This is a genomic window from Tenacibaculum sp. FZY0031, assembly GCF_036350695.1.
Taxonomy (GTDB): domain Bacteria; phylum Bacteroidota; class Bacteroidia; order Flavobacteriales; family Flavobacteriaceae; genus Polaribacter.
This window is the reverse complement of sequence record NZ_JAZDVY010000005.1, coordinates 1-57,671: the sequence shown is the minus strand read 5'-3', so window position 1 is coordinate 57,671 and position 57,671 is coordinate 1. Positions and strand designations below refer to the sequence as shown.

The 57,671-nt window shown below is 30.9% G+C and carries 59 protein-coding genes (1 of these 59 running past the window's edge); 26 read left to right on the top strand and 33 right to left on the bottom strand.

Annotation, left to right across the window (positions count from 1 at the left end; genetic code table 11):
- From V1T75_RS08210 to V1T75_RS08190, 5 genes are all read left to right on the top strand, one after another.
- Positions 1-1,090, top strand: the 3' portion of a protein-coding gene (locus V1T75_RS08210) for a peptidylprolyl isomerase (RefSeq protein ID WP_330488067.1). It extends 509 nt beyond the left edge of the window; only the last 1,090 of its 1,599 coding nucleotides appear in the window; the start codon falls outside the window, past its left edge; it ends in the stop codon at positions 1,088-1,090.
- Positions 1,091-1,094: 4 nt separating this feature from the next.
- Positions 1,095-1,952, top strand: coding sequence for a hypothetical protein (locus V1T75_RS08205; protein WP_330488066.1), 858 nt, complete (start codon positions 1,095-1,097; stop codon positions 1,950-1,952).
- On the top strand, positions 1,915-3,291 hold the full coding sequence (locus V1T75_RS08200) for a peptidylprolyl isomerase (RefSeq protein ID WP_330488065.1): 1,377 nt from the start codon (positions 1,915-1,917) through the stop codon (positions 3,289-3,291). Before V1T75_RS08205 ends, V1T75_RS08200 begins: the two co-directional genes overlap by 38 nt.
- Before the next feature lie 100 nt (positions 3,292-3,391).
- Entirely contained in the window at positions 3,392-4,345 is a 954-nt protein-coding gene (locus tag V1T75_RS08195) for an AAA family ATPase (RefSeq protein ID WP_330488064.1), read from the top strand.
- Between the two features lies 1 nt (position 4,346).
- Positions 4,347-4,793, top strand: a complete 447-nt coding sequence (locus tag V1T75_RS08190) for a YybH family protein (protein WP_330488063.1) — start codon at positions 4,347-4,349, stop codon at positions 4,791-4,793.
- 83 nt (positions 4,794-4,876) lie between these two features.
- On the opposite strand, the gene V1T75_RS08185 is transcribed toward V1T75_RS08190, so the two are convergent.
- Entirely contained in the window at positions 4,877-5,221 is a 345-nt protein-coding gene (locus V1T75_RS08185; protein ID WP_330488062.1) for a winged helix-turn-helix transcriptional regulator, read from the bottom strand.
- A 133-nt stretch (positions 5,222-5,354) separates the two neighbouring features.
- Between V1T75_RS08185 and V1T75_RS08180 the strand changes: the two genes are divergently transcribed.
- Positions 5,355-6,221: an MBL fold metallo-hydrolase gene (locus V1T75_RS08180; RefSeq protein WP_330488061.1), complete on the top strand. Its 867-nt coding sequence runs from the start codon at positions 5,355-5,357 to the stop codon at positions 6,219-6,221.
- A 53-nt stretch (positions 6,222-6,274) separates the two neighbouring features.
- Here V1T75_RS08180 and V1T75_RS08175 read toward each other — a convergent pair whose 3' ends face one another.
- Genes V1T75_RS08175 through V1T75_RS08165 form a run of 3 tightly spaced genes read right to left on the bottom strand, consistent with a single transcriptional unit; the run spans position 6,275 to position 8,480 of the window.
- Complete coding sequence (locus V1T75_RS08175; RefSeq protein ID WP_330488060.1) at positions 6,275-7,162, bottom strand: 3-hydroxybutyryl-CoA dehydrogenase; 888 nt, start codon at positions 7,160-7,162, stop codon at positions 6,275-6,277.
- 13 nt (positions 7,163-7,175) lie between these two features.
- Positions 7,176-7,517: a hypothetical protein gene (locus V1T75_RS08170; protein ID WP_028892570.1), complete on the bottom strand. Its 342-nt coding sequence runs from the start codon at positions 7,515-7,517 to the stop codon at positions 7,176-7,178.
- A 3-nt stretch (positions 7,518-7,520) separates the two neighbouring features.
- Entirely contained in the window at positions 7,521-8,480 is a 960-nt protein-coding gene (locus V1T75_RS08165) for a Gfo/Idh/MocA family protein (RefSeq protein ID WP_330488059.1), read from the bottom strand.
- A 219-nt stretch (positions 8,481-8,699) separates the two neighbouring features.
- On the opposite strand from V1T75_RS08165, the gene V1T75_RS08160 reads away from it, so the two are divergent.
- Complete coding sequence (locus tag V1T75_RS08160; protein WP_330488058.1) at positions 8,700-9,341, top strand: protein-L-isoaspartate(D-aspartate) O-methyltransferase; 642 nt, start codon at positions 8,700-8,702, stop codon at positions 9,339-9,341.
- Here V1T75_RS08160 and V1T75_RS08155 read toward each other — a convergent pair.
- From V1T75_RS08155 to rlmD, 11 genes are all read right to left on the bottom strand, one after another.
- Complete coding sequence (locus V1T75_RS08155) at positions 9,338-10,060, bottom strand: hypothetical protein (protein ID WP_330488057.1); 723 nt, start codon at positions 10,058-10,060, stop codon at positions 9,338-9,340. The genes V1T75_RS08160 and V1T75_RS08155 overlap by 4 nt on opposite strands.
- Before the next feature lie 70 nt (positions 10,061-10,130).
- On the bottom strand, positions 10,131-10,301 hold the full coding sequence (locus V1T75_RS08150; RefSeq protein ID WP_330488056.1) for a hypothetical protein: 171 nt from the start codon (positions 10,299-10,301) through the stop codon (positions 10,131-10,133).
- A gap of 18 nt (positions 10,302-10,319) precedes the next feature.
- Positions 10,320-11,180, bottom strand: a complete 861-nt coding sequence (locus V1T75_RS08145) for a substrate-binding domain-containing protein (RefSeq protein ID WP_330488055.1) — start codon at positions 11,178-11,180, stop codon at positions 10,320-10,322.
- Positions 11,181-12,050: a nucleoside phosphorylase gene (locus tag V1T75_RS08140; RefSeq protein ID WP_330488054.1), complete on the bottom strand. Its 870-nt coding sequence runs from the start codon at positions 12,048-12,050 to the stop codon at positions 11,181-11,183.
- Complete coding sequence (locus V1T75_RS08135) at positions 12,051-12,995, bottom strand: DUF1835 domain-containing protein (protein WP_330488053.1); 945 nt, start codon at positions 12,993-12,995, stop codon at positions 12,051-12,053. It abuts the gene before it with no gap.
- Positions 12,996-13,142: 147 nt separating this feature from the next.
- Positions 13,143-13,466 carry a translation initiation factor gene (locus tag V1T75_RS08130; RefSeq protein WP_073183642.1) on the bottom strand — a complete coding sequence of 108 codons (324 nt, stop codon included), beginning with the start codon at positions 13,464-13,466 and terminating at the stop codon, positions 13,143-13,145.
- Positions 13,467-13,471: 5 nt separating this feature from the next.
- On the bottom strand, positions 13,472-14,419 hold the full coding sequence (locus V1T75_RS08125) for an isopenicillin N synthase family dioxygenase (protein ID WP_330488052.1): 948 nt from the start codon (positions 14,417-14,419) through the stop codon (positions 13,472-13,474).
- Between the two features lie 60 nt (positions 14,420-14,479).
- On the bottom strand, positions 14,480-15,205 hold the full coding sequence (locus tag V1T75_RS08120) for a DUF6048 family protein (protein WP_330488051.1): 726 nt from the start codon (positions 15,203-15,205) through the stop codon (positions 14,480-14,482).
- Entirely contained in the window at positions 15,186-15,662 is a 477-nt protein-coding gene (locus V1T75_RS08115) for a DUF6452 family protein (protein WP_330488050.1), read from the bottom strand. Before V1T75_RS08115 ends, V1T75_RS08120 begins: the two co-directional genes overlap by 20 nt.
- A gap of 64 nt (positions 15,663-15,726) precedes the next feature.
- Positions 15,727-16,089 (bottom strand): four helix bundle protein, encoded by a 363-nt coding sequence (locus tag V1T75_RS08110; protein ID WP_330488049.1) that lies wholly within the window; start codon positions 16,087-16,089, stop codon positions 15,727-15,729.
- Between the two features lie 44 nt (positions 16,090-16,133).
- Positions 16,134-17,585 (bottom strand): 23S rRNA (uracil(1939)-C(5))-methyltransferase RlmD, encoded by a 1,452-nt coding sequence (gene rlmD, locus V1T75_RS08105; protein ID WP_330488319.1) that lies wholly within the window; start codon positions 17,583-17,585, stop codon positions 16,134-16,136.
- Between the two features lie 136 nt (positions 17,586-17,721).
- Between rlmD and V1T75_RS08100 the strand changes: the two genes are divergently transcribed.
- Together V1T75_RS08100 and V1T75_RS08095 are read left to right on the top strand one after the other, a co-directional pair.
- Positions 17,722-18,267: an RNA polymerase sigma factor gene (locus V1T75_RS08100; RefSeq protein WP_330488048.1), complete on the top strand. Its 546-nt coding sequence runs from the start codon at positions 17,722-17,724 to the stop codon at positions 18,265-18,267.
- A 5-nt stretch (positions 18,268-18,272) separates the two neighbouring features.
- Positions 18,273-18,650: a DUF6768 family protein gene (locus V1T75_RS08095; RefSeq protein ID WP_330488047.1), complete on the top strand. Its 378-nt coding sequence runs from the start codon at positions 18,273-18,275 to the stop codon at positions 18,648-18,650.
- 71 nt (positions 18,651-18,721) lie between these two features.
- Here the strand turns inward: V1T75_RS08095 and V1T75_RS08090 are convergent, their stop codons facing one another.
- Positions 18,722-19,417 (bottom strand): OmpA family protein, encoded by a 696-nt coding sequence (locus tag V1T75_RS08090; protein WP_330488046.1) that lies wholly within the window; start codon positions 19,415-19,417, stop codon positions 18,722-18,724.
- Between the two features lie 14 nt (positions 19,418-19,431).
- Positions 19,432-19,908: a hypothetical protein gene (locus V1T75_RS08085; protein WP_330488045.1), complete on the bottom strand. Its 477-nt coding sequence runs from the start codon at positions 19,906-19,908 to the stop codon at positions 19,432-19,434.
- Positions 19,909-20,118: 210 nt separating this feature from the next.
- Here V1T75_RS08085 and rocD point away from each other — a divergent pair, with 210 nt between their 5' ends.
- A complete protein-coding gene (gene rocD / locus V1T75_RS08080; RefSeq protein ID WP_330488044.1) occupies positions 20,119-21,363 on the top strand; it encodes an ornithine--oxo-acid transaminase in 1,245 nt (414 codons plus the stop codon).
- A 273-nt stretch (positions 21,364-21,636) separates the two neighbouring features.
- On the opposite strand, the gene V1T75_RS08075 is transcribed toward rocD, so the two are convergent.
- The gene (locus V1T75_RS08075; RefSeq protein WP_330488043.1) at positions 21,637-24,612 is read right to left on the bottom strand and encodes a DEAD/DEAH box helicase; all 2,976 of its coding nucleotides are present in this window, start codon (positions 24,610-24,612) and stop codon (positions 21,637-21,639) included.
- 288 nt (positions 24,613-24,900) lie between these two features.
- Here V1T75_RS08075 and V1T75_RS08070 point away from each other — a divergent pair, with 288 nt between their 5' ends.
- From V1T75_RS08070 to V1T75_RS08030, 9 genes are all read left to right on the top strand, one after another.
- Complete coding sequence (locus V1T75_RS08070) at positions 24,901-25,209, top strand: hypothetical protein (RefSeq protein ID WP_330488042.1); 309 nt, start codon at positions 24,901-24,903, stop codon at positions 25,207-25,209.
- Positions 25,210-25,939: 730 nt separating this feature from the next.
- Positions 25,940-26,422, top strand: a complete 483-nt coding sequence (locus V1T75_RS08065; protein ID WP_330488041.1) for a hypothetical protein — start codon at positions 25,940-25,942, stop codon at positions 26,420-26,422.
- Between the two features lie 2 nt (positions 26,423-26,424).
- The gene (locus V1T75_RS08060; protein ID WP_330488040.1) at positions 26,425-27,339 is read left to right on the top strand and encodes a hypothetical protein; all 915 of its coding nucleotides are present in this window, start codon (positions 26,425-26,427) and stop codon (positions 27,337-27,339) included.
- Positions 27,339-29,729: a TonB-dependent receptor gene (locus V1T75_RS08055; protein WP_330488039.1), complete on the top strand. Its 2,391-nt coding sequence runs from the start codon at positions 27,339-27,341 to the stop codon at positions 29,727-29,729. Before V1T75_RS08060 ends, V1T75_RS08055 begins: the two co-directional genes overlap by 1 nt.
- A 23-nt stretch (positions 29,730-29,752) precedes the next feature.
- Positions 29,753-30,973 carry a DUF4374 domain-containing protein gene (locus V1T75_RS08050; protein WP_330488038.1) on the top strand — a complete coding sequence of 407 codons (1,221 nt, stop codon included), beginning with the start codon at positions 29,753-29,755 and terminating at the stop codon, positions 30,971-30,973.
- Between the two features lie 8 nt (positions 30,974-30,981).
- Entirely contained in the window at positions 30,982-31,683 is a 702-nt protein-coding gene (locus tag V1T75_RS08045) for an ABC transporter ATP-binding protein (protein WP_330488037.1), read from the top strand.
- A 43-nt stretch (positions 31,684-31,726) separates the two neighbouring features.
- Positions 31,727-33,157: a DUF3526 domain-containing protein gene (locus tag V1T75_RS08040; RefSeq protein WP_330488036.1), complete on the top strand. Its 1,431-nt coding sequence runs from the start codon at positions 31,727-31,729 to the stop codon at positions 33,155-33,157.
- Complete coding sequence (locus V1T75_RS08035) at positions 33,154-34,575, top strand: DUF3526 domain-containing protein (RefSeq protein WP_330488035.1); 1,422 nt, start codon at positions 33,154-33,156, stop codon at positions 34,573-34,575. Before V1T75_RS08040 ends, V1T75_RS08035 begins: the two co-directional genes overlap by 4 nt.
- Before the next feature lie 84 nt (positions 34,576-34,659).
- A complete protein-coding gene (locus V1T75_RS08030; protein ID WP_330488034.1) occupies positions 34,660-35,964 on the top strand; it encodes an MATE family efflux transporter in 1,305 nt (434 codons plus the stop codon).
- A 20-nt stretch (positions 35,965-35,984) separates the two neighbouring features.
- Here the strand turns inward: V1T75_RS08030 and V1T75_RS08025 are convergent, their stop codons facing one another.
- Positions 35,985-36,593, bottom strand: a complete 609-nt coding sequence (locus V1T75_RS08025; RefSeq protein ID WP_330488033.1) for a class I SAM-dependent methyltransferase — start codon at positions 36,591-36,593, stop codon at positions 35,985-35,987.
- Between the two features lie 207 nt (positions 36,594-36,800).
- Between V1T75_RS08025 and V1T75_RS08020 the strand changes: the two genes are divergently transcribed.
- Positions 36,801-37,109 (top strand): hypothetical protein, encoded by a 309-nt coding sequence (locus V1T75_RS08020; RefSeq protein ID WP_330488032.1) that lies wholly within the window; start codon positions 36,801-36,803, stop codon positions 37,107-37,109.
- Between the two features lie 383 nt (positions 37,110-37,492).
- Entirely contained in the window at positions 37,493-39,859 is a 2,367-nt protein-coding gene (locus tag V1T75_RS08015; RefSeq protein WP_330488031.1) for an outer membrane beta-barrel protein, read from the top strand.
- Between the two features lie 123 nt (positions 39,860-39,982).
- On the opposite strand, the gene V1T75_RS08010 is transcribed toward V1T75_RS08015, so the two are convergent.
- The 4 genes from V1T75_RS08010 to V1T75_RS07995 all read right to left on the bottom strand — a co-directional run bounded on the left by V1T75_RS08010 (position 39,983) and on the right by V1T75_RS07995 (position 43,683).
- Complete coding sequence (locus tag V1T75_RS08010; RefSeq protein ID WP_330488030.1) at positions 39,983-40,414, bottom strand: hypothetical protein; 432 nt, start codon at positions 40,412-40,414, stop codon at positions 39,983-39,985.
- A 31-nt stretch (positions 40,415-40,445) separates the two neighbouring features.
- Positions 40,446-41,570: a hypothetical protein gene (locus V1T75_RS08005; protein ID WP_330488029.1), complete on the bottom strand. Its 1,125-nt coding sequence runs from the start codon at positions 41,568-41,570 to the stop codon at positions 40,446-40,448.
- Between the two features lie 466 nt (positions 41,571-42,036).
- Complete coding sequence (locus V1T75_RS08000) at positions 42,037-43,206, bottom strand: helix-turn-helix domain-containing protein (RefSeq protein WP_330488028.1); 1,170 nt, start codon at positions 43,204-43,206, stop codon at positions 42,037-42,039.
- Between the two features lie 114 nt (positions 43,207-43,320).
- Entirely contained in the window at positions 43,321-43,683 is a 363-nt protein-coding gene (locus tag V1T75_RS07995; RefSeq protein WP_330488027.1) for a helix-turn-helix domain-containing protein, read from the bottom strand.
- A 197-nt stretch (positions 43,684-43,880) separates the two neighbouring features.
- On the opposite strand from V1T75_RS07995, the gene V1T75_RS07990 reads away from it, so the two are divergent.
- The 5 genes from V1T75_RS07990 to V1T75_RS07970 all read left to right on the top strand — a co-directional run bounded on the left by V1T75_RS07990 (position 43,881) and on the right by V1T75_RS07970 (position 49,573).
- Entirely contained in the window at positions 43,881-44,075 is a 195-nt protein-coding gene (locus V1T75_RS07990; protein WP_330488026.1) for a TIGR04149 family rSAM-modified RiPP, read from the top strand.
- A gap of 64 nt (positions 44,076-44,139) precedes the next feature.
- Complete coding sequence (locus V1T75_RS07985; RefSeq protein ID WP_330488025.1) at positions 44,140-45,657, top strand: radical SAM peptide maturase; 1,518 nt, start codon at positions 44,140-44,142, stop codon at positions 45,655-45,657.
- A complete protein-coding gene (locus V1T75_RS07980) occupies positions 45,654-46,916 on the top strand; it encodes a TIGR04150 pseudo-rSAM protein (RefSeq protein ID WP_330488024.1) in 1,263 nt (420 codons plus the stop codon). Before V1T75_RS07985 ends, V1T75_RS07980 begins: the two co-directional genes overlap by 4 nt.
- On the top strand, positions 46,901-47,440 hold the full coding sequence (locus V1T75_RS07975) for a TlpA family protein disulfide reductase (RefSeq protein WP_330488022.1): 540 nt from the start codon (positions 46,901-46,903) through the stop codon (positions 47,438-47,440). Before V1T75_RS07980 ends, V1T75_RS07975 begins: the two co-directional genes overlap by 16 nt.
- A gap of 69 nt (positions 47,441-47,509) precedes the next feature.
- Positions 47,510-49,573 carry a S41 family peptidase gene (locus tag V1T75_RS07970; RefSeq protein ID WP_330488021.1) on the top strand — a complete coding sequence of 688 codons (2,064 nt, stop codon included), beginning with the start codon at positions 47,510-47,512 and terminating at the stop codon, positions 49,571-49,573.
- 829 nt (positions 49,574-50,402) lie between these two features.
- Here V1T75_RS07970 and V1T75_RS07965 read toward each other — a convergent pair.
- The 10 genes from V1T75_RS07965 to V1T75_RS07925 form a co-directional block, all read right to left on the bottom strand.
- The gene (locus V1T75_RS07965) at positions 50,403-50,825 is read right to left on the bottom strand and encodes a hypothetical protein (RefSeq protein WP_330488020.1); all 423 of its coding nucleotides are present in this window, start codon (positions 50,823-50,825) and stop codon (positions 50,403-50,405) included.
- 7 nt (positions 50,826-50,832) lie between these two features.
- The gene (locus V1T75_RS07960; protein ID WP_330488019.1) at positions 50,833-50,970 is read right to left on the bottom strand and encodes a hypothetical protein; all 138 of its coding nucleotides are present in this window, start codon (positions 50,968-50,970) and stop codon (positions 50,833-50,835) included.
- 40 nt (positions 50,971-51,010) lie between these two features.
- A complete protein-coding gene (locus V1T75_RS07955; RefSeq protein ID WP_330488018.1) occupies positions 51,011-51,334 on the bottom strand; it encodes a hypothetical protein in 324 nt (107 codons plus the stop codon).
- 6 nt (positions 51,335-51,340) lie between these two features.
- Positions 51,341-51,781 carry an RHS repeat domain-containing protein gene (locus V1T75_RS07950; protein ID WP_330488017.1) on the bottom strand — a complete coding sequence of 147 codons (441 nt, stop codon included), beginning with the start codon at positions 51,779-51,781 and terminating at the stop codon, positions 51,341-51,343.
- Between the two features lie 690 nt (positions 51,782-52,471).
- On the bottom strand, positions 52,472-52,801 hold the full coding sequence (locus tag V1T75_RS07945) for a YegP family protein (protein ID WP_330488016.1): 330 nt from the start codon (positions 52,799-52,801) through the stop codon (positions 52,472-52,474).
- 21 nt (positions 52,802-52,822) lie between these two features.
- Positions 52,823-53,491: a hypothetical protein gene (locus V1T75_RS07940; protein ID WP_330488015.1), complete on the bottom strand. Its 669-nt coding sequence runs from the start codon at positions 53,489-53,491 to the stop codon at positions 52,823-52,825.
- A 22-nt stretch (positions 53,492-53,513) separates the two neighbouring features.
- Positions 53,514-54,434 carry an RHS repeat domain-containing protein gene (locus V1T75_RS07935; RefSeq protein WP_330488318.1) on the bottom strand — a complete coding sequence of 307 codons (921 nt, stop codon included), beginning with the start codon at positions 54,432-54,434 and terminating at the stop codon, positions 53,514-53,516.
- Between the two features lie 658 nt (positions 54,435-55,092).
- Complete coding sequence (locus V1T75_RS16400) at positions 55,093-55,191, bottom strand: YegP family protein (RefSeq protein WP_443082045.1); 99 nt, start codon at positions 55,189-55,191, stop codon at positions 55,093-55,095.
- A 1-nt stretch (position 55,192) separates the two neighbouring features.
- A complete protein-coding gene (locus V1T75_RS07930) occupies positions 55,193-55,570 on the bottom strand; it encodes a hypothetical protein (protein ID WP_330488014.1) in 378 nt (125 codons plus the stop codon).
- Between the two features lie 7 nt (positions 55,571-55,577).
- On the bottom strand, positions 55,578-57,671 hold a 2,094-nt coding region (locus V1T75_RS07925), incomplete at its 5' end, for an RHS repeat domain-containing protein (RefSeq protein ID WP_330488013.1).

Genomic DNA, 57,671 nt, shown 5'->3' with positions numbered 1-57,671 from the left:
TCCTTCTGTAAAAAGAAATGGAGGAAATTTAGGTTACTTTAAAGCCTTTCAAATGGTATATCCTTTTGAAACAGTAGCTTACAAAACAAAAGTAGGAGAGGTTTCTGAACCTTTTAAAACAAAATTTGGTTGGCATATTGTAAAAGTAACGGATATAAGATCTTCTAAAGGAGAATTTGAGGCTGCACATATTTTAGTTAGAAACTCACCTAAGAGTGAGGCAAATATTCACTCGTTATATAAACTTCTTGAATCTGGAAAACCATTTGAAGAAGTAGCAAAGGAACATTCAGAAGACACCAATACAGCCAAAATAGGAGGTAGGTTACCACGATTTGGAACTGGAAAAATGGTAGACGAGTTTGAGAATCATGTAAGGAGTTTAAAAGTACCTGGAAGTTACAGTACCCCCTTTAAAACTATATTTGGTTGGCATATCGTTAAGCTTATAAAAAGCTATCCAGTACCTTCTTTTTCTGAAATGAAAAACGAATTAATAAGAAAGGTAAAACAATCCAAAAGAATAAAAATATCAGATAAAGCATTGCTAAAGAAGCTAATGGATACATACGAAGTAAAAGAATATCCTGAAGCTATGGTAATTTTTCTAAAAACAAAAAAAGAAGCCCTGAAAGCAAGTGAATTACATGCTACTATACTCTCTGTGAATAAGGAAGAATTTACACAGAGAGATTTTTTAGAATTTATAAAATTTACAAACAAAACAGTAAAAGAAAATTTTAAAGACTTTAAAAAGAACGCATTGCTAAGTTGTTTTAAGAAAAATTTAGTTCATACCAACCCAGAGTATAGAAATACCTTGTTAGAGTATAAAGAAGGCTTGCTTTTATTTGATTTAATGCAGCAAAAAATATGGAATAAAGCTTCTAAAGACACTTTAGGGTTAAAATCTTTTTTTAGTGCAAATAAAGTAAAGTATGGCAAAGAACTTGATGCTATAAGGGGACAAGTAATTAGTGATTATCAAGATGCCTTAGAGAAAGAATGGATTAAAGAGCTACGAAAAAACAATACGGTTAGAGTAAGAAAAAGAGCATTAAGAAAATTAAAGAATACGTATAACCAATAGTAGAGTGAGAACATATATTTTTTTAATTACATTATTAATAATAGTTTCATGTGATCTGGTAAGTTTAAAAACTAAAAAGGTTACGAATGAAAGACCAATAGCTACTGTTTATAATAAGCATTTGTATAAGAAAGATATTGCAGGCTTACTACCCAAAAATCTTTCACCTAAAGATAGTTTAGTAATAGTAAAAGGCTTGATCAATTCGTGGGCAAAGCAAGAATTATTATATATAAAAGCTGAAGAAAATATTTCTGAAGTAAACAGTGAAGAAATACAAAGCTTAGTTAACGACTATAAAAAAAGCTTGTATATCAATGGCTATAAAGAGCGTTTGATAAAACAACAACTAGATACGGTTGTTACAGAGGAAGAGATAGCATTGTATTACGAAGAAAACAAAGAAAATTTTAGGGTAAGTGAGGAGCTTGTACAATTTGAATATGTACATTTTGGTAAAAATTATTTAGATAAAAAAGAAACAATAAAGCAGTTCAAATCAGAGAAAGATGAAGACAAGGAAGATTTAGAACGACATTTGTTAAATTTTAAATCATACCGCTTACAAGATTCAACTTGGGTAACTTTTGATTATTTAAAGAAAAAAATTCCACCTTTTCGTAATGAAACGAAAGAAAACTTGTTAAAAATATCAAAATTCATACAAAAAGAAGATAGTTTAGGAGTATATTTGGTCGCTGTAAAAAATATGTTGCCACAAAATGCTACGGCTCCATTAAGCTATGTAAGCCCTAGAATTAAACAAATTATTTTACATAAAAGAAAATTAGAATTAATACGAGATATTGAAAAAAAGCTGATAAATGATGCAATTGAAAACAAAAACTTTAAAGAATATTAGTATAGTATTTATGTTGTTTTTAACTGGTTTAACAACGTTAAATGCGCAAAAAACAAAAGTAGACGGTGTTGCTGTTGTGGTGGGTAAAAACATTGTTTTAGATTCTGATATAGATAAGTTTAAGCAAGAAGTAGAACTTAGAAGTGAAGGGAAAGTAAAGATTTCTGACTGTGAAATGTTAGAAGAATTAATGCAGCAAAAACTATTAGCTCACCATGCAATTATCGACAGTGCAACCGTATCTCAATCAGAAATAGACAGTAGGGTAGATAGAAGTATAGCTTTTTTTACTCAAGAGTATGGAAGTGAGGATAAAGTGGTTGCAGCTTACGGATTTAATGATATTGAAGATTTAAAGAAAGAGTTAGGAAGAGTTCAAAGAGAGAACTTGTTAATAGAAAAAGAACAGAAAAAAATTACAGAAAATATCGATGTAACTCCTGAAGAAATACGCATCTATTTTAAAGGATTACAAGATAAAGATGAGCTTCCTGAAATACCTGCTGAAGTTCAATTACAACAATTAGTAGTTAAGGCTGAACCAACAGAAGAAGAGAAAGAACGTATAATTAACAAGCTAAAAGAAATTAAAAAAGAAGTTGAAAACGGAGCTAGTTTTAAGTTAAAAGCAATCATTAACTCAGAAGACCCCGGAGTAGCACAAAACGAAGGAAAATACGTAATAACTAAAGATAGTCCATTTATTAAAGAATTTAAAGAAACAGCCTTTTCGTTAGACGTAAATCAAATTTCTGAGCCTATTAAATCAGCTTTTGGATACCATATACTTCAATTGCATAAAATTAAAGGAAATCAACGTGAAGTATCTCATATTTTAATGCAACCTGAAGTTTCTGATGAAAAATTAAAAGAAACCAAAGAACAAATAGAAAAGATAGTAGCTGATATAAAAGAAGGAAAAATAACTTTTGAAGATGCGGTAAAAAAGTATTCTGAAGATGAAGAAACAAAAAATAGTGCGGGTATCATAATGAATCCGTATACTCAAGAACCTACTTTTGAGTTAACAAGAATGCCGCCAGACTTATTCGCAAGAATTAGTGAATTAAAAAAAGGAGATTTATCTGATATTTACTATGATGAAACCCGTGAGGGAGAAAAAATGTATAAAGTAATCTTATTAAAAGAGAAAACAGATACTCACAAAGCAGATTTGGTTGAAGACTATGTAAGAATGCAACAATTTGCTTTGGCCAAGAAAAAAGAGGAAGAAATTACAAAATGGACAAAAGAAAAAATCCAAGAAACGTACTTAAAGTTAAGCAACGATTATAAGAAGTGTACGTTTAAGAAAGATTGGAAAAAAGAAAACAAATAAAAAGTAATAAATTTAGTATATTGTCATTCCCGCGAAAGCGGGAATTTCATTTTATAAAAGTTTGTAATTAAAATTATTGAACAAAGAAAAACTTTGATTTATGTCTGACGTAACAGCAGTAAACACATTAGTAGAAAAATATAGCCAACTACAACAAGAAATAGGAAAGGTTATCATAGGTCAGCAAGAAGCGGTAAACTATACATTATTTTCGATTTTTTGTGGAGGACATTCGTTGTTAATTGGAGTACCAGGATTGGCAAAAACCTTATTAGTAAACACAATTTCTAGCGCATTAGGGTTGCATTTTAATAGAATTCAGTTTACTCCAGATTTAATGCCTTCTGATATTTTAGGAAGTGAAATACTAGATGAAACACGTCATTTTAAATTTATAAAAGGACCAATTTTCTCAAACATCATTTTAGCAGATGAAATAAACCGTACACCGCCAAAAACACAAGCAGCTTTACTAGAAGCAATGCAAGAAAAATCGGTAACTATTGCAGGACATCACTATAAATTAGAGCTGCCATTTTTTGTATTAGCAACTCAAAACCCAATTGAACAAGAAGGAACGTATCCGTTACCAGAAGCCCAACTAGATCGTTTTATGTTTTCAATTAACTTGGAATACCCAAGTTTTGAAGAAGAGGTACAAGTGGTAAAAAACACGACGTCAATAACTGAACAAATTGTCAATGCTATTTTTTCTTCAGAAGAAATTATTGAAGTTCAAAAGTTAATACGTAAAATACCTGTAGCAGATAATGTTGTTGAGTACGCCGTTGGTTTGGTTGGAAAAACACGTCCTAATTCAGATAAAGCTACTGAATTAATTAAAAAATATATTGATTGGGGTGCAGGACCAAGAGCCTCTCAAAACTTAATTTTAGCAGCCAAAGCACATGCAGCTGTACATGGAAAATATTCTCCAGATATTGAAGATGTGCAGGCGGTAGCCATTCCTATTTTATCACACAGAATAGTAAAAAATTACAAAGCAGAGGCTGAAGGAGTGACCGTAAAAGAAATTATAAATGCTCTATTTTAAAATGAAAAAGTTTTTAAGTATTGTTTTTTTAGTGATACTATTTGTTTCATGTAAGCAAGAAGTGGCCAAAACCATTTCAGAAGAAACAGAAAAACAAGAGATTTTATCAGTGATGAAGGCACAAGAAGAAGCTTGGTCTAATCACGATTTAGAAGGTTTTATGCAAGGATATTGGAAAAGTGATTTATTAAAGTTTTACGGACGAAATGGAATTACTTTCGGTTGGCAAAAAACCTTAGATAACTATAAAAAAGGGTATCCAACAAAAGAACACTCAGGAACATTAACGTTTAAGATTAATGATATTTCTAAAATTACTGAAGGCGCCTATTCTGTAATGGGTGAATATCATTTAAAAAGAACAGTAGGAGACGCTAACGGCGTTTTTATGATCATCTTCAAGAAGATACAAGGCGAATGGAAAATCATTGCGGATACTTCGTGTTAAGCCCAAAAAAAGGCTTTTAGCTAAACGTATAATTTAGGAAACTAGTTCTTTGTTTACTTTGATGATGCGGTGTAATCATCTTTTTAGCTATGTTCAGGAAAAGGAATTTTTTTATGCTCCATGTAGTCAATTCCCCAAGCATGTAATGGAGCTAAAGCATTGACTAAATCATTGCCAAATGGAGTGAGAGAATACTCAACTCTTGGCGGTACTTCAGCATATATTTTTCTAACAATAATTCCATCAGCTTCTAACTCTTTTAATTGGCTAGTTAACATCTTTTCTGAAATTGTTTCACATGCAGTCTTGATTTGCCCATACCTGAGTGGTTTTTCAACAAGTCTAGAAATAATAAATAACTTCCATTTTCCACTTATAACTTTTGTCGCATAAGTTAAAGGGCAATAATCAGGTAAAAAATTTTTCATTTTTTTTCAATTCTATCTTTTTGGTACTAAAAAAACTAACCAAAAGGTGCGTAAGGTACAAAAATGTAACGTATTGTTTCTTGTTTAAAAGTGCTTTAGTTTCGTAGCTGCATAAGAAAAAAAACATATAAAAATGAAGAAAGGGTATCAATTACTACTCGTAATTTTAACCGTGATTAGTGCGTGTCAAACAACTAATAAAACTAGAAAACACAATAGAATAAAACTGGAATACATACGGCAGGCTACGGTGCTTTTAGAAGTAAATTCAAAAAGCATATTAATAGACCCTGTTTTGTCTGATAAAGGAACACAAGATCCGATTCCTTTTTCTAATGATAAACGGATTCCAATGAATGATTTACCGATACCTAAAAATAAAATTATAGAACAAGCCGATGCGGTTTTGATAACACATTATCATCCAGATCATTTTGATGAAGATGCGGAAAAATTACTTCCTAAAAACATACTTATTTTTTGCCAGCCTTTCGATGTAGAAAAATTAAAATCAAAAGGATTTACAAATTTAAAAAGCATAGAGCAGGTTGTAAATTGGTCTGGAATATCGATAAAACGCTACGAAGCACATCATCATGAAGGAGCAACGGGAGCAATGCCTTTTGGTGAATCATCTTCATTTTCTTTGACATTTAAAGAAAATAGAATATTTATTACAGGAGACGCCGTTTTAGATGGTCTTTTAAAGAATGCCTTGAAAAGTGAAAAACCTACTTATATTGTTGCCAATACAGGGGAGTGTACTTTTAGCAAGCCAAATCCTGTTTTAGAACCAGGTAAACATATGACGTTAACTAAAGAAGAAGTACTAAGGATAGCTGTTGAGAATAAGAAGGCTACTTTAATAGCAATTCATATGGATGCAATAAACCATTGTGGATTAACAAAAGAGGAGCTTCGCTTATTTTTAAAAGAGCAAGAAAAATCTATTCAAGATAAAATTGTAATCCCTAATGAAGGTGAAGTATTGCAGTTATAAAACAAAAAGAAGCCTTTTGGGCTTCTTTTTTTATTTTATATTTTTCTTAGTTTTTAAGAAAACATCTTCGCAACTTTCTCTGCTTTTCTACTTTCTGAATAATCGTAAAAACCTTCACCAGATTTCACTCCTAATTTACCTGCTGCAACCATGTTTACTAATAACGGACATGGAGCATACTTAGGGTTTTTAAATCCGTCATACATAACGTTTAAGATAGATAAACAAACATCTAATCCAATAAAATCAGCTAATTGTAGTGGTCCCATTGGATGTGCCATTCCTAATTTCATTACAGTATCAATTTCAGCAACACCCGCAACACCGTTGTATAATGTTTCAATACTTTCGTTAATCATTGGCATTAAAATACGGTTGGCAACAAAACCAGGGTAATCGTTTACTTCAACAGGAACTTTATTAATTTTCTTAGTTAAATCAACGGTAAAGTCCATTACTTCATCAGAAGTGTTGTATCCTCTAATAATTTCAACCAATTTCATAATTGGCACAGGGTTCATAAAGTGCATTCCAATTACTTTCTCTGGTCTATTGGTAGCTGCTGCAATTTGAGTAATTGAGATTGATGAAGTGTTGGTAGCTAAAATAGTATCTTCAGCACAAGCTTCATCTAAATCTTTAAAGATCTTAAGTTTTAAGTCAATATTTTCAGTAGCAGCCTCAACCACTAAACTAGTATTTTGCACCCCTTCTTTAATAGAAGTGTAGGTAGTAATATTGTTTAGGGTATTATTTTTATCGTCTTCAGTAATTTTTTCTTTCGCTACCATTCTGTCTAAGTTTTTAGTAATGGTTGCTAAACCTCTATCTAAGGCAGCTTGCGAAACGTCGATAAGTTGAACATTGTATCCAAATTGAGCAAACGTATGCGCAATTCCATTTCCCATGGTTCCTGCTCCAATTACGGCGATATTTTTCATGTTGTTGTGTGTTTTAATAGGAGAAATAAACTCCAATTACTTTATTATTTTGCGGATTATTATTTGAAAGTTTTAGTTGTAAACTATCATTTTCTTGAATCGGCTCCCACATTGTAGCCTTATTTCTAAAGTTTGAACTGTATATCTTATTTTCAAATTTATATTGATAATAAATTTTTTGATGATATCCCCTTCCAGCAGTTCCGTAAACAACTTTTATAGAATCAATTTGAGCATTTACTTTTGTGGTTTTACCAAAAAAGAAAGCTATGTTTCCGTAATTCCATAAAAAATACAATCCTCCAAAGAATATTATAAAGTACAATAAAGAACCAAATGCTCGAAGAGAATTCATTTTCTAAAAACAGTCTATAATCTGATGTGCTACACGTAAAGCCTCAGTACCTTGACGTAACGAAACAATAGGCGTAGTATTATTGTGAATAGCATCAGCAAACGACTCTAATTCATCTAAAATAGCATTGTTAGCTACCACTTCAGGATTGTCGTAATAAATTTGCTTTTTAACTCCTTCAGCATTTTGTAAAATCATAGCAAACTCATCAGGTTTTTCTGGTACATCTTTCATTCTAACAACTTCTGATTGCTTTTCTAAAAAGTTTACAGAGATATAAGCATCTCTTTGGAAAAAACGGCTCTTACGCATGTTTTTCATCGAAATTCTACTTGCGGTTAGGTTTGCTACACAACCATTTTCAAATTCAATACGCGCATTAGCAATATCAGGAGTTTCCGAAATTACCGATACACCACTAGCATGAACACTTTTTACTTTTGATTTTACTACCGATAAAATAATATCAATATCATGAATCATCAAATCTAAAACGACAGGTACATCTGTTCCTCTAGGATTAAATTCAGCCAAACGATGTGTTTCAATAAACATGGGCGTGTCAATTAAGTCTTTTACAGCCATGAAAGCAGGGTTAAAACGCTCTACGTGCCCAACTTGCCCACGAACATGGTGCTGGCTGGCTAAAGTTCTTATAGCTTCAGCTTCTAGTACTGTATTCGTAATAGGCTTTTCAATAAAAATATGTTTTCCTTTTTCAATGGCTTGTTTAGCACAATCAAAGTGAGAAAGCGTAGGAGTAACAATATCAACTACTTCAACAGCATCAATTAATGCTTCTACTGAATCGAATAATTTATAGCCAAACTCATCAGCTACTTTTTGTGCATTTTCTGTAAAAGGGTCATAAAACCCTACTAATTCATATTTATCTGATTGTTGTAACAAACGCAAATGGATTTTTCCTAAGTGACCTGCGCCTAAAACTCCAGCTTTTAACATAAGTGAAAGATTATTAGTTATTTGATTGGTTTGTTGAAAAAGAAACGATTTCTACAAAAAATCAACGCAAACAAAGATACACTTTTATACAGATTTATTACTACTTTTATCCTCCCGAAATTTTATAATTAGTAAGCCCCATAATGGGTATTTTAAATAAGAGATAATAGGTTTTATAATCATTTAATTAGTAATTCCTATTGGTAGCGTAATGTAAGAATGAAGGACACAACCAAACACCAAGGACTTAGAAATCAGTTAGCAAATATTTTAGAAGCAAAAGGAATTAATGATGAAAAAGTATTGAAAGCCATCAGAAAAATTCCAAGACACTTGTTTATGGATAGTAGTTTTGAAGCGCATGCGTATCAAGACAAAGCTTTTCCTATTGCTGCTGAACAAACAATCTCCCAACCGTATACGGTAGCGTTTCAATCACAAGTATTGGAAGTAAAAACAGGTGATAAAGTATTAGAAATAGGAACAGGATCTGGATACCAAACAGCAGTATTGTTAGAGTTGGACGCAATAGTGTACTCCATAGAAAGACAGCATGAGTTGTTTAAAAAAACTTCAATGTTTTTACCGAAATTAGGCTATAAACCTAAGCGGTTTATTTTTGGAGACGGTTATAAAGGATTGCCAGAAGAAGCTCCTTTTGATAAAATTATTGTAACAGCTGGAGCACCATATGTGCCTAAAGCATTATTAGGGCAGATTAAAGTAGGAGGTAGGTTGTTGATTCCTGTGGGAGATAAAGAACAAGTAATGACTTTGTTTATTAGAAAGTCACCAAAAGAATTTGAAAAGCATGAACTAGGTGGTTTCAGGTTTGTACCTATGTTAAAAAAGAAGAATTAGTTTAAGGTTTTAAGATTTCTGATATATTTTTCGCTTTTAATTAAATTCTCAACGATATCTTTGTAAGCAATCTTTATATTATTTGATTTTACATAGATTAAATTTTGGTTATTGTAATTGAAAACAGGGAGGTAAAATTTTAAATTGATACTGTCTCTCTTGGATATGTCATTTCGTTCAAAAATTTTCATTACTTTATCATTATTAAACAAAAGAGGTTTTCCATGGATTAAATCCATTATTGTGTCATTTTTTATTTTTTGATGATGGTAATAAGGCCAATAAACAAGGTTGACAATTTGTTTGTAATTTAATTTATTTTGAAAAGATTCTAAGGGGTTGATTGTGAAAGTATTTAAGCCTGTACTACAACTAACACTGTAGTCAAACTCATCTTTATGTTCAGGGAAATTAGCATTGAACCTATAATGAAAGGAGAAAATAGAATCATTAACAGGAAAGTACACGTTCCACCTATATGTCCAAATAAAGTAAGGTTTTAGTGTTTTATTCTTGAAATTGATTTCATAGATGTTTTTTTGCTTAATGATTTTTAGTTCTAAATCATTAGATATTATTTCTTCTGTCTTTAAATTGTTTTCATAAAAAGGTCCCAAATATAAGTCTGAGAAATAGCCTCTAAAAACATATAGATCTACTAAAATAAATATAATTAAAAAAGATAAAATAGTAAGCGCAAATTTTATCAACTTTTTCATATTTTTAAAAGTAACAAAAAAATCCGCCTAAAAAAGCGGATTTATTGAATTTGAATAAAGAAACATCAACTTATTCAGCGATTGCTACTTCAGTTGCATCTGCCACTACAATCTCTTGTTGATGTTGTTTTTGTTTGTTTTGATTAGTTTTTGCTAAGCCGCATGGACTAGTACTTCCACAAGAAGAAAAACCTAATAAACTAACAGTACAAATTGCAATAAATACTACTTTTTTCATCATTATTCCGTTTTATAAAAATCAAATATACATATTTCTGATTAAGTCACCAGAATTTTCCTTCTTTTCAATAACGTTGAACTCTACCATTTTATTTTGTATGTCCGTAATTAAATTCTCAGAAATAGGCTCACCATCATTCCATTCGGTAATTGATAGCCATTCTTGAATATCCTCTATTTGTTGTTCATACCTATGAGAAAGAATTTTATCAATATTATCAAAGTCTTTAAAGTCTTTAATACAAGCGTTAATAATATCATGTACTTTTTTTACTTCTTCAAAATGATTTTCTAAGATTTCATCACGAACAGCAATCACAAAACAAGGCCATGGGGTAGGGCAGTTACCAACTCTTCTAAAAGTACCATTATCTACTAATGGTTTCGTGGTAAAGTGTTCCCACATAAAATAATCGGCTTCTCCATTCGTTAAAGCATCTATTCCTCCCTGTAAATCTCCAACTACTTTAAACTGTAGTTTGTTAATATCCCAACCATTATTATGGGCATTAACAATTGCCATAAGTTGAGAGCCAGAACCAAATCGGCTAATGGCTACTGTAGCATTCTCTAAATCATCTATAGTTTTAAATTTAGAGTTGGCAGCAACATGAATTCCCCACACAAGCGGACTTTTTACAAAAGTTTGTGTAATTTTAGAAGGGTTTCCGTTAATGATATCTTTAATTATTCCTTCAGTAAGTACCAAGGCAATATCAACATCACCAGAGCGTAAAGCTTTCGCCATGGCTCCCGTACCTCCGGGGTAATCTTTCCAACGTAAGTTAATTCCTTCTTTGGTGTATTCTTTGTTTTTCAACGTGATGTACCAAGGATAATTAAAATGTTCTGGAACACCACCTATTTTTAATTTCAGCATTTATTCAACTAATTTCTCAAGAGTATATTCAATCAAATCATTTACTACTTTGTACGGATTTTCACTAAATGTTCCATTAGCTCTGTTAGCAATAATAGCATTCATGGAAGCTGCATTATGACCTAGTAGTTTAGCCAACCCATAAATAGCAGATGTTTCCATTTCAAGGTTGGTAATTCGATTGTTGTTATAGTTAAAACTATCAATCTTCTTATTTAAATCAGGATCTTGTAGGGGTAAACGTAAAACACGTCCTTGAGGTCCGTAAAATCCACCAGCAGTGGCTGTAATTCCTTTATATACCTTGTTAGACATTAATTTGTTTTCTAACATCTGTCCGTTAGAAACAATTAACGGATATGATTTTTTTACACTCCAATTGGTGTGCTTTATAAAAGCTTCTTCTATATCAGGATGTGAGATTTTATCTACTTGATACGATTGTAGCATTCCGTTTAAATCCAGTCCATGAGAACTTAATAAAAAGCTATCAACAGGAATGTCGGCGTGTAAAGAACCAGAAGTTCCAATTCTTGTAATGTTTAATTGTGTATGCTTTTCTTTAGCTTGACGCGTGTTTAAGTCAATATTAACTAAGGCATCTAACTCGTTTAAAACAATATCAATATTATCAGGACCTATTCCTGTAGAAATTACAGAAATTCTCTTTCCTTTATAGGTACCAGTAGTGGTTTTAAATTCTCTTTTTTGGGTGCTAAACTCTATAGTATCAAAGTGTTTGGTAACTTTATCGACGCGATATTGGTCTCCAACAAAAATGATATCGGTAGCAATATGCTCAGGTCTTAAATTCAAATGGTAAATACTACCATCTGGATTTAAGATGAGCTCAGAATGTTGTATACTCATTTACGATGTAATTTTTAACAGCTTATCAGTAGAGTTTACATAGAGATAGCTGTATTTTTTTGCGCCACCAAGATACGAAAAATCAGAACGAATTTTAGCATAATAGTTTGTTTGGTTTTGCAGTACTTTTTTGCCTGTTTTACTGAGTTTTACAGGATCAAATGAGGTGAAAAGCTTTTTGAGGTTTTCAAGTTTGTTAACGTATTGAATGTCACCAAATCCGTAGTTCTCTTGATGAGTTAAAAGGTTGGCTATAAATTCGTTTTGGGTAGCAAAAGTATGCTCGTTCGCAGCTTTTAAAATATTATTTTCTATATGATTTAATCCATTTTCAATAGAAGGGAAGCGAAGTAAATGCGCTTTGATCGCTTTTTCTAAATATACAAAAGGAGATTGTGGATTAAATTTATGTGCATTTTCAAGCGCTAACGGACTGTCTGAGCAATATAGCTGCCATATATAGTCAGCATACTCTATGTCGTCTTGAGAAAGTGCTATTTTATTTTTAAAGTGCTCTTTTAATTGGTTGTCAGATAGTTCACCTAAGCCATATAATTTTTTAGAGTCATCTATTTTACCACTAGTAACTAAAGATATTTTATGGTTTTTGCGGTATCTTTTTAGCCAGCTTATTACGGCTAACATGTTTACTTGACAAAACAAATCATATTCAAACCACAAAACAATTTCTTCTTGTTGTTTTTGGTTACAAAGGTTACGATATTCTTTAAGGGTATAATCTATAAACTTCTTCTTCGTAACTTTATAGGTAGTTTTTAAAAAGTCAAAGCGGGTTTTCCAAAAGTCTTCACTACCTACGTCTACTGATGTTTTTCCTTCACACAACATTTCACGCCACGTAATAATATCACCTTCAATATTTAATTTTTGAAGTCTTTGAGTTGTGACGTCTCCATTGGTTATGTGTAATAAAGAATGTTTCATGATTTTTAGGGAATTGGTTGATTTCTTTATTTATATAAAATAAACGGTTTATTTTATACGTTATTATTTATTAATTGATATTTAACACTTTACAAAAGTTGTAAATATAAAAAAAATGTCGAAGAATAAAATTCCCGACATTTTTGCTTATCCACCAACGCGTTTTACGTTGAATCCTTTATCTTTTAAAAGTTGCATTATAGTATCTCTATAATCTCCTTGAATTATGATTTTATCATCTTTAAAACTACCACCAACACTTAGTTTAGTTTTAATTTCTTTAGCAAGTTTTTTAAAATCTTGGGTAGCTCCATTATAACCGTCTATTATAGTTACAGGTTTCCCTTTACGTTTTTCATACTTACAAAGAATAGGTTCATCTTGTAACCAAACATCAGGCTTTTTTTCTTCAGGTTTTTCTTCAAACTGATGATCTGGGAATAAATTTTTTAATTGATCTTGTAAATCCATTAAATTTATTTTTTCAATCCTAATTCGCGTAAACGTTCGTCTAAAAATTCACCTGCAGTAATGTCTTCAAATTGCTTTGGGTTGTTTTCATCAATACAATTATCTAACACGTCTAATTTCATATCAGAAACAGGATGCATGAAAAAAGGAATTGAATAACGAGATGTTCCCCATAATTCTTTAGGAGGATTAGTTACACGGTGAATTGTTGACTTTAATTTATTGTTGCTATGACGTGATAGCATATCACCTACATTAATCATTAATTCGTCATCTTCCGCTATAGCATCAATCCAGTCTCCTTTGTGGTTTTGTACTTGTAGTCCTTTTCCTTGAGCTCCCATTAATAAGGTAATTAAGTTAATATCACCATGAGCAGCAGCCCTTACAGCTCCTTTAGGTTCTGTAGTAATAGGAGGGTAGTGAATTGGACGTAAAATACTATTTCCATTTTTAATGTAGTTGTCAAAATACGTTTCTTCTAAGCCTAAGTGTAGGGCCAATGAGCGCAACACGTATTTAGCTGTTTTTTCTAACATTTGGTAAGCTTCTTTACCTACCTTGTTAAATTCAGGTAATTCTTCAACGATTACATTTTTTGGGTATTCTTTTGCGTATTTCGAATCTGTATCAACATACTGACCAAAGTGCCAAAACTCTTTTAAATCTCCTTCTTTTTTTCCTTTAGCACTTTCTTTACCAAATGAAACATATCCTCTTTGACCACCAATACCTGGAATTTCATATTTTTCTTTTACATCTGTAGGTAAATCAAAAAACTTCTTGATTTCAGCATATAAGTTATCCACTAATTCATCATCTAAAAAGTGCCCTTTTAATGCTACAAATCCTATATTCTCGTAAGCGTCACCAATTTCATTGATGAATTTTTGTTTTCTTTCAGCATCGTCCGATAAAAAATCTGCTAAGTTTACGCTTGGAATTTTATTCATTGTTAATAAGTTTTATTATTCAGGCAGTAAAGTTAGTGAAATCAAGCGTATGCTGATAATTTATTTATTAACAAAAGGGATTAAGTACGATATTGTATAGTTAAATCCGAAGCCTGTACTGCTTTCAAAAACACGATTAAAACCGGGGGTGTATAGTGTTTTAAAGCCTTTTTGATCGTCAACACTTAACATTATTTTATACGAAAAGCTAAAACCTATAAACAAGTTTTTAAAGGTTTCTGCTTTTATACCTAACTGTAATTCAGTCCAATGAGCGGTTAGCCCGTCATCAGACATAGGTGTTGTAATTGGGTTTGATGGAAAATAAGGAGGTAAGTTTTCGGTACCCGAAGAAACATTGGGTTGGTAGCTATTTAAGGTATGATCAAATATGGCAAAACCGTAACGCATACCCACATAAATTTCGTTATTCATGTCTAACCAATTCTCGTAAGCATTGTAATTTGCTCCAAGTCTAATATAACTCCCTTTCGAAGATGAAGAAGAAAAGTCTTCATAAGTGGTTTCATCTTCAAAACCTAATTCAGTAGCGATATACCATTTTTTAGATACTCTGTAATCACCCACTAATTCGAGACCACTATAACTTTTATCAATAATAGCAAGACCAGGTTTACTAATATCTAATCCGATACGTAAGCCATATCCTGTTTTATAGGTAATGGTATCTTTTTTTTCTTTGGTTTCTTCTTTAGATGTATTTATTTGTGAGTATCCGTTGACAAATACAAAAACGAAACATAGACTAATGAAATACTTGTACATGGGCGCTAGCTTGATTGTCGATTAATGGAATTTCTGTAGTAGATAAACTGTCTATCCAACCAGTATGGTTTAAGGTAGCATTTTCAAAAATAACTCTGAAACCACAAGAGCGAGATACAAAATCTTCCTTAGGGTTGTACTCTATAGTAAGCGTGGCTGTTTGGTTATTGGCCATAGTACCATCTACATTATTCATTTTTAATGTATATACTGTTTTTTGAGACAAACTGTTTAACGGAATAGCAATGCTGTCTGCTGTTCTATTGGTAAAAAGACTGTCAGTTTTTCCTTCTGCAATTACAGATAAGCGTTCTACATTTTTTACATTATTGGTTTCGATTTTATCATAAAAGCGTAGTACTAAATTAGGAGTCACAGGATTTTGTGTACAGAAATCATCTTTTTCACAGGCTGTTAAACCTGCTATAAGTATGAATAGAGCAATGTATTTTTTCATGTAATTGTTTATCTGTTTAGTTGTTTATGGGTTTAGTTGTTTATCTGTTTATGCGTTTAGTTGTTTATGCGTTAAGTTGAGATTTTCTTAATGCGTTTAACATATTGGTTATCTTTTCTAACTTTTTTCTGACTAAAATATAATCTTTTTCAGAAATATAGTTTAGTTCTCTTGAGATTATGAGTTGATTTAACACTTCCATTGCTGAACTATAAGAAATAGTAATAAAACGTGCTTTATCTTTATTACTTTTTCGTGCTGTACCTTCTGCTAAGTTAGAGGCTATTGAAACTGTAGCTCTTCTAAGTTGTGAGATTAATCCGAATTTTTCATTTATGGGAAAGCTATTAGTTAAACTATATATATTTTTAGTTAGTGAGATACTTTCTCTCCAAACTTCTAATTTTTCAAAAGAATAAATTTTCATAGCAAATAAACTTTTAAACAATTAAATGAATTAACTCAACCATATTACTTCTCAAACAAAACTACCGTTTCTATATGTGATGTATGTGGAAATTGATCTACTAAACTAATCTTTTTTAATTGATACCCGTTTTTCATCAACTCTTCAGTATCACGAGCTTGCGTTGCTGGGTTACAAGATACATAAACCATTCTATCTGCGTTTAAGTTTATGATTTTCTTAAGCGTTTTTGGCGCAATTCCTGCACGCGCTGGATCTAAAATAATGGTTCTTATTTTGTTTTTATATTGTGGATGTTCATTTAAAAACTTTCCTACATCAGCTGCATAAAATTGTAAACCTTCAATATTGTTTCGTTCTGCATTCTTTTTAGCATCTTCAATAGCAGAAGCCACAATATCTACACCTACAATTTTAGTGTTATTCGACTTTGAAGCAATAATTTGCCCAATAGTTCCAGTACCACAGAATAAATCCATGACTACGGTATTGTCAATTGCATCTTTGTTTTCTAACGCATAATCAACTACTTTGGTATATAGTTTTTCGGCAGATTTAGGATTGGTTTGAAAAAAGCTTTTCATGCTGATTTCAAAATTTAAGCCTAATAATTCTTCTACAATCTTATCTTTTCCGTATACCAACTTCACACTTCCAGAGGTAGCAATAGTTCTATCACCAGTTTCGTCATTAATAGTGTGTAACAAACCAGCTACTCTATCGCCAAAAAGTTCTACTAAATAGTTGGCGAATTCTTTTAAATCAAATTTTGATAACTCGTGAGAAGTGGTTACTAAGTTGAATAATAGTTCGTTGGTTTTGTATGATTTTCGTACCACAAAATACCTAAAAAAACCTTCTTTTTTAGGTCCGTGCCAAGGAGCTAAACCAGTTTTTTTACAGTATTCTCTAATGTTTTTGATGTTATCTTCAACTTGTTTGCCAAATAAACCAGAATCTTTTTCAAGATTATCTCCCATCCACCAAACACCACGACGTTTAAAACCTAAGGTAAACTCATCTATATCGGTTTTATTTTCGCGATCGTAACCAATGGCAGAGAATCCGTATTCCATTTTATTTCTGTAATGGAATACATTAGGAGAAGCGATAAATTCATCAAACAAATCTTCAATATTTTCAACTTTACCAATGCGTTTAAATAAAGATAAAGTACTTTCTTGCTTGTATTGGTGTTGTAAATCAATAGGTAATTGAATGTACGGTGCTCCAGGAATATCTTGATAAGGAACAGTTACTTCATCATCAGAATGTTTTAAAACATCAATTAACTTACACTCGGCATATTTTTTCTTTGATTTGTCTACACGTGCTTTTACTAACTGTCCTGGTAAAGTGTTAGGAACAAAAACGACAAAAACACCTTCTTCTGAACGTATTCTTCCAATCCCTTTTCCGCCGAAGGCATAATCTTCAATTAAAATTTCAATGATTTGTCCTCTTTTTACAAATTTATTTCGTTCTCTTCTTGGCATTCTATACTGTGATTTATAGTGTGCAAAATTAGGAAAAGATATGGTTTGTGTAACTTTAAACTCAAACATTAATTCTTATTTTTAATAGAAAATTGAACCTTTTTATTTTTTCTACGTCTATGAGGTGTAATCAATTATGAAAAACTTGGAAAATATAACCGACACAGAATTGGTTTTAGCATATCAATCAGGAAACAAAAAGGCACTCAATGCTCTGGTTAAAAAATGGCATTTACAGTTTTGCAAATTTGCTTTTTGGATGGTGAAAGATGCTGATGTTGCTAAAGATATAGCACAAGAGAGTTGGAAGGTGATTTTTGGAAAACTCAAGGATTTGAAAGATCCAACAAAGTTTAAATCGTGGGCAATAAGTATTGTAAATCGAAAATCGATAGATTATTTACGCTCAAATCAAAGAAGAACTAAAAGCTTAAAAAAATATCATCAAGAGCAATTTAGGGTAAATCTTAGCGAAGATAATGGTGATATTACTATTTATAAGGAAAAAATAAAAGAGGCAATAGAAGTGCTTCCTAAAAATCAAAAAATAGTTATCGAGCTTTTTTATAAACAATGTTATTCTTTAAAAGAGATAGCAGAGTTGTTAAACATATCAGTAGGAACAGCGAAATCAAGGTTGTTTCATGCAAGAGAGAAGTTAAAACTAATTATTAAAAAATAGAAATCATGAGTAAATTAGAAGATATTGATGCATTAATAAAAGAAACATTATCAGAAGAAGAAGCAAAGTTTTATGATGAACTAGAAGAACAAAATGTTTTAGAAATGGTAGGAGGGTTGTTTGAAGGAAAAAATAAATGGATTATGTATATGATGAATGTTGTTACCTTGGTGTTTTTTGGGTTGTTTATTTATTGTATTGTGCATTTTTTTCAGGCTGAAGAAACTAAAGAGTTACTTAAATGGGCAACAGGTACTATAGTTTTTTTAGTAGGGGTAAGCATGTTAAAGATTTTTGCTTGGATGCAAATGGATAAAAAAGCAATTATTAGAGAAGTAAAAAGGTTAGAGTTGCAAGTGTCTTCGTTGTCTAGTAAAGTATAGACGGTTAGAGTTTATATAAGTAAAAAGACTACTCTAAAAGAGTAGTCTTTAAATCTTGTTGTGAAGGCTTTTTATTGGCCTGCTTCTTTTTTAGCTTCTTTTATCATTTGTTCGTTTGCAACAATAGCAAACTCAACACGTCTGTTTTTGCTTCTTCCTTCAGCAGTATCGTTCGTAGCAATAGGATCTTTAACTCCTAGTCCTTTAGTTTCAAAACGACTGTTGTTCAGCCCTTTGTTAGCTAAGTAGTTTTTTACTGAATTGGCTCTTTTTTCTGAAAGTTTTTGGTTGTAATCAACAGCACCTGTACTATCTGTATACCCATAAATTACAATATCAGTGTTCTCATAATCTTTAAATACAGGAACTAACTTATCTAAGTTAGCTTGTGCTGTAGCTGTTAAAGTCGCTTTGTTAGTAGCAAAACGAACAGCATTTTCACCTAAAGTAAGTTTAATACCTTCACCAACTCTTTCTACTTCTGCACCTGGTAAAGCTTCTTCAATTTCACGAGCTTGTTTGTCCATTTGGTTACCAATTACACCACCTGCAACACCACCTACAACACCTCCTAAAATGGCACCTAATTCAGAGTTGTTTTTACTTCCTACATTGTTACCTATTACAGCACCTATTACAGCACCAGCAGCTGTACCAATGGCAGCTCCTTTTTGAGTGTTGTTCGCATTTTGAACAGATTTACAAGAAGTAAAAATAGTTCCTGCTATAAATAAGATTGATAAACTATAAATGATTGATTTTTTCATAATGTCTTTGTTAATTATTGTCTTTGAAATGAGTAAGTTATGTCTTTTAGTTGTCCTGCAACGTTCACTTGATCAATTAAATCAAAACTAGTTTCGGTAATGTTACGTACGCTTAAAATATATCCAGCATTAACGTCTTTAGCTTTGTGATTATTAATAATTTTTAATACAAAATTACCATCTGTATTCACATACCAAGTAATGGGTGAGCTGAAGTCTTTACATTCTGTACTAGGGGTATTTAAACTCATTTCTCCTTTGTTGTTGTTTGAAACAAAACTCCAGTTACTACCAATAAAACAACTCGAATCTTCTAAGTTAAAAGAATTGACTTTTAAGTAGTCGGAACCTGAGAAATTAACCGCAGTAATAGTCCAGTTTCCTTTTAACATTCGCTCAGTTTTATTGTCAAGTTTGGTGTTCGTTACAGAAGTAGATTTACACCCTATAACCGCAAAAATTAATAGGCATATGATTGAAAGTTTTTTCATAATTAAAAGTTTAGTGTTTTTTATTTAGACCCAAAGCTACGAACAAAGTCACTAAATATTTAACTCATTACAATTTTTGTTGTGCTCATTTATTTATTAATTTGCACCTTTTTAGGGATGATTTCTTTCCCACGCTGAATTTTCGAGCTTTCGAAAGGATAAAGGTAGACAAGGAATGGTTATTTTATTCACATATTAAAAAATATTAAAATGGCTGTTTTAGACCAATTAACTTCGCAACAAGCGATTGACTTAGAAAACAAATACGGAGCGCATAACTATCATCCATTACCAGTAGTATTAAGTAAAGGAGAGGGAGTATATGTATGGGACGTTGAAGGAAAAAAATATTATGATTTTTTATCAGCGTATTCTGCGGTAAACCAAGGGCATTGCCACCCAAAAATAGTGGGAGCTATGGTAAACCAAGCGCAAACATTAACATTAACGTCTCGTGCTTTTTATAACGATATGTTAGGGAAGTATGAAAAGTTTGCAACTGAATACTTTGGTTTTGATAAATTATTACCAATGAATACAGGTGCTGAAGCTGTTGAGACTGCCTTAAAGATTTGTAGAAAGTGGGCATATGAAGTAAAAGGAATCAATGAAAATGAGGCCCAAATTATTGTTTGTAAGAATAACTTCCACGGAAGAACAACTACCATTATTTCATTTTCAAATGACCCGGTAGCACGTAAGAATTTTGGACCATTTACTGACGGATTTATCAAAATTGAGTACAATAACTTACAAGCTTTAGAAGAAGCCTTAGAAAACAACGATAATATTGCTGGTTTTATGGCGGAACCTATTCAGGGTGAAGCAGGAGTTTATGTGCCTTCTGAAGGGTATTTAGCAGCAGCGAAAGCCTTATGTGAAAAGCATAATGTATTATTTATTGCTGATGAAGTACAAACAGGTATTGCACGTACAGGTCAGTTATTAGCAGTAAACCATGAAAATGTACAGCCAGATATTTTAATTTTAGGTAAAGCATTAAGTGGAGGTGCGTATCCAGTATCTGCAGTATTGGCAAATGATAGCATTATGAATGTGATTAGACCTGGTAACCACGGTTCTACTTTTGGAGGAAATCCTGTTGCGGCAGCAGTAGCAATTGCAGCTTTAGAGGTAGTTAAAGATGAAAAATTAGCGGAGAATGCTGAGCGTTTAGGTAAAATCTTTAGAGAAGAGTTAGCTGAGTTTGCTAAAGAAAACGAGTTAGTAACGTTAGTACGTGGTAAAGGATTGTTAAATGCTGTGGTAATTAACGATACTGAAGATAGCTCAACTGCTTGGGATATTTGTATGAAGTTACGCGATAACGGATTATTAGCAAAACCAACACACGGAAACATCATTCGTTTTGCACCACCATTAGTAATGAATGAAGAGCAATTAAGAGACTGTATTAATATTATTAAGAAGACTATTACTGAGTTTAAAAAATAAGCTTACAGCATTGTATATAAATAAAGGAACGATTTAATCGTTCCTTTTTTTGTTGTTATTTATTAGTTTTTAATTACTAAAATATGAAACTAACATTTTTCTAAATGTTATTAAAAATGTTTAATAGCAAGTTAGGTATTTTTCTGTACACTTTTTAAGTTGATAATTTTTTGGTGTACAAGTGCTGTACACTATTTTTTTTATCAAATTTTTTAGTGTACAAGTGTTGTACACTTTTTAAGTTGGTAATTTTTTTGGTGTACAACAACATAATTAGTTAGCCATTTCATAAATGTTTAAGTGTCTTTTTAAAATTCCAGAAGGGGTGTTTTTGGTTTCATCAAAAATTCGAGTGTCTCCAAAAAGAATAAAGCTTTCTTTGGCTCTAGAAACTGCTACATTTAACATGTTAGGTTTGTTGTCTTTTTCAAAAAACATGGTTCCTTCATCATCATTAGAGTATACAGAACTGAACAAGATAATGTTTCGTTCTGCTCCTTGTAAAGCGTGCACGGTACCTAGCTTAATGTCGCTAACTTTATAACCCGCATCGGTTAAGGCTTTAGATAATTCTCCTTTCTGACTTGCAAAAGGAGTAATAATTCCTAAAACAGGTTCAATAGCATCTACATCGTATGCTTCTTGAATGGTTTCTTTATTTTGTTGTAACCAAGAAATAATAGCTTTTACTTCACTCATATTTTGACGACTGTTGTATTTGCGCTCACTAACTCCTTCTATATGATATGCCATCATTGATGGAAATGCCTGATTTTCTTTAGCTTTTCCTTTCATAGGTTTTAAAATACCATCGTAGGCCAATTCGTTACAAAAACTAATAATTTCATCATTACATCGTCTATGTTCCAATAAAACTAATCCTTGTTCTTTTTTTGCGGGTAATGGCGTTTCAAATTCGCAGGCATTTTGAGCCATTTTCATAATACTTCCGCTAGAAGCTAAAAAACCTAATTCGTCTAGATGCGCGTCATTTTGGTTTTCAATAATATCAAGACTTGTTAAGTTTCCTTGGTCAATTTTTTTAGGAATAGACCAAATAGGTTCAATTTGTTGTAAATCACCTACTACAAAAGCTTTTTGGGTTAATGAAAATACAGGGATGCTTACTTCTGGAGTAACCTGACCTGCTTCATCAATAATTAACAAATCTAAAAAGTTGTATAGCGGTAAGTATTCAAAAATAGGTTTTCCGTTTTCGTTTTCTCCTTGAAATTGACTGTATAAAAAGTGACTTGGTGCTGTATAAAAAGTAGCTACAAAGCAAGGAGTAAGCATCGCTCTTCGTTTCCATTTTGCTTTAATAGCATATTCTCCTGTTCCTTTTTCGGTGTTCTCTTCTAACATTTCTCTGGTTTCTAGTAACCAGCGCGCTTCCCAATAATGGGTTGCTAATAAGAATGCTTTATGACGTAAATCAATATCTAACTCATCGTAAAAGAAACGCTGGGTTGCATCGTTAGTTTTAATTTTTTCATATTCATACGCCCACATTTGTTCTTCTGAAACAAAAGGAAATCCTTTAATATTGTTTTCATACTTCCAATTTTTTAGGCTTAAATGTGATTGCAGTAGCAGGTTTACATTGTTGGTACATTCTTTTATATATGCTGCCGCTTTTTTAGCATCCAACAGTGTTTCTGCTGTAGCTTTAAAAATATGTTCAGCATTTCTTGTTTCAAACGCAGCTTCATCAATAAAATAGTGTTTTACTTTATTAATAAAATCAGTGTCTTTTGTCGATGTTTTTAAATCGTTTAAAACAGTTCTCCATTCTTGTAGTTTGGAGATTTTAAATGTACTTTTTTGAACAAAATCTTCTTCGTGTACAAGTATGCTGTTAATGTAATTTACAGCATTTATATAGTTTCTAGAGAAATCAACACCATCGGCTAAAATAGTTTGAATACCCATAATTTCTTCTTGTAGATGGTTACACACATCGTCAAGTGAATTTGTTTGGGTATTGAAATACTGACAGTAGTTTGTTAAAAAATAGTATTCTGCTTCAGAGATATATTTTTCATTCTCCAGATTACAAAGTGTTCCTTCATGACCAAATAGGTTTCCTTTTAAATAATTGATATTGGCTAGTTTCTTCTCACTTTTTGAACTGGAAGGGAGGTAGGTTGCATATCCGTTAAAATCAGGAATCCAACGGTTGGCTAATTCTCCCATGGTACTTTCAGAGTTGATAAAGCTATCAATAATATTGGTTACTGCTTGGTTGTTGTTAGAACAAGCTAAGATAATCGGTGCTTCTTCACCGTTAATAGCGGCTTTTACAAACTCGGTAGCAACCAAGCTTTGCAATAGGGTAGTTTTTCCAGTTCCTGGAGGTCCGTTTACAGCGGTAACTGCATTTTCTTCGGCTACTAAATACGATAGTAATGTTTTTCGCTGACTAACAGAAAGCGGGAATTTATTCGACATTTGTCCTAAATGCAAATGATTGTAAACTAAGAATCCATTATCGGTAATGGCTTCTTGTCGCTCTCTAGTATATGGATTGATGATTTTGGAGAGTACGGGTAATTCATCCGTGTTTTTAAGTAGGTTTTCGTACAGAAATAAAATACTTTTTGCGGTAGAAATTTTAGAACTTAATGCGAAATAAGTAAGCTCATATTGTGTGGTATAGCGTTCTACTTGGTAGCGATATAGATTGCTAAAAGTTATCGCAGAAAATACTTCGTTAATATAGTTCCAGTATTCATCCCAAGGTATAGGTTCTTCGCTATTTTCAAAATCGGGAGCGTCTAGGTCTTTGGCATCTAAAACGGTGTCGATAGAAGAGAAGATAAAATCATTCTTAATATCTGCCATAGGAGTTAGATAGTTACGAACAATTAAAGGAAAGCCATCTTTTGGAGCCGATAATTGTCCTGAACGATTTACAATAGCACTAATCCAAAAAGGATGAATAGTACGTTGTTTGAATTTAGTGTTGTCGGTTTGATATACTAAATGAAAAGGTGCTATTAATAGTTTAGTTTCTTCTACTTTATGCCATTTAGGGTTGTCTTTTTTAGTAATTCCTTTTAACCGATTAATTCTACGTTCTTCAACATCTAGCAGTTGATTTGCTTGTTTAGAGTTGATGAGTGCGTTACTTAAATCGGATGATTTTTGATGAAAAAGGTTTTTTATTTTACTAATGTCGATAGCTAGGTTTTCACTATCAGATAAGCTGTTTTTATAATATTGTAACCAGTTTTTTTCGTCGTTCATAGTTGTTCTCGTACCCTTGAAATGTGATTTTTCTGTAAGAAAGGGTGCGAAAATACTATATTCAACGGGTGAAAAAATAGTTTTTGTTAGCTTTTTATTAACGAAAAAAGAGGAGAGAGGATAGTGGGTTTGTTTTCAGTAAATTAAAAATTGTTGTTAAGATGTTGTTTTACACTATGCATAGTTTTTCCATAAATATAGCTAGTTTAACTACGAGAGTTTATAATAAAATTTAAGTAGTAAAAAAAAAGGTGTTTATATAATTTAATTTATTATATTCGTAACCAAATGGAAAGTAATCGTTTAAAAAATAGCATTGCATATTTATTTCTTGTCCTGTTTCTATCAATGAAAGTAGGCGGGTTGCACGTGCTATCCCATACAGACGATAAAGACCATACATCACACTGTACTATATGTGATCATACAGTTGCAAGTGATTTAACTCCGTTAGTTACTCCTGATACTCTAGATTTTTCGGTAGAAAACACCGAGCACGTTGTTCAGAGAGAAGTAATTAAAAGTTATAATTTTATTATTTCAGGTACTATTACTGCGGAGCAACTTTTTTCTAGACCTCCACCTTTTTTAGTGTAAGAGTTTTTATTTTTACATTTAATCTTTCTTATTAATGTTTTTTTATTCAAGTATTTGAGCAGTTATAGAATATTAGCTTAAATAGTGCTTGTAATGAATATGAGATACGTTGTTGTGATGTCTCAGTTTTAAAGAGGAGAAAAATACAAGCTTAAAAGCTCTTACCACCACTTTGTTTTTATTTTAATAACCTATTTTCTTTATAGCTTTAAAGGAATAGCTCATAGTATATTTAGATGTAGGATTATCATCTAAAACATATTACAGCAGCTTAGATGTCTTTACATGTTTTTAAGGGTTTTACAACAGTTATAGACATTAGATAATATAAGAGAGAGAAAGCCTCCTAAATATACTAGAGCATAGGTTATTACTAAAATTTAAATTTCAAAAGAATCTTTACAGAAATCTTTTAGTTTTTCAAAAGACTAAGTCTCATTTTGAAAAGCCTAGGAATTCTATTGGATTTATGTACCATAATATTAAAGAAGTTGCAACAAAGGGGATGCTGAAAACCTTATAGAATAGAGTAGGCCAAACTTTAAAATTTTTAATTATGAAAACCAAAGAATCAATGATTTCAGAAATTTTAGCTGATAAGTCTAAGCAAGCAGCTGGAACTACACATTGTAGTAATTGTGGACACTGTGTTAACACTTTATAGTCTGCAAATTTATTGCGGTAGGAATTTATCCTACCGCTTTTTAAAAAGTAAAAACAATTAAATATAATGGAAGGAAAAGTTACAGAAGAACAATTAGATAAACTCCTAACTTTTAGTGATGAAAATGTAATATCTAGGTTTTTAGATATGTATGATGTTACAGAAACTGAAGCTGAAGATATATTAATGGAAACGTTGAAGTTTTTGTATATAAGTCAAATTCCAGGAGTCTTCATTCCAGATGATTTATTAATTATAGATGAAATGTGGCACAACCTTATACTGTTTACACCACTTTACCATAAGTTTAGTAAAGAATACTTAAACACCCCTTACTTTCATCATCTTCCTGCAACTAAAAAAGAAAAAGATGAAAGAAGTGAGGCTATGAGAATTGCACCAGATGAAGCAAAAGAAAAGTACCTCAAGAAATTGGAATTTTTGTTGTCTACAACCTACGATTATTTTGGAGAAGAAACCATGGTAAAATGGTTTAAAGTATATCCTCAAAAATACAGCAAAGAAAATATTAAAAAATTGAAAAAATAAGGATGAGCATTTTTCCCAAAAGAACCATTCAAGGTAAAACCGTTACCATACACTGGAATTTTAATACAGCACACTTAAAAGGTAAACACTTATGCCCATTGGTAAAAATAGGAGTAAAAGATCCTAAAGGTAATGTAACAATGCTTTTTGAAAATCATGTTGTTGCTTTTCCAGAAGAAAATGAAAATAAGGAAGAAGTACCACAAAAATTAAAATATTTAAACAAAAACACTCCGCTTTTAGTGTTGGCTTCATATTTAGAAGGAGCTTGTAAACGTGAAAAACTTGTAGAAATTCTTACAAATATACAGGCGGGTCGCCATTATTATTTTACATATAATATACCCGATAATGCTCCTTTAGGAAAATATACTCTCGTATCTGAGGTACATAATAACGGAAATATAAAGTACTCAAAAACTCACTTAGACGATCATTTTTGGGTAGAAAAAGTTTCGCTAATCAATGTAAAAAAAGAAGAAAAAATAGCAATGGTTTACAATCATTCAGAAGAGAAAACTCCAGTAAAAACAGTAAGGTGCTTTATCAACTCTGAAGGTTGTATGAAAACAGAAATGGAAGCTTTTGAAATGAATCCAAATGAAACAAAATCACTTTCAATTTCAACAGGAAAAACTTTTTTACTCTACAATGAAGAACGAGAAATAGTGCCTTTATTAGAAGAGAACCCCGCACACTTAATAAAGAATCACGAAATACTATTAGTTAGTAAATCACCAGAACTTAATTATCTCATGAAAAAGGATACTGATGAAGCTTTTTCTCTTAGATCAGAAGCAAAAGAATTATGGGATAAAGCTGACGGATTACTCACTAAAAACAGTTTATCAAAAAAAGAATTAGAGGTATTTAAAGAAATGGAAGCAGAAGGACTGATAAAGCAAGTAAGGTTATAATGGCTAAAAATTATTTTAAATCAGAGATGTTATACTTTGAAAAAGTAGGAAGTAAAAAAGTTATATGCATACTATTTTTTAGCCTGTTAACAAGTAGTTTTTTGTATTCGCAAACAGTAAAAGTTTCAGGAGTAGTAACTGACAATTTAGGAATTCCTTTATTTCAGTCTCATCTCCAAATACAAGAACTTAATAAAAATGCAGTAACCAATGAGGACGGGAAATTTACATTTAAAAAGATTCCGAAAGGAAAATATAGCTTAAAAGTATCTTATATAGGTTTTAAAACAAATTACCAGACGATAGATGTTTTAGATGAAAAAACGAATATAAAACTTACGATTCAATTAAAGCCTGAGCAAAATCAGCTAAATGAGGTAACTCTTGAAGGAAAATCAACAGTTCAAAGATTAAGGGAGAGTACAGCTAACGTGTCAGTTTTACAAATGGAAAAGTTTCGAGAGAGGAACATTAATACAAGTGATATTGTAAAACAAATTTCAGGGGTAAATGTACGACAAACAGGAGGCTTTGGTAGTGATGCAAAAATCTATGTAAATGGGATGACTGGAAAATCGGTGCCCTTTTTTCTAGATGGAATTCCTTTATCATATTTTGGAGCGGGATTAGGGTTAAATGTATTGCCTTCAAACTTAATAGAACAAATTGAAGTTTATAAGGGAGTTGTACCTGTAGACTTAGGAGCAGATGCTCTTGGAGGAGCGATTAATATAGTTCCTAGAAAATCATATTCAGATTATTTAGATGTTTCCTATTCAGCAGGATCGTTTAATAGCCATAAAATGAGCGTAAATGCGCAATTGATGAGTTCAGACAATCAATGGATGTTTGGGGTAAATTCATTTTTTAATCACTCTGACAATAGCTATAAAGTAGATGTTGAAATACCAAACGAACAAGGAAACCCAAAACCAGCAAGAGTTAAACGCTTTCACGATAAATACTCTAACCATCTTTTAAACATTTATGCAGGAGTTTTAGATAAAAAGTATGCAGATCGATTGGTTCTCAGTGCGCGTTATTCAGGACTTGACGATGATATACAGCACAATGCTATTATGGCTCAACCTTATGGGGAAGCCACTTATAGTGAATCAACCGTTGGAACTTCTTTAGAATATGAAAAAAAGAATATTTTAAAGAAAATGAACATGAAATGGTATAGTGCTTATAACCGTACCAGAGGACATTTTATTGATACTACCCTGAATGCCTATACTTGGGATGGTAAAATATATCGTAAACGGACAGATGGTGGGGAAATTTCTACCTCACGAAATTCTTTAAAATTAACCTCTCAAAGTGTTTTAAATCGAGTTAATTTAAACTACCATCCTTGGAAAAAAGGAAAGTTTACGTTGAATCTTTTTTCATCTTGGTTCAGAAGAGTAGGAGAAGACCCAATTGCGGCTGAGTTTTATGGAGAAGACTTTTTTAAGAATCCAACCCAACTTTTTAAAAATGCTTTAGGAATAGCTTATGAGCACCGTTTTTCAAAAAAATTAACGAGTTATACAGCAGCAAAACATTTTTGGTTAGATGCGGATGGGTATGAAATAAAAAACCTTGATTTTGTTCCTAACCAGCAAGAAACATCAAATTTTGGATTTTTACAATCGCTTCGTTACCATCTTACAAAATCTTTTTTAGTAAAGTCTTCTTACGAGTATGCTACGAGACTTCCTGATGAAGTGGAGCTTTTTGGAGACTTTACCTTAATAAAATCCAATCCATTTTTAGAGCCAGAACAAAGTCATAATCTTAATTTAGGTTTTCAGCTAAAAACAAAAAAGGTTAATTGGGATACGAATCTTTTTTATCGAGGAACAAACAATGTTATTTGGTTGCGAACCTCACAGTTTTATTCCCAATATCAAAATTTACTAAAATCACGTACGCTTGGGGTTGATATGGAGCTGCACTATCGTCCGGTTGATTTTCTTGATATAAAAACAAATGCTACTTATCAAGATTTACGAAATCGTTCACCGAAAAGTATTACTGGTGCTGTGGATAATCGTTATTTTAATGCAAGACTACCTAACATTCCTTATTTTTTTGGAAATGCAGAAGTACGTTATCACAAAGAAAATTTCTTGCACACAAAAAATACTATTTCAGCATGGTGGTCTGCAAACTACGTAAATGAATTTTATCTGTTTTGGGCTGTAGATGGTAATAAAGATTTAAAAAACACCATTCCATCTCAATTTACTCAAAATTTAGGGATTACTCTTTCTCGTCCAGAAAATAGATGGACGGTTACTGCCGAAGCAACCAATATATGTAACGAAAAAGTATTCGATAACTTTAGTGTACAACGTCCTGGAAGAGCATTTTATATAACACTTAGAACATTTATAAATTAAAAATAAACATCAATAAATAAAAAATGAAAACACAATTCGTAAAAAAAATAAGTTTAGTATCACTTTACACATTTGTATTAGTTTTTACATTCATAGGGTGTAGTAGCGATGATAATTCACCAGTTGACGAAACCGATCCAGTAACTATTAATTTTGGGATTACAACAGTAAGTGGAGCATTTCCTAATCAGACCTCTTATATTCAAGGAAAATCAAGTTTAGAATTTTCAACGATAGGAAATGACAAGGCGTTAGAATTAACTGGAAATACAAGAACAGTTTCTTATAATAAAGAGTTGTATGCATTGCCTTTTGGAGCACCTGCAACCCTTGCAAAGTATTCATTTAATGAAGAAGGAAATGCAGTTGAAGATCAACGTATTGTTGTTCCTGGAGCAAATACTTTTTCTGCCCTTTATTTTGAAAGTGAGGAGGTAGCGTATGCTTCAGTAGCAGGGGGAATTTCAAAACTTATTATTTTCAATCCAACTACGATGCGCATTACAGAAGAAGTAGCTTTAACATTAATTAAAGAAGAATTTCCTGAAGCTACACGTACCTATTATACAGATATGATTGAACGCGATGGAAAGTTGTTTATGGGAGTGCATTATGAGAAGAATTTTGCTCCAGTAAACGATTGGGCATATGTAGCGGTAATTGATTTAAAAGAGAAAAAGGTAGAAAAAATAATTTCGGATAAAAGAACAGGAATGGTGTTTGGCGGACATGCAGCAAATGCAGGAATGATTAAAACTATTAATGGGGATATTTATGTACAAGGTTTAGGAACTACAATGAGTAGTGGAAGTAGCCCTAGTGGTTTGCTAAAAATACCTAATGGAGAAACTTCTTTTGACCCAGATTATTTTATGAATATGCAAGAAGCAACAGGAAACGTATGTTATGGAATTTATCATGCGCCTAATGGAAGAAGTTTTACAGCAAGAGTAGAGGAAGTAAGTGATTTTTATGAGTATCAAACGGGACAACCTCAATTCAAATATTTTGAGATTGATGTTCAAAAAAAATCGAGTTTAGGAGCGGTACCAGGGCTTCCTACCACATATGGATCTCGTAGTATGATTATTCTTCCTTATAAAGACCAAAAATTATTATTTACAACAGCAACGAATGATGAAAATGCGGTGTTTAGTTTTGACCCCAGTTCAAATACATCTAGTAAAATGTTTACGTCTACAGGTGGTTACATATCAGGTCTTGAAGATTTTAATAACGAATAGAATACACCATGTTAAAAGCACAAGACCTCACAAAAAAATATGGTGATTTTACCGCCTTGAATAGTTTAAATTTGAATATTAAAGCAGGAGATATTTTTTGCTTGCTTGGTGCTAACGGTGCGGGAAAATCAACAACTATTAATTTGTTTTTAAATTTTATTGAGCCTACATCTGGTAGCGCTTTTGTTAATGATTTAGATGTAACAAAGAACCCACAAGAAACAAAAAAATGGTTGTCTTATATTCCTGAAAATCTCCAGTTGTATCAATATATGACAGGACTGGAGAATCTTCACTTTTTCTGCGGTCTACAAGGTGTGGATATAGAAAAAGAAGCATTAGAAAACTTATTAATACAATCAGGTTTGCAAAAAGATTTTATTAAGAAAAGAGTTCGTAGTTACTCTAAAGGAATGAGACAAAAAGTAGGGATTGCTTTAGCGAGAGCTAAAGGAGCCAAGGTATTACTTTTAGATGAGCCTACCTCTGGATTAGACCCTAAAGCAAGTAATGAGTTTTCTGAACTTCTGCTTAACATGAAGCAACAAAAAGTTGCCACCTTAATGGCAACACACGATCTTTTTAGAGCTAAAGATACAGGAACACATATTGGTATTATGAAAGAAGGAATTTTGGTTGAAAAGATGGAATCAAATCAAGTTTCTTTTCATGATTTAGAACAAAAGTACTTAAAACATATGCATGAATAGTGTGTAATAAGTCATTACATCTAAAAAATAAAAATGTAAACAGATGATACATCAAGTATTTTTAATAGCTAAAAAAGAACTTACCAGTATAGCAAGGCAAAATGCTTTAAAAATTTTGTTTCCTATTATTTTGTTCCTCTTAGGCTTTTCACTTTATGCTGGACATATAGCTTATAAACAGGAAATGGATATGGTGAAAAAGGCTCAAGAAGAAAGAAGAACTGAGTGGTTAGAACAAGGAAATAAGCATCCGCATATTGCGGCTCATTACGGGACATATGTTTTTAAGCCTAAAACGCTTTTAAGTCTTTTTGATTTTGGATTGGATACGTATACAGGAACTTCTGTTTATTTAGAAGCACATTATGCCCATGAGTTTATGTTTAGACCTGTACAAGGATATGGTAATATGGCTCGTTTTGGAGAATTGAGTGCAGCTTTGGTACTTCAGTTATTATTACCACTTCTTATTATATTCATCACTTTTCAAACTTTTAGTAAAGAAAAAGAAACGGGAACCTTGAAGTTGTTAATAGGACAAGGAGTTTCAATGAGATCCATTTATTTAGGTAAAGTTTTGGCTTATTTTTTAATAGTCCTACTCATATTAATATTATTTTTTACAGGACTTTATATTGTAGGAATAATTGAAGATGATAGCTTAGTAATGCAAGATGTAGGCTTACGAGTTTTATTTCTCTTTTTTCTTTACGTTGGGTATTTATTTGCTTTTACAAACTTTTCTGTTTGGGTTTCTTTTAAGTCTTCAAATGCGCGAAACTCTCTTCTAACTTTATTAATGTTTTGGATTACGACTGGTATTATTATTCCAAAAACCTCGGCTAATATAGGAGAGAGTTTATATCCTTTACCATCTCTTAAAGCATATAAAGAGAAAATTAAAAAGGATATAGATAAGGGGTTGCCTATGGATGGCTCTAAAGAAGAGAGACTTGTTAAATTAAAGGAACAGTACTTAAAAGAATATGGAGTAGACTCTTTACATCAATTACCACTAAATTTTGAAGCAATACGAATGCAAGAGGGAGAAGAATATGCTTATAAAGTACAAAAAGTTCATGATTCTCTTCTTAACAGAAGGTTTGAATATCAAAATAGAATAGGAAGTATAATAGGGTTTGTTGCACCGTACATTTCAGTAAGAAATTTTTCAATGGCTTTTGCTGCAACAGACGGGTACAGTTTTAATGATTTTCAAGAAAAAACAAAAGCATACCGTCTTAAACTAATGAGAAAAATGAATTATGATATGGCTGTAAATTCACGTTATGGCGAGTTTTATGAATACAAAGCAGGAAGAAATTTATGGGAAACGGTTTCTGGGCTAGAATATCGTACACCTAGTGTAATGAAAACCTTTAAAAATTACAGAATAGAATTAATGTCATTAATTTTTTGGGTTTTAATAATGTTCTTACTAATACCTTCTTCTCACAAAAATAAATTGATATGAAATTAACGATATTATTATGGAGGCGTGAAGGTATTTCAATCGTTAGAAATACGTTTCAAATAATTTTGCTTACCATCGTATTTTTATTGGGTATTTATGCTGTTTATTACGGGCATTCAAAAATAACGGAGCAGCGTAAAATAATTGAGAATGTTAAACATATTGAAAAGAAAGAATTTGAACAGTATAAAGAGAGTTTTTATACCAATCATACTTCGTTAAAAGATAAACAATTATTTGACATAGCTTCTAAGCCAGCCTATGCATGGTATCGACATGGATATCATGCAATTTTACCTCCTCATGGTTTAGCACACATGTCTTTAGGACAAAGAGATATAGAACCTTATTACTATAAGTTAACGGGAATGAGCTTATATTATCAATTGTTTGAAAATGAATTAGCAAATTCACTTAAACTCTATGTTGGAAATTTAGACCTATCGTTTGTTTTTGTTTATTTGTTTCCATTGCTTATCATAACTTTTACTTATGGATTATATGCAGAGGAGAAGGAAAACGGAATGTTACCCTTATTAAGGTTACAATCTATAGGGCTAAGAAAAATCCTCTTAATTAGAATTGCTTTTTATTATGTTTTAGTTTTAGGATTAGGAATCCTTTTGTCTATAATAGCCTTTACGGTTGCTGAAAAAGTAAGTATTTTAAGTGCTTGTTTATGGTTATTAGCAGTCTTGTGTTATTTCAGCTTTTGGTTTGCCTTAATGTTTCTTTTAATAAGCTTGAAAAAGAATTCTTCATTAACAGCCATTACTGCTGCTGGTTTATGGTTACTTTTTTTAATAGTTTTTCCAGCAATATTAAATGTATATGCAAATATTGTACATCCGATAGACAATACTTCATTAGCTGATATAACCCGAAGAAGAAGTCTTGAAAATGAAGAGAATATAGAAGAAGCTAAAGCTGTAGTTGTTGAGTATTTAGATTACCGAGATGATTTAAAAGGAGCAAAATCTTTAATAGATGTAAATACAATGGCCAAGGCTTATGCATCTTTTACTGCGCTTAATGATAATCATCACAGAGAAGAAGTACAGGAGTATTTTAAACAAATTGAGTTAAGACAAGAATGGGTTTCTAAATTTCGATGGGCAAATCCAGCAGTAAATGCTCAAGGAATGTTTAATGAAATAGTTGAAACGGATTCTGAAATTTTTCAATCCTTTTATCAATCAATTGAAGTTTTTCATAAAAATATTACCAATTTTTACTTCAACAAATTGTTTTTGGGCAAGCAAATAACAATAAGAGATTATGAAAGGTTGCCTAAGTTTAAGTTGAATGCTGATTATACTAAAGGTCAAAGAATAGGAAAAAGTTTACTAGAAGTAATACTTATAACCTTTATAATTTTTGGAGTATCACTAGTTTTTTTTAAAAAAATAACTTCTTAAAAGAGTGGTGCAAATATGAGTTCCAAAATAAAAAATAACACAAAACAAAAGCTTGATTTTATTAATGATAGCCTTTGGGGGCTTATGTTAAAACTATCTGTTCCCAGTATTTTGGGTATGATGGTTATATCTATAAACGGGCTTGTAGATATATTTTATACAAGCTATTTTATAGGAATAAAAGCTTTTACAGGAATTTCAATGTTGTTTCCTTTAATGCTAGTTGTTACAAGTATTACTGTTTTTATAGCTGCAGGCTCTGCATCTGTTCTTAGTAGAGCTATAGGCGCCAAACAAATTGAAGTTCAAAAGAAAATAATTCCAAACATGATAGCCTTATCTCTCATAGGGGCAACTTTAGTAACTGTTTTTGGAATTGTTTTTTCTCATGAAATAGTTTTAGTAATAGGAATTTCAGGAGAACTATTTACCTATGCTTTAGAATATTTTAAAGTATACGTTTTGGGAGCATTATTCAGTATTTATGGTCTGTCAGCTAATAGCTTAATACGGGCAGAAGGAAACATAAAAGTAGCAATGCAATTCACAATAGCTTCAGTAATTTTAAATATTTTACTAACTCCCATCTTTATTGGTGTTTTACATATGGGAGTAGCAGGTGCTGCATGGAGTAGTATTATAGCAATGTTTATTTATAGTTTGTTAACATCTCTATATTTTATCCGTGGAAAAGCAACATTTAAAACAGAGGCTTTTCGAATAAGGTTGGAGTATAAGATCCTCAAAAATGTTTTAAGTATTGGTTTTTCAGCATTTACAATGCAACTATCTAATTTGTTTAGACAGTTTTTACTTTTCAGATTAGTGGTTTTCTATGGAACAGTAGAAGCTATGGCGTTTTTTAATGCTGTTTTTAGGTTGTTTACTTTTTTAGCTATTCCGCTTTTAGGACTTTACCAATCTATGCAGCCAATTATTGGAATTAATTACGGAGCCAACAAGCCGTCTAGGTGTTTAAAAGGAGTAAAAATATACAGGTTAACAGGAATTGTTCTTGGTGCTGGACTGTTAATTCCGATACTGATTTTTCCTGAGGCAATGGTTAATGTTATATTACCTAATGTAAAACTTAATGATACAGAAATTTTTAATGTACGAATGCTATTGAGTATTTTATTAGTTATTCCAATATCTTCTAGTAGCATAGTTCTTTTTCAAGCTATAGGAGAAGCAAAATTAGCAACGTTGTTACCTATTGGAAGACAATTATTATTGTTTGTTCCGGTAGTATTACTTTTAACTAAATACTTTGGAATAGAGGGGATATATTACAGTTTAGCTTTAGAAAATATATTATACGCTTTGGTTTTATATATTGTATCTAGAAAAACACTTAAGCAAATATCTAAGGGAATAATACAGGAATAAGTATAAATGTGGTAGCTTATTTATTTTTGAAGGTGTTTCTTTTTTGCCACAATATGAAAAACATGCCAAAACTTTTCTTTTCCAGATAATGTTTTTCCTTTTTTAGAAACTTCATTAAAATAAAGAAGCTCAAACTTATCAAACAAGTTTTTTACATCTTGTATATTGTGAAAAGTCATGTCAGAATTAGAACTCCAAGAATCTTTTGGACCAAAAAAATGTCCACAAAAAAATCCTTCAGGAGGTATACATTCGATGATGTTCAACCATAATTTATCAAATTGATTAGGAGGACAAAAAGGAAGTGAAAAAGAAGCATTAACCAAATAAGCAGAAGGTAACTTTTCTAAATTCTCAAAAGAAACGTTACTAAATTTTAATAATTTAGAATGTTTAGGAGCTAAGTTTTGTTGCAGGTAAAGTAATGAGTTAGGGTTACTGTCTATGGCAACTACAGAAAAACCATTTTCTAACAAAGCAAATGTATCTACCCCATTACCACAACCCAAGTCTACAGCTGTTTTTTCTGTTATATTATCTTGGGTGGCTATAAAATCTAAAGCTTTACGAAGTGTATAAGCTGGGGGATGTTTTTCTTTTTTAATTTTATTATAATGCTCTTTCCACATTCATTATACTTTTTCTGAGATAAACAAATATAACGAAGTATTACACTGTTTAAATTAAAAAATAAAACATTCTATTATATTTTAACTTTTATACAAGTAAAAGGCTTATACATATGTTTTTAACTAGAAGAAGTTATATGTTTTTTTTAGCGAAAGCAAGTGTGAAATTAACATTTTTTCAAGTTAATTTTAGTAAGTTTACAAGTAATGAAAAAAGGATGGTTAAAGAATAGCGTAACCTATTTATTCCTTGTGCTTTTTCTATCAGTGAAAATGACAGGAATTCATGTATTGATGCATACAGATGATATGGATCATGCAGTACATTGTACCATGTGTGACCATAGTATAACACATGATTTAACTCCTGCACTTACTCCTAATTTCCAAAATTTAATTATTGATAGGTTTGAAATTATAGTTCAAAAATCAATTATTAAAAATTACAGGTTTATTGCTATAAGTAATTTTACTTTATATAAATTCTTCTCCAGACCTCCTCCTTTGTTAGTATAATTTTTTAGAGAAAAACAAAGTATAAATATCATCTTGGTTTTTATAAGTTATTCTAGTTTCTTTTAATGATAGCGTAATCAAAAGTTAAAACCTTTGGATTATAAAATGCGTCTAAATATTTAGAGCAAGTAAAAAGCTATGTGTAAAGAAAAAACATTTCCACATTCAATTTTTTGAAAATAATTGCAACTTTTTAAAAAGGAGTTGAAGAATATTTTATGCAACTAATTGTAATGGAAAACTTCTAGAACTTAAAAAATCAAAAAAAAAATAAGTCATTCTTAAGTAGTACTTAATATTTAGGGATTTGTGTAAAACGAGAAACTAAATATGTTGAATGATTATAGATAGTAAATCTATCTAACCAAAAAATAAATTAAATAATGAAAAATTATATCAAAATACTTGTACGTTACTTTTTAATTCTTTTCCCATGGTTTGTTTTTTCACAGGAGGTTGAAGTTAAAGGAGTCGTTAGTGATGTTACAAATCAAGTATTACCAGGTACAACTGTTTTTATAAAAGGAAGTAATAAAGGAACAGTAACCAATTTAGACGGGAAATATTCAATAAAAACAACTAAAGGAGCTGTTTTGGTATTTTCTTTTGTAGGAATGATTACGAGAGAAAAAAAAGTAACTGATGAAGAAAAGATAAATATAACCTTAAAAGAAGATGTTAATGCATTAAAGGAAGTAGTAGTTAATTTTAAAAAACCACTTATTGAAGCTGGTAAAGGTAAATTAACATTTAACCTAAAAAAATCTACTCTTACAACAGGACAATCTGCTCTTGATATGTTAAAAAAATTACCAGGCATAAATGTAGGACAAAATGATGCTATTTTATTTAGAGGCGCGTCTGGGGTAAATATTATGATAGATGGTAAAATGACCTATTTATCTGGAGGACAATTGTCAAATTTATTAAAAGGAATGAGTGCTGAAGACCTTAAAAAGATAGAATTGATAACATCACCAACAGCCGAGTTTGATGCAGCAGGTAATACAGGTATAATTAATATTGTTCTCGAAAAAAAAATAAAAAAGGGTTATGCAGTCAATTTACGAACTACCATTTCAAAAGGAAAATACTGGATGACAAACGAAAATATTTCGGCAAGTTTACGTACAAAAAAAGTAAATTTATATGGTTCTTTTGATTATAATACGCCTCATAGATTTACCAAAAATAAAAGTGGAAATACCATCAATGAAAACGGAGAATCTCTGTGGCTTAGTCGCAAAAACGAAAGTAACTATAAAATAAAATATTATACTTGGCGATTTGGAACTGAATGGCAGTTTTTACCTAAACATAGTTTAAGTATTAACTATCATGGCTACTTTGATGACTTTAAAAAACAAAATTATTCTACAGTTAATAAATTTAATAATCTCAAAGAATTACAATCTTACACATTAACAGATAATAAAATAATTGAACCTTATCATTACGATGCGGGGAGTATGCACTATCTATTTGTAATAGATTCTCTTGGAAAAAAATTAACAGCAGATGCTAATTATACATCCTATAGAAATTATTCAGATGGAATACTGATAACAGATAATTATGATGCAAATCAAAATAAATTAAATACCAATGTACTCAAGTCACATCAACCAGGAAATGTAGATATTTTTTCAGCACAGATTGATGCTAATTTGCCTTTTAAGAAGTATGTTATTAAAACAGGTCTTAAATATGCTAAGGTTAAAAATGATAATCAATACGAATTTGAATCGTTAGAAGAGGGGGGGTATGAAAAAGTACCAGCATTAAGTAATCACTATAAATATAAAGAACAGATTGTAGCAGCATATATAACAGGATCAAAAGAAATAAATAAAACAACAATAGATGTTGGGCTTCGTGTAGAAAATACCAAAGCAGAAGGGTATACAGTAAAAGAAAATGAAACAAATGAATGGCAATACACTAAGCTGTTTCCCTCTTTTTCAATAGGACAAGTTTTAAATAAAGACAATAAAATTGACTTTTCGCTTAATAGACGTATCAATCGTCCATCTTACACCGATTTAAATCCAGTACGATGGTATAGAGATCAGTACTTCTATTATTCAGGAAACCCTAATTTAGTACCTGAATTGGCTTGGGTATATTCGTTTACATATAGCCTAAAAAATAACTATGTTTTTTCAGCAACGTATAACCAGAGTGATAATTTTATAAATCGAAGGCTTTTGGTAGATGATAATGGTACTACTATTAAAAGTCAAAGTGATAATTTTGGTAATCGAGAACGTTTTGATTTTACCGTATCAACCCCATTTAAGTTATATTCGTTTTGGAACTTACTTTTCTTTTCAGACATAAGTTATACTACGTATCCTATTTCACAAGTTTCAGGAGAAAAACAACTATCAAAGTGGGCTACAACATTTACATTACAACAAGATATTTCCTTGCCAAAAAACTATAAAATGAATCTTTCTGCACACTGGTTTTCATCGGAGTTACTTGGTTTGTACAGTACAAAAGCAACAGGTTATGTAGATTTCGGAATTAAAAAAACATTTCTAAATAAAAAATTAGTAGCGCAACTGACTATAAGTGATGTATTTAACACCAACCATTATGAAGCCTATTCTCAAAGTGATATTATAGATTATTACTATAACAACAAACCAGATTCAAGAAGGTTTGGTGTGACCTTACTTTATCATTTAGGAGGAAATTTAGTGAAAGAAAATAGAAAAAAAACAGAAGAACAAAAAAGGTTATGATTTTTTCTAAGGTAAATTCTTAGATTAAGATTTAGCAGAGTTCTTAAGAAAAAACAAAGAATGCCATCTTTTTAGAGTGGCATTCTTTGTTTTGATTGTTCTTTTAGTTTTTAGTGTGCAGTTTTAATTTCTGAAATCAGTTTTTTTTCTAAACACCATATTGATGCGGTACTTAGCTTCACTCCCAAAGATATCTATATCATTGCCACCACCTACACCCAAAGTTCCAGCAGTTGCATTATAAGCATCCACATACGCAAAGCCTAGTTTAGATAGTGCGTTTAATAAATCGGTTTGGTTTCTTATTCTTAATTTTTTTCTATTTTGAAGTAATGTTTCTAATTCTTCTAAGATATTTTGATAATCAGATTTTTTAGAGTCTATGGTAATATTTATACCCCCTAATAGTTTAGTGTTTTCAGAGGTTATAACTACATATTCTGGTAAGTCATTAACGTTTATGATACTTTTATCTACATGTTTAAGTTCTTGTGCTGATAATGATATAGATGTTAATACGATGATTACTGTTAAAATGTTTTTTATCACTTTCATTGTTTATTGGTTTTAATTGTTATTTAGGTTTTTATTGTTCTATAAATTTGGTGGCAACAGTCCAGTTTTTTATTTCTTGGTCTTTCATCCAGTACATGTCGTCCGCAGGGGCTGATTCTAATGTTAAGAAGTAAAAGTCAGGACCTTTATCAATACCTAAACACATTGTGAAATAAGTTAATTGATATTGGTGAGCTGGGTGATCTTTAGGTAAATCATTTGCGCTTATTCCATTGCCTCCCCAAGAGTGGATACCTAGCTTAGCCCCTCTAGTTACAATGCGTTCTTTACCTGCGCAAAACAAGTCTACTCCGCCTGATGAAATTTCACTGTCTGCCAATACCTTGGTGTTCAATCCTGCTTCACGAATTAACCTTCCTGTATGCATATTTACTTCATCGTTAACTGAGCCTGGTACATTTTGTAAGACAACGGTATTAACTTCTGGATGTTCTTTTATCAGGTCTTTAAATTGTTTATAGGCTTTGGTACCCAAGGTTCCGTTTAGAAAAACTTCCTCTCCTTTTACTTTTAAAGTGGTATCTCCCATTCCTACTAACTCTTCGCCAGCTATTAATTTAAAGGGTACTGTTTTTTCAGTATTTATATATTTTAGTCTTCCTTGACTGGTGAACTTTTTGTTGTTATCTGTTACATACATTTTTGCTTGGGAAGTTCCGGAGGCACGTACAGCTTTTTGCATTTCTTCTTGGTTTTCACCAAAATCCATAATATGTCCTTCTATAAGGATAGCTTGCAAAAGGTTTTCTTTTTTTTCTTCAAAATCACCCATCTGTAATAAGGTATATTGTTGATTGTTTTCTTTAAAAACGGTAATGGCAAACATCTGTTTTTTATTGCGTTCTGGCATAAAAAACGTTACTGCTTTGATGTCGTTACCTATGGTAAGTCCGTAATTTTTGGCAGCATTCATCTGCTCAGTAACCACACTATCTATATTTGCTTTGGTAATATTAGTATCAAATTCAGTAAAATTTGCCCAGCATTTTTCTTTGTACCAGTAGCCTTTTTTTCTTTCACATTTTTTGAGACTATTCGCTTTTTTTGTTTTTAATAATTGTTTAAGCGATTGTGCCTGCACATTACTAGCTAATGAAATAGCCAGGATAATCATAACGACTACGATTTTACTCATAATTATTCTCATTTTTTAAATTTTTTAAAGATTAGGTAGCCTACATATAGTGTTACAATAAGTAAGAAGGGGAGTATAAAAATCAAATCTACTCTGATTACTGTATTAGTGTAATTAGTATTTGTAATCCATTTTTGTATTTGAATCTCCCAAACTATATAACTGCTCCACAATAGGAACAAGAAAACCAGTAGAATTTTGTTCGTTTTGTTTGTAAACTTGTTCATGCTGTATAGCTATTTGTTTTTGCCATACAAAGATTTCTGAAAAAAAGTAATCAGCCTAAAAATGGGGGAGAGCAGAGGTTTGGATTTCGGATTTCAGTACAAAAAAACTATAAAATGGAGTGTTTATGTACATAATTCAGGAATCAGGACAAGGTGTTTTGAATTTGAGATCTCTTAAGATAGAAAAGTCAAAACCAAAATAGAGCTATTTAAGTTCTTTATATAAGATAAAAAATATGTTAGCTGTTTTGTTTTTGATATAGTGTAGGTGTTGTACCTACAATTTTCTTGAAAGCTGCATAGAAGGCACTCTTGCTATTAAAACCTACTTCGTTAGAAATTCCTTCAATACTTAAGTTTTGAGCTATCGGAGAAAGTAATAATTCTTTAGCTTTTTCAATCCTGAAGGTGTTAATATAAGTGTTGAAATTTACGTTACGTACTTTATTAATGGCACTAGAAACTGTTTTTGGATGTTTTTTAACAGCTTTAGCTACTTCAACAATTGTGAGGTCTTCTTTTATATAAAGTTTATTCAGTATTATATAATCTGTAACTTTTTTAACTAACAATTCTTGTTTTTCTAGGCTTTCTTTTTCCTGAACTTCTCCTTTTTCTGGTGTAAAATTAGAAGTTTTCTTATTATTTGATAGTTGGCTAGTAGCAGTTATAGTTGTACTACTGGATACTACATTCTGAAACAACGGAGAAATGTTTTTTTGTAAAATACCTCGAAGTGAAACCCAATAGAGTAAAGCAACATTCACTAATGAAAAAAGGAGAGCAACCCAAAATGATTCTTTAAAAAAAGCAGCAAAAATACTAGAGATTATAAATAGCAGCCCAATAATAACAAATAACTTTGCCCATTGTAACTCCCTCTTTTCCGTTTTTGAAAATTGATTATGTACTTCTCCTATATGTAAATTAATCCATTGAACAGTTTTTATTGCTATCCAGATAGAATATAATATACCCAGTAACGAGAACAGTAAATAAGGAATTGATTCGTAAATAGTAGTTTGGATTTCAAGAGGGAAAAAGAAAATTATTAACTGAAAAATAAAGGATAGTATTCCGGGGTATAAATAAATATAATTAGATTTTTCAGGAAATACAGAGATATGCCTAACATATTTGTAAAATAACGGAAACATCAACCAAATAAAGTCAAATGGTAAATAGGTAAGTTGCGGGTAGTATTCTACCAGTTTAATGTCTGTTAGTATAGAAGGTATAAACTCTAATGAATAAGCTAAAATAAACAACCCCAAGAATAGAGTAGACTTCCTTTTACTTTGGTGTACAAATAATAATAACGACCCAAGAATAACTCCTTGTATTACGCCAAGAATATCTATAAGGGAAATTATGTTATAGTTTAAATCCAAAATTGTATAAAAATGCAAAGATGGTAATTTTTTAGCTCGGGTGAATTTAAACGGTAGAAAAATGATATGCGAATAGAGGAGAGTAAAATTGAAGAAATTTTATTCGTAGAAATTTTTAGCTACTAGCAATTACTAACAGTGTTTTTTTTCTAAATATTTTAGCCTGTCTATTAACGAGGAAATCATCTCATCTCTTTGTTTAATGGATTTTTCATAATTAGCAATAAGCTTTTCATAATAGTCTTTAGTTTTGATATCTTTTTTTTGTATAGGTAACTTTCCTTGACGTAAAATGAAGCATTGAGTTTGTAGTTTTTCAACCAAGTCAAAACCAAAATAGGAACTTAGTTTGTATAAATGTTGGCATGATATTTTACTTTTTCCGCTTTCCATATTAGAATATGTTCTTTGAGGAATGTCAAGGTAGTCGGCAACTTTTTGTTGAGAAATATTTTTCTCTTCTCGAATTTTTTTTAAGGTATATCCAATTTCCAAAATATAGTCAATTTTTTTTATCCTCTAAATTTAGAAAAAAAATGCTAAAGCCTAGTATTTTTTTTCTAACCATCTGTAAAATATTGTTTTACGTTTAGAGGGTGGTTTGAAGAAGTTTTTTTAAAAAACATATAATTCAACCCTAGGCGAAAACCGAAAAGCCTTTAACGAGTAGGTATCTCATAAATTCTATAATCATGAAGAATTTAAAATTATCAAAGCTAAATCATAATACACTTAGTAATGACCAACTAAAAAGTGTTTATGGAGGAGGATGTACTTGTGGTTGTTTTTATGCCAATTGTGGTGGGTCTAGTGTAGCGGCAAACAGCAGCGCAAACGCAGCTGACAATTTGCACTCAATTGGTCGTGGCGAACAAGGGCCTTGTTAGAGGGCAATTATAAATACAAGTGATGCCAGCATCACTTGTATTTTACAACTAAAAAAAAATTAAAATGTTAAACTATTGCACTTTTACATCAAACAATGGGAATCATTATTTTTATGATAAAGAAAACCGCATGCACATATGCCATCCTATACTAGCATGGTTAATTGATAATCCCGATTTTATACCACCTAAAAATGAAAATAATGTAATTTATTTAAAAGGGTATGGAGAGGTATTATATGATGAATTAACTTATTATCTAAAAAAATATCACGTTTTTGTTAAAAATGGATATTTTAACAAAGAAAAGAAAGATGAAAAGTTTTTATCAAAGAGATTAACTGAGTTAGATATAGAGAAGTCTCTTGCAAATATGCGTCAAGTTACTTTTGAAGTTACCGATTTTTGTAATATTGATTGCGAATACTGCTTTTATAGCTCTCTTTATAGGGATTATGATGAAAGAAATAATAAAAAACTAGATTTTCAGCTGGCTAAAAACCTTATAGATTTTTTAGTTCCTAAATGGAATTCTTCTTTAAATACATCGTTAGATAAACTAATATATATAAGTTTTTATGGGGGAGAGCCCTTATCTGGTATCCTAGTTATTAAAAAGATTGTCAATTATATCAAGTCATTAGATGTTAAAAAAAATAGGTTTGTTTTTACAATGACAACGAATGCAGTTATGCTAGCAAAGCATATGGATTTTATAGTAGAGAACAACTTTAATTTATTAATTAGTTTAGATGGAGATAAAGAAAACAACCAATACAGATACCTAAGAAATGGTAAAAGTTCTTATGATATTGTTGTTAAAAACATTGATTTATTGCGAGAGAAATATCCCGATTATTTTAAAACTAACGTAAACTTTAATGCAGTTATTCACAATAAAAATTCTGTTGAAGAAGTAAATGAGTTTTTTAAAGAGAGGTATGGAAAAGCACCCTCAATAGGAGATCTTAATACTTCAGGGATTGCTCCTGAATATCAAGAAAAATTCTTAGAGATGTACGCAAATTCTCATCATAGTTATACCAAGGCAAAAGATAAAAAAGTATTAGAAAATGACATGTTTTTAAACTTGCCAATAATTAAAGAAATGGCTGGGTTTTTATCTACAAGAAGTGGGAGTGTATATCAAGATTACAATGATTTAACAAGTACTAAAAGTTATGTTTCCCGAAAACCTACAGGAACTTGTACTCCGTTTTCAGTAAAAATGTTTGTGACTGTAAATGGAAAATTACTGCCTTGTGAAACGGTAGGACATCAAAATGGACTCGGGCAGGTAAATCGTTTTGGAGTAACTATTGACCTAAAAGATATTACAGAAAGATACAATACTAGTTATAATATTGTGGAGTCAAGATGCAACTCGTGTAATTTAAATGATTCGTGTTCTCAATGTATGATATATAATCATAGTTTGGATCTTGATTCTGCTTATGCTCCTCCGTGTAGTTCATATAAAAATGATAAAAAATTTACAGATGAACTTGCTGAAAAAATTTCTTATTTGGAAAGAAATAGAAATATATACGAAGAAATAATGACTAAAGTTATAACGATATGAGTCAAGAATCTTGCCTAATTATTGAACCAACGGTATCAATTTCCATAGTAAATAACGATTGTTTTTTGTACGATACTTTAAGTAAGAATAAAATAGAGTTTAAAGAACAGCCAGCGCTTATTAGTTTTTTAAATAAAGTAAGTGCAAACAATAATGTGATTAGATATTCATTAGAGGAAAATTCATCAGAAATAAACAATTTTGTAAAATTGATAAAGGATCATTTTATGGGAGATCTGATTCCTATAAATAAATTAAGCGATTTGCCTTTTCAAATGACAAATATTATAAATATTCAAAGAGATGAATCTAAATTAAGAACTGGAGATTCAAATTCATTGTCAATTGGTGAAAAAATAGTTTCCTATTTAAAAGAATTAAACATCCTTTTAAATAATCAGAAAAATGATGCTTTTTTAGAAAATGCTTACAATCAATTTTTATATTGTGGTAAGAATGAGCCTAGTAATGAACAATTGGACTATGATAAGTTACTCCGTTTTTTAGAAAAGATAAACTTGAATGAATTGACAAGTATAAATCTTACTGGTTCAGACATTTCAGCATATGAAAATATAGACAAGTTTTTAATGTATTTAGAACCATTTAAGCTCACTAAAAACTTATTTTTTCACATCGATGTTTTTAATGATCAAATAGATAGTTTAAAGCGATTACTTACTATTATTAATAATAAGTTCTGGTATAATGTTGTGCTATTTGTACATGTGAAGCATATAGATTTATTAAAAATAAAGAATGCTATTAATGTACTTACTGAAAAAAGAATTAAGCATAGGTTCCATTTTATTATAGAAAATGAAGAAGATTACTTTTCATCTGAGGCCACAATAAATGAGTTTAAAATAAGTGCTTATTCTATTTTACCTTTTTACAATAAAAAAAATATCGATTTTTTTGAAAAACATATCTTTCTGGAAAAAGAAGATATTTTAGCACAAGAACTAACCTTAAGAAAGGTTAACACTCTAAAAAAAGTTAATCCAAACTTTTTTGGAAAATTATATGTAGATAATTCAGGAAATATATTTACAAATGTTAATTTAGAAGCAGTTGGACATATAGCATTAAATTCTGTAGCGGATATATTACATACAGAATTAGATAAACAAAAGAGTTGGTTTGATATTAAATTAAATGACGATGTTTGTTCAAATTGTGTTTACAATACCATTTGTCCGCCAAAATCTAATTATGAATATTTTTTTAATAAAAGTAATTTATGTACAGTAAGATAGGCTTTGCTATTCTCGTATTAATTAGTATTAATTATACAAATCTTAATGCTCAGAATTCTAGAGTAGGAGAGGTTCATACGTTTAATTCTAAAATTAGTCTTCAACCTTTTATAAAGTCCCGTGATATCGTTACTGGTAGCGAGCTAGAATCTTATGATAAACCCATCGCTTTTTTATTCTGGTTATCTAGTTGCAGACCTTGTATAAATGAGTTTAATGCCATACAAAAAAATAAAATATACGATGAAATTAAAGGGAAGATTACAATGATTGTTGTTTCAGATGATACGCCAAATAATTATAATACCGCTAGGTTGATAGCTCAAAAAAATAACTGGGATTTTAACATGTATTTTGATAAGTATTTTCGATTAAGAAATAACCTTTTAAATTATTGGTATGGTGTTCCTCAAGTTTTGATAATGGATAGCAACAAAAAAATTGTTTTACATAAATTTGGATATAAAAAAGGAGATGAGGTTTTACTCTTAAAATCCTTATCTAGTCTTATTAATTCAGATTAACTCTAAAGTTTTTTTAATACTTCGTAGGAAGAGTTAATAGCAGTTTTTATAAATCAAATCAAATTATTGATGAAAAAAGAAGTAATATTTCTTTTAATCGCATGCTCTTTTTCTTTGTTTTCAATGTCTCAAGATGTATCCGATGTATGGATAATTAAAGGGAAAGATATTGGTTCAGGAATAATTTTTACACCTCAAGATTATATAAAAAAGGAATTAAATTATAGCAATCTTTTTGTTACTGCAAAAGAAAATTCTGAAGTAATTTCTCCAATATCTGGAAAGGTAGAAACATTGGATTATTCATATTACAACACCCTATCATACTCTTCAACATATGATATTCCAGAGATAAATGATTCGCTGAAACCTTTAGAAAAAGATAGAAAAATTAGAGAGATTATTGCAAATAATCAAAAGTTAACGCCTAGTAGAATATCGGTACTATTAAGTATTAAGGATGAAAAAGGGAGGGTGTATAGATTTTTAGGGATAAGACCTTTTAAGTTTTTTAAAACGGGTGATAAAATAAGAAAAGGAGAAACCATAGGGTATGTAGGTTATTCCTACCATTCTGTAGAAGCACCTTCTATAATGTTTTCAGTAGATTATAAAGGGAAACCTGTGGATCCGATGGGAATATTTGGGCTTACAACTACTTTTTTACCATCTTCAAAAAAAATAAAAAGACCTAGTTCTTATAAATTTTCTAAAAGTGAGTTGCTAAAGGATTTTATCGTTTTTAAAAACTCTTTGGAAGAAAGTCATCCAGGACTATATGATTATATATCTAAAAAAGAGTTAGACAGTGTTTTTGATTCGGTAGAAAAAAGATTGAAAAACTCAATGACTTCTCATCAGTTTAAAGCATCTTTAATGGGAGTATTAAAAGAGATTAGAGATAGCCATACAAACATAATTTCAAAAAAGAATCCCTCCAGAAAAATTACGTACCCACCTGTATTATTTGGAGTTACAAATGATAGTGTGATAGTTTATGCAACTCATCCGGATTATAAGCAGTATTTAAACAAGAGAATTGTTCGTATTGACCAAAAAGATGTTAAAAATTTAATTTTTAAGATAAGAAAACTTGTTTATGGAGGAGATGGGTATATCAATACAGTAGAAAAAAGAATATTGCTTTTTGATTTTTGGAAATATTATCACTTTATATCTTCAGAAGATGGTACAGATGGGTTAAGTCTTGAATTTAGTGATGGTTCTCGACAAAACTTTACGTATGTTCAAACCACTCTTAAAAGTTATGAACCAAATTACCAGCATTATTCAGCAAACTCTAATTTTTATGTATCTAACTTTAAGAATTCTACTTATTTACTTGATATCAATACATTTGAGCTTACAGAAAAAGACATCGATAGTATAGGGAGGTTTATTAAAAGTGTAAATGAGTTAGAATCGAGTAAGTTAATAATAGATGTTAGAGATAATTTGGGAGGTGAAGTTAACAATATAGAAAGATTATACTCTTTTATAGCAACCGCTCCTTTTTCAGTAACACAATATCAAAAAGTAAATTCAAATACCACATATCAAAGTTTTAAACATAGTTTAAATATACCTCAGAACCATGTGTTATTTGAGAATTATAGATATAGTGGAAATAAAAATGAGTATATCTTAGCTCAAGATAATTTTCCAACGATTAAACCAAATACAGAAATAAATTTTAAAGGAGACGTTTATCTTTTGATAAATGAGTTTTCTCAATCAGCATCGACTATATTTCCAGCTCTTTTTTTTAAACAAAAAAGAGGAGTGATAATAGGTAGAGAAACAGGATCAACCTATTACCAAATGAATGCTTTAAAATTTAATAGGGTACACCTAAAACATACAGATCTTGAATTGCGTATTCCTCTTGTAAAAGTTGTCTTTGATGAAGATGTAGATAAAGATATTCCATGGGGCAGGGGAGTTATTCCCGATTATATTGTTAGCTTACAATATGAAGCGTTTTTAAAGGAGACGGATCCAATAATAAGCAAGGCTCTGTTTTTAATAGAAAGTAAAAATACCTCCTTTCAAGAACGAGGGCATTTGACAAGCGTTTTAATATTAGTATTAGTTTTGTGTATCATCTTTTTTAAAAAGCTTTTTGTTCAGTAGCTACAAACTCACTAAGGAAAACCTACTGCCAAAAATGCCATTACTATCAAAGAACTTCTATTGCTAATAAAAAGTAAGAGAGAAATTTTCCCTCTTACTTTTTTAAATCTATTTTAAAATATTCAATTTCAAACTACCTTGCATAACTCTACTTCGACAAGCTCAGTAATCATTTCATTTTTAAATAATTCCCTTTATTAGAGATACTAAAATAAAAAAAAGCATACTCTTAAAAACAACAAAACCACAACATTACTGTTGTGACTTTATCTTTATTTATTATTTTAATAATTTAATTTCTAGTTGCTTACTCTTACTTGCCACTAGTAAATACTAGCGGGAGCGGGATAAAAATTTATTTAATAGTGTTTAATATACTATTAAATTCACTCTTAAATAGTTTAAAATTATTAGGATTTGTAATAAAAATAAACGCGTATATTCTCCCTTTATTGACAAAATTATATACATAACTATCTAAATTGTTTGTTCTGTTTTTAGAGTAATACCTATAAAAATATCGATGGTTTAAATTTATAACTTCTTCTTCCTCTATAAAGCATTTGCATTTTTCTAAATAAGAATTCTTGTAGCTACTGCTCTTAAAGCTATCTAGCCCTAATAGATCTATATTCTCTTTCTCAACAACAGTTAATACGTATTTAAATTGATTATCCTTATTAAAAACAGACAATGTAACTATATTACTGGATTCTATCTTGTTTATTGATATTTTGCTGTTTTTAGGGATTTCGAAATCAATAGACAACAAAGACTCTTCTATTTTATTTTGGGAGTAACTATTTAAAGCTAAAAAAAGAACAAATATTTAATCATTTTCATAATCTACTTTTTTAGGAAACAATCCTTTGAATATTATTAAAAGTGATATAAACATCATAATAAAAGCTACTGTAAATTGACTAGATTCATATTCTTCAGGAAAAAGAAGGTTAGTTCTGTTTTCATCTGTTAAAACTTTTACAACTTTTCTATTAGATACTAAATGACAAAACTTTTTACCTGCCCTTTTAATGTAAATTTTACCTTCAAACTCTAATTTACAATATCCTGTTCTAGAGTTAATTTTTTTACAATTTAAAGGTGCTTCTTTTATAGTGGCTAATACTTGTTCACCATTCTCATTTATTGACATTTTATCGTAGACTCCTTTAAAAATAATTAAAGATATAATTAAAACTAACCCTCCGCACAAGGCTAATAGTTTATTCCAGTTAATTTTACTAATCATAATATAATTATTGCTTTATTTTATCTTCTCCTAAAAGTTTTTTTAAAGAATTATTTGTCATTTCTTTAAGTGTATTATCTTTCGTTTCATTTATTACTTTTTCTGCTTTCTTAGCATTTTCATTTCTTTTTTGTAAGTTTCTCACATTCTTCTTAGCATCTTTTACAGCTTTTTGTCTACTAGGTCTATTTGTTGCTTCTATTCACCCTTTCTGCTCTGTCTAATTGTCTCTTTGCTGTTTTTATTTTAGATTTAGGAACTTTTTTTACTTTAATTTTAGGAATTGGAATTACTTTTGTGGCTATATCTACTGCTACCTCTTTAACATCTACTTTACCACTTTTAGCATCTTTACCTACTTGTTGTTTAGCCATACTACCTAAACCAGCTGTTGTGCCCATAGCGACTACCTTGTATACTTTTACAAAAGCATCAACAGCTTTTAGTGACGATAAGCCTCCTGTTGCAGCACCTGTTAATGTACTAACAAGTATTTTACCCCCATCCACATCTCTTCAAGCATCTACTCCAGTTTTTCCTTGAGCATAATTATTTGCAACTTGACTTCCATATTCTATAGCTGCACCAATTACAGCTCCCCAACACCATGGACATTCTCCATCAGGATCACTAACATTACTAGGATTATTCCAGCTATAATTATATGGTGTCAAATCAACTTGTACTATATCATCCGCTTTAGGGTCAATTACAAACCATCTACCTATGGTGGCATCATAATTTCTAGCACCGAAGTCGTGCCAGTTTAAATTCTTTCCACCAACTAAATCGTCTTGATATTCTTTACCATTATAGCCCCATTTTTGTGCTAAATCGTTTCCTATAGAAGAAGTCGCTCCGTTATATCCAATTTGCCTTAATCCAAATGGGTAGTAGTTTTTTTCCTGTATAATCTCTGTACTTGGGGTAATAATACCATCGTTGTTATTATCCATATACGATAGTCGTACATTTCCTAAATGGTCTTTGTATTGGTATACATAAGCCCCCTCTAACTCCCCCGAAGTGGGAGAACTTGTTTCTAAGGAAGTTTTAACTTTTACAATATATCAAGGAACTTGAAAAACCAGTAGCTAATATTCTTGTTAATTACTGATTTGTAATTATTTATAGTCATAATTTGACTTATGACCTAATTTACTACACTACCAAATACACCCATTCAAACTTTTGAAGGAAAATCTATGGATTTTTCTATCTACTCACAAAGATTTCAAGCTCAAAAAACAATCAGAATTCAAGAAAATAGGAAAACCAAGTGTCAAAAATGCCATTACTATCAAAGAACTTCTATTGCTAATAAAAAGTAAGATAGAAAATTTCTCTCTTACTTTTCTAAATCTGGTTTAAAATATTCAATTTCAAACTACCTTGTATAACTCTACTTCGACAAGCTCAGTAATCATTTCATTTTTAAATAATTCCCTTTATTAGAGATACTAAAACAAAAAAAGCATACTCCTAAAAACAACAAAACCACAACATTACTGTTGTGGCTTCATCTTTATCTATTATTTTAATAATTTAATTTCTAGTTGCTTACTCTTACTTGCAACTAGTAAATACTAGCGGGAGCGGGGGGTCCTTGGACTCATCTTTTCGCATTTCAACTATTTAATTAGCTACTAAGAAATCTCTTCTACTGTAGCATTTGGTGCATTCTTTTTTACAGAAGCTATACCATTTTCCATAGCTTCTTTACTTGAATACATTTCACTAGTTCCAATGATTTGTCCGTTAGCTGCTTTTAGATTAAAGTATGGACTTCCATCTTTAGCAGTTAATCTATCATACTTGTTATCATCTTGTGAATTAGTTTTAACAGATTCTATTCCGTTATTACAAGCTGCTTTAGTTGTATAAGCTTCACTAGCTAGAATAGTTTGTCCATTTCCAGCTTTTAAGTTAAATCTAAATTGTCTAGATTTATCTGTGTTGATTTCGAATTTTGACATAATTTAATATTTTATAATAATTTAATTAACTATTTCTTTCAATATCAACCTTTTGTTTGAGTCTTTATAAAAAGGTTTTATATATATAAAATACAAAAAATCCTCTTTTTTAACAATCATCAATTCATTTAATTCTTCAAAATTAGGAACATTTGGGTTACACTGTAAATCAATCTTATCAGAACTATTAAATGACATACCAAAAGTGTTTTTCAATGGAAATGAAAGATATAATCTATTTTTAGTTTTTTCTTTTATGTATCCATTACTAAAATTTTCTATAAAAAAATTCAATTTAGCAATATTGTCATTATCCTCATATGAAAAATTTAACTCGTCTAAAGAAAGAAAATTTGTATAAACTTTATTTGAAGACTTTTTTGAGACTTTATCATAAAAAAATGAAGATTCTTCTAAACTCATTAAACCTTCCGCCTTTCTTTTAAAAAGAATTATAGCATATTTTGATTTATCATAGGTATAAATAGAAACAGGAAATATAGAATCTTTAGATAGTGTATACTTATACAACAAATTTGAGTTTTCATTTTTTAAGATTTCTTTATAGTCTTTGGGTTCACTAACAAACCTTTTTGAAAAAGAACTTTTAACTCCAGAAAACATTGAAATTATATAATAAGAAAACACTCCTACAGCAACTAAAATTAACGCTAATTTGATTTTATTCATAATTATTTATCATTTTAAGTGATTACAATCCTAATAAAGGTACAAGAGAAGCAGATGTCCCACCAGAAAGAACAGTAGTTACAACTGCTGCGGCCACCATAGCAGCCCCGCCTCCAGGTTTCAATTTTGATTCAAATCTATTATGAACTCCACCTACTTCTTTCCCTATTGTGTTTGAAAGCGTTGGTCTCAAATCATTATCAATACCAACTCCTGAACCAAATGAATTTTCTCCAAAGCTTAAACTAGTTCCAACTTTTAATCCTGAACTAGAAATTGAACCTTTAAACTTTCCTATTTGTATATCCAAAGACAAACTAGTACTTGAATCAAGTGTTCTTCCATCCTCGCTAACAGTTTGCACCGTGTTAAGATTAATTACCTTCTTCTTTCCTGTTGTTTTGCTTTGAGTTAAAGATACTTCAACTTTATCACCTAGTTTACCTTCAATTACATCTTTAAACACTTGTTTTTTAACAGTGTGAGTAACTCCAAATATAGAGCTTTCATTTTTCTTTTTTTCATTACTACTAACTTCCTCCCTTGTAGCAGAAGAGTCAGGATTTCCTTTTGGAATAGCTGACACTGGTCTAATTGATTCTTTTAAATCTTTAATAGGGTCTTCTCCACAATCCCCATTAGGACAAGGTTTCATACCATCAGGGTCAATAAAGAAAATCGGATTATTGAACGCATAATTATATGGACTATGACGTCTCATCTGCTCAGCAAGTGGGTCTAAATTCATCCAACGACCAAGAGCAGCGTCATAATTTCTAGCTCCAAAGTCATGCCAATTTAAGTTATTTCCTCCAATTAAATCATCATTTAATTCTTTTCCATTATAACCCCATTTTTGAGCTAGTGAGTTTGCTAATGGAGACACATTACCATTATACCCTTTATGTTTGAGCCCAAAAGGATAGTAGTTAGATTCCTCTATGATTTCTGTACTTGCTGTTATGGTTCCATCATTATTTGCATCTGTATAACTTAACCTAACATTTCCTAAGTGGTCTTTGTATTGGTATATATAAGCCCCCTCTAACTCCCCCGAAGTGGGAGAACTTGTTTCTAAGGAAGTTTTAACTTTTATAATATATCAAGAAACTTGAAAAATCAGTAGCTAATATTCTTAGTTAACTGCTGGTTTATAGTTGTTTATTATCATAATTTGACTTATGACCTAATTTACTACACTACCAAATACACCCATTCAAACTTTTGAAGGAAAATCTATGGATTTTTCTATCTACTCACAACGATTTTCTACTGAAAAAGCAATCAGAATTCAAGAAAACAGGAAAACCTACTGCCAAAAATGCCATTACTATCAAAGTAACTTTTTTTTCTAATATGAAGTAAGATAGAAAATTTCTCTCTTACTTTTTTAAATCTAGTTTAAAATATTCAATTTTAAACTACCTTGTATAACTCTACTTGGGCAAGCTCAGTAATCATTTCATTTTTAAATAATTCCCTTTATTAGAGATACTAAAATAAAAAAAAGCATACTCCTAAAAACAACAAAACCACAACAGTAATGTTGTGGCTTCGTCTTTATCTATTATTTTAATAATTTAATTGCTAGTTGCTTACTCTTACTTGCCACTAGTAAATACTAGCGGGATCGGGGCATTTGGTGCATTCTTTTTTACAGAAGCTATACCTTTTTCCATGGCTTCTTTACTTGAATACATCCTATTTATTACTTAGATTAAATGCATCAACCCCATCAATACTTATTAAATACTCAAATTTATCATTCACAAAATCGAAGTCAAAATCATAATCATGTTTATGATTTCTATTAGTTTTAAAATGCCTAAATGATGTTACTAAACTGTCTTTATAAAATACAGTCCAATCATTTTCTCCATATCCGTTTGGTATTACATTTTTGCTTCCTTCATTGAAAATGATATAATCTTTAAGTTTGTTGTTTTCATCTAAAGTCTTTAGCTTTATTTTTAAGTCACTTCTTTTTATATTCTCACTTGTCTTAATATTTAAATTGTTTTTTTTACAAGAAAACAAAGAAAAAATTAAAATTAGAGGTAAATATTTTATACTCTTCATATTTTATTTATTGGTTTGGAGAATATCCTTTCGTTATAAATTTACTATTCTTATATGTATTAAACGGTTTTGCTTTTGGATAATTTCCACCTGTTAGCCCTAATGCTCTTTTACCTTGATCATAACTACCACCTACCATATAAGTTTTTCCAAAAGAAAAACCAAAACTAGGTATTTGACCACTTCTAGCAACAGATGTTCTTCTCTCATAAGGAGAAAATGAAGGGTATGAAGAAGATTGTTGACCACTAACCTCAACATTTTCAAAATTATCTAGACTAGAAATATTTTCAGCAAAAGAATTTCCTTCATCTCCTAGCATATCCAATTCATTTCCAGTATTACACCCATAAAAATTACAACTTGCTCCATCACTTTTCCAGTTAAAATCAATATCTCCCCATCCTTCTAGAGTCATTTGTGAATTTCCTAGTGCATTTTCTGATGTATCTTTTGTTCCTATAGGTCCATCCCAACCAGCATGAGACCAGACACCTACTTCAGAGGTCTCACCATACTTATCACTATACTTTCCAATAGCTTCTGATGACTTAGATTTTATTTCACTAATATCAGATACTGCTATTGTTAACACTATATCTTTACTGCTATCAAAATTTTTGCTACTTTCTATATCTTTTTTTCTTGTTTCTGCTGCAGCTTTAAATGCTGCATCTCCTTCTTTATTCCCTTTAGTATAAAACAAAAGAATAATATCTTCTGGTTTCATTCCATCTGGGTCTATAAACCTTAAAGGGTTATTGAAAGATACATTATAAGGAGAATGTCTACGCATCTGTTCAGCAAGTGGGTCTAGGTTCATCCATCTACCTAAGGCAGCATCATAATTTCTTGCTCCAAAGTCATGCCAATTTAAGTTAGTTCCACCAACTAAATCATCTTGGTATTCTTTACCATTATAACCCCATTTTTGAGCTAATGAGTTTCCATGTGGTGAAGTTACATTATTATATCCTTTATGTTTTAAACCAAAGGGATAGTAGTTACTTTCCTCTATAATCTCAGTACTTGGAGTAATAACACCATCATTGTTATTATCTGTATAAGATAACCTAACATTTCCTAAATGGTCTTTGTATTGGTATACGTAGCTAAATGAGTTAGCATCTTTTTGTACATAACCCTCTGCATGGTTAAAAAACTGTAATACACCATTTTCATACTTATAGTTTCCTGCATATTCGGTAGTGGTACTATTGGCTACTTTTCTCAGTTTGTTTCCTGTAGCATCGTAAGTATAACTAATAGTACCGCCTGCTAAGGTTACATTTACAGGTAAGTTTAAATGATTGTAGGTAATGTTGGTAATGCCCTTATTCGCATCCGTTTTCATATTTCCATTGGCATCGTAGGTGTATTCTGTGGTTGTGTTGGCACCGTCTTTAAATCCATAATTATCATTACCGTTGTCTAGTACTTTGATAAGTTTATTACCATTATCATAAGTATAGACTAGCTTATCCATATCAGTAAATGTAGTACTGTTTTGCCAACCGTTTCGGTTTAAGGCTATAATATTTCCATTTTTATCATACGTAATCCCCGACACATTGTAATTTGTATTTGGAGCTCCTGTGGCACTTAATAGTCTATTCAGTGCGTCGTAGCTATAGGTGTATGTTTTAGAACTTGAATCTACATTTAACGTATTCCAACTAGTTTGGGCAATATTTCCGTTATACAAGGCTTTCAAAGGATCCGTAGGATGATTATATTCAATGCTAAAGTTAAACAAATCGTTGTCATTTTTACCATCTTCGTTGATGTTTTTTAACCAACCACGTATGTTGTACGAATAATCTACCTCTTGTAAAGTACCACCAACCTTTTTGGTTTTTAGTTGTCCTAACTCGTCATACTCATTAGCTACAATAGTTTCTGTAGCTTGACTATTTATTTTTTGGGCTTGTTCGAGTACTCTTCCCATATGGTCATAATTAAAAGTATCTACAATCACGATGTCAGTATTTCCTGACTTTTTATGCGTGGTTTTGGTTTCTAATACTTTACCAGAAAAATCTAGCTTACTCTCTACAATATCGGTAGTTTCTAATTCATCATTTTTAGAATACACATAAAT

Bases quoted from the DNA above. Each gene is read 5' to 3' on its own strand.
- V1T75_RS08200 (WP_330488065.1), top strand. From the start codon at position 1,915: ATGATGCAATTGAAAACAAAAACTTTAAAGAATATTAGTATAGTATTT.
- V1T75_RS08195 (WP_330488064.1), top strand. From the start codon at position 3,392: ATGTCTGACGTAACAGCAGTAAACACATTAGTAGAAAAATATAGCCAA.
- V1T75_RS08190 (WP_330488063.1), top strand. From the start codon at position 4,347: ATGAAAAAGTTTTTAAGTATTGTTTTTTTAGTGATACTATTTGTTTCA.
- V1T75_RS08185 (WP_330488062.1), bottom strand. From the start codon at position 5,221: ATGAAAAATTTTTTACCTGATTATTGCCCTTTAACTTATGCGACAAAA.
- V1T75_RS08180 (WP_330488061.1), top strand. From the start codon at position 5,355: ATGAAGAAAGGGTATCAATTACTACTCGTAATTTTAACCGTGATTAGT.
- V1T75_RS08175 (WP_330488060.1), bottom strand. From the start codon at position 7,162: ATGAAAAATATCGCCGTAATTGGAGCAGGAACCATGGGAAATGGAATT.
- V1T75_RS08170 (WP_028892570.1), bottom strand. From the start codon at position 7,517: ATGAATTCTCTTCGAGCATTTGGTTCTTTATTGTACTTTATAATATTC.
- V1T75_RS08165 (WP_330488059.1), bottom strand. From the start codon at position 8,480: ATGTTAAAAGCTGGAGTTTTAGGCGCAGGTCACTTAGGAAAAATCCAT.
- V1T75_RS08160 (WP_330488058.1), top strand. From the start codon at position 8,700: ATGAAGGACACAACCAAACACCAAGGACTTAGAAATCAGTTAGCAAAT.
- V1T75_RS08155 (WP_330488057.1), bottom strand. From the start codon at position 10,060: ATGAAAAAGTTGATAAAATTTGCGCTTACTATTTTATCTTTTTTAATT.
- V1T75_RS08150 (WP_330488056.1), bottom strand. From the start codon at position 10,301: ATGATGAAAAAAGTAGTATTTATTGCAATTTGTACTGTTAGTTTATTA.
- V1T75_RS08145 (WP_330488055.1), bottom strand. From the start codon at position 11,180: ATGCTGAAATTAAAAATAGGTGGTGTTCCAGAACATTTTAATTATCCT.
- V1T75_RS08140 (WP_330488054.1), bottom strand. From the start codon at position 12,050: ATGAGTATACAACATTCTGAGCTCATCTTAAATCCAGATGGTAGTATT.
- V1T75_RS08135 (WP_330488053.1), bottom strand. From the start codon at position 12,995: ATGAAACATTCTTTATTACACATAACCAATGGAGACGTCACAACTCAA.
- V1T75_RS08130 (WP_073183642.1), bottom strand. From the start codon at position 13,466: ATGGATTTACAAGATCAATTAAAAAATTTATTCCCAGATCATCAGTTT.
- V1T75_RS08125 (WP_330488052.1), bottom strand. From the start codon at position 14,419: ATGAATAAAATTCCAAGCGTAAACTTAGCAGATTTTTTATCGGACGAT.
- V1T75_RS08120 (WP_330488051.1), bottom strand. From the start codon at position 15,205: ATGTACAAGTATTTCATTAGTCTATGTTTCGTTTTTGTATTTGTCAAC.
- V1T75_RS08115 (WP_330488050.1), bottom strand. From the start codon at position 15,662: ATGAAAAAATACATTGCTCTATTCATACTTATAGCAGGTTTAACAGCC.
- V1T75_RS08110 (WP_330488049.1), bottom strand. From the start codon at position 16,089: ATGAAAATTTATTCTTTTGAAAAATTAGAAGTTTGGAGAGAAAGTATC.
- rlmD (WP_330488319.1), bottom strand. From the start codon at position 17,585: ATGCCAAGAAGAGAACGAAATAAATTTGTAAAAAGAGGACAAATCATT.
- V1T75_RS08100 (WP_330488048.1), top strand. From the start codon at position 17,722: ATGAAAAACTTGGAAAATATAACCGACACAGAATTGGTTTTAGCATAT.
- V1T75_RS08095 (WP_330488047.1), top strand. From the start codon at position 18,273: ATGAGTAAATTAGAAGATATTGATGCATTAATAAAAGAAACATTATCA.
- V1T75_RS08090 (WP_330488046.1), bottom strand. From the start codon at position 19,417: ATGAAAAAATCAATCATTTATAGTTTATCAATCTTATTTATAGCAGGA.
- V1T75_RS08085 (WP_330488045.1), bottom strand. From the start codon at position 19,908: ATGAAAAAACTTTCAATCATATGCCTATTAATTTTTGCGGTTATAGGG.
- rocD (WP_330488044.1), top strand. From the start codon at position 20,119: ATGGCTGTTTTAGACCAATTAACTTCGCAACAAGCGATTGACTTAGAA.
- V1T75_RS08075 (WP_330488043.1), bottom strand. From the start codon at position 24,612: ATGAACGACGAAAAAAACTGGTTACAATATTATAAAAACAGCTTATCT.
- V1T75_RS08070 (WP_330488042.1), top strand. From the start codon at position 24,901: ATGGAAAGTAATCGTTTAAAAAATAGCATTGCATATTTATTTCTTGTC.
- V1T75_RS08065 (WP_330488041.1), top strand. From the start codon at position 25,940: ATGGAAGGAAAAGTTACAGAAGAACAATTAGATAAACTCCTAACTTTT.
- V1T75_RS08060 (WP_330488040.1), top strand. From the start codon at position 26,425: ATGAGCATTTTTCCCAAAAGAACCATTCAAGGTAAAACCGTTACCATA.
- V1T75_RS08055 (WP_330488039.1), top strand. From the start codon at position 27,339: ATGGCTAAAAATTATTTTAAATCAGAGATGTTATACTTTGAAAAAGTA.
- V1T75_RS08050 (WP_330488038.1), top strand. From the start codon at position 29,753: ATGAAAACACAATTCGTAAAAAAAATAAGTTTAGTATCACTTTACACA.
- V1T75_RS08045 (WP_330488037.1), top strand. From the start codon at position 30,982: ATGTTAAAAGCACAAGACCTCACAAAAAAATATGGTGATTTTACCGCC.
- V1T75_RS08040 (WP_330488036.1), top strand. From the start codon at position 31,727: ATGATACATCAAGTATTTTTAATAGCTAAAAAAGAACTTACCAGTATA.
- V1T75_RS08035 (WP_330488035.1), top strand. From the start codon at position 33,154: ATGAAATTAACGATATTATTATGGAGGCGTGAAGGTATTTCAATCGTT.
- V1T75_RS08030 (WP_330488034.1), top strand. From the start codon at position 34,660: ATGTTAAAACTATCTGTTCCCAGTATTTTGGGTATGATGGTTATATCT.
- V1T75_RS08025 (WP_330488033.1), bottom strand. From the start codon at position 36,593: ATGTGGAAAGAGCATTATAATAAAATTAAAAAAGAAAAACATCCCCCA.
- V1T75_RS08020 (WP_330488032.1), top strand. From the start codon at position 36,801: ATGAAAAAAGGATGGTTAAAGAATAGCGTAACCTATTTATTCCTTGTG.
- V1T75_RS08015 (WP_330488031.1), top strand. From the start codon at position 37,493: ATGAAAAATTATATCAAAATACTTGTACGTTACTTTTTAATTCTTTTC.
- V1T75_RS08010 (WP_330488030.1), bottom strand. From the start codon at position 40,414: ATGAAAGTGATAAAAAACATTTTAACAGTAATCATCGTATTAACATCT.
- V1T75_RS08005 (WP_330488029.1), bottom strand. From the start codon at position 41,570: ATGAGTAAAATCGTAGTCGTTATGATTATCCTGGCTATTTCATTAGCT.
- V1T75_RS07990 (WP_330488026.1), top strand. From the start codon at position 43,881: ATGAAGAATTTAAAATTATCAAAGCTAAATCATAATACACTTAGTAAT.
- V1T75_RS07985 (WP_330488025.1), top strand. From the start codon at position 44,140: ATGTTAAACTATTGCACTTTTACATCAAACAATGGGAATCATTATTTT.
- V1T75_RS07980 (WP_330488024.1), top strand. From the start codon at position 45,654: ATGAGTCAAGAATCTTGCCTAATTATTGAACCAACGGTATCAATTTCC.
- V1T75_RS07975 (WP_330488022.1), top strand. From the start codon at position 46,901: ATGTACAGTAAGATAGGCTTTGCTATTCTCGTATTAATTAGTATTAAT.
- V1T75_RS07970 (WP_330488021.1), top strand. From the start codon at position 47,510: ATGAAAAAAGAAGTAATATTTCTTTTAATCGCATGCTCTTTTTCTTTG.
- V1T75_RS07965 (WP_330488020.1), bottom strand. From the start codon at position 50,825: ATGATTAGTAAAATTAACTGGAATAAACTATTAGCCTTGTGCGGAGGG.
- V1T75_RS07950 (WP_330488017.1), bottom strand. From the start codon at position 51,781: ATGGATAATAACAACGATGGTATTATTACCCCAAGTACAGAGATTATA.
- V1T75_RS07945 (WP_330488016.1), bottom strand. From the start codon at position 52,801: ATGTCAAAATTCGAAATCAACACAGATAAATCTAGACAATTTAGATTT.
- V1T75_RS07940 (WP_330488015.1), bottom strand. From the start codon at position 53,491: ATGAATAAAATCAAATTAGCGTTAATTTTAGTTGCTGTAGGAGTGTTT.
- V1T75_RS16400 (WP_443082045.1), bottom strand. From the start codon at position 55,191: ATGTATTCAAGTAAAGAAGCCATGGAAAAAGGTATAGCTTCTGTAAAA.
- V1T75_RS07930 (WP_330488014.1), bottom strand. From the start codon at position 55,570: ATGAAGAGTATAAAATATTTACCTCTAATTTTAATTTTTTCTTTGTTT.